General features: G+C 69.5%; 26 protein-coding genes (2 of these 26 running past the window's edge). 17 read left to right on the top strand and 9 right to left on the bottom strand.

Going from position 1 to position 57,671, the window contains the following annotated elements; translation table 11 throughout:
- Positions 1-217, top strand: the 3' end of a protein-coding gene (locus tag ABZ803_RS29680) for a LysM peptidoglycan-binding domain-containing protein (protein ID WP_357044341.1). It extends 260 nt beyond the left edge of the window; 217 of the gene's 477 nt are visible here — the last part of the coding sequence; its start codon lies beyond the left edge, outside the window; it ends in the stop codon at positions 215-217.
- Positions 218-226: 9 nt separating this feature from the next.
- Entirely contained in the window at positions 227-412 is a 186-nt protein-coding gene (locus tag ABZ803_RS29675; RefSeq protein ID WP_062970460.1) for a LysM domain-containing protein, read from the top strand.
- 214 nt (positions 413-626) lie between these two features.
- Here ABZ803_RS29675 and ABZ803_RS29670 read toward each other — a convergent pair whose 3' ends face one another.
- The 3 genes from ABZ803_RS29670 to ABZ803_RS29660 all read right to left on the bottom strand — a co-directional run bounded on the left by ABZ803_RS29670 (position 627) and on the right by ABZ803_RS29660 (position 2,185).
- A complete protein-coding gene (locus tag ABZ803_RS29670; protein WP_357044339.1) occupies positions 627-1,007 on the bottom strand; it encodes a DUF3140 domain-containing protein in 381 nt (126 codons plus the stop codon).
- Positions 961-1,179, bottom strand: coding sequence for a DUF2945 domain-containing protein (locus ABZ803_RS29665; protein ID WP_357044337.1), 219 nt, complete (start codon positions 1,177-1,179; stop codon positions 961-963). The genes ABZ803_RS29670 and ABZ803_RS29665 overlap by 47 nt, the downstream gene beginning before the upstream one ends.
- Positions 1,180-1,315: 136 nt before the next feature.
- Entirely contained in the window at positions 1,316-2,185 is an 870-nt protein-coding gene (locus ABZ803_RS29660; RefSeq protein WP_357044335.1) for an NAD(P)-binding domain-containing protein, read from the bottom strand.
- 143 nt (positions 2,186-2,328) lie between these two features.
- Here ABZ803_RS29660 and ABZ803_RS29655 point away from each other — a divergent pair, with 143 nt between their 5' ends.
- From ABZ803_RS29655 to ABZ803_RS29630, 6 genes are all read left to right on the top strand, one after another.
- Positions 2,329-2,685: a helix-turn-helix domain-containing protein gene (locus ABZ803_RS29655; RefSeq protein WP_357044333.1), complete on the top strand. Its 357-nt coding sequence runs from the start codon at positions 2,329-2,331 to the stop codon at positions 2,683-2,685.
- Between the two features lie 172 nt (positions 2,686-2,857).
- On the top strand, positions 2,858-24,631 hold the full coding sequence (locus ABZ803_RS29650; protein WP_357044331.1) for an SDR family NAD(P)-dependent oxidoreductase: 21,774 nt from the start codon (positions 2,858-2,860) through the stop codon (positions 24,629-24,631).
- Entirely contained in the window at positions 24,628-36,894 is a 12,267-nt protein-coding gene (locus tag ABZ803_RS29645) for a thioester reductase domain-containing protein (protein ID WP_357044329.1), read from the top strand. The genes ABZ803_RS29650 and ABZ803_RS29645 overlap by 4 nt, the downstream gene beginning before the upstream one ends.
- On the top strand, positions 36,891-38,822 hold the full coding sequence (locus ABZ803_RS29640) for a thioesterase domain-containing protein (RefSeq protein WP_357044327.1): 1,932 nt from the start codon (positions 36,891-36,893) through the stop codon (positions 38,820-38,822). The genes ABZ803_RS29645 and ABZ803_RS29640 overlap by 4 nt, the downstream gene beginning before the upstream one ends.
- A gap of 15 nt (positions 38,823-38,837) precedes the next feature.
- Positions 38,838-39,254, top strand: coding sequence for a hypothetical protein (locus ABZ803_RS29635; RefSeq protein ID WP_040867020.1), 417 nt, complete (start codon positions 38,838-38,840; stop codon positions 39,252-39,254).
- 88 nt (positions 39,255-39,342) lie between these two features.
- Positions 39,343-40,068, top strand: coding sequence for an NAD-dependent epimerase/dehydratase family protein (locus ABZ803_RS29630; RefSeq protein ID WP_357044325.1), 726 nt, complete (start codon positions 39,343-39,345; stop codon positions 40,066-40,068).
- Here the strand turns inward: ABZ803_RS29630 and ABZ803_RS29625 are convergent.
- Positions 40,046-40,774: a polyprenol monophosphomannose synthase gene (locus ABZ803_RS29625; protein WP_357044323.1), complete on the bottom strand. Its 729-nt coding sequence runs from the start codon at positions 40,772-40,774 to the stop codon at positions 40,046-40,048. The genes ABZ803_RS29630 and ABZ803_RS29625 overlap by 23 nt on opposite strands.
- Before the next feature lie 113 nt (positions 40,775-40,887).
- Between ABZ803_RS29625 and gmd the strand changes: the two genes are divergently transcribed.
- From gmd to ABZ803_RS29585, 8 genes are all read left to right on the top strand, one after another.
- Positions 40,888-41,913, top strand: a complete 1,026-nt coding sequence (gene gmd / locus ABZ803_RS29620; protein WP_357044321.1) for a GDP-mannose 4,6-dehydratase — start codon at positions 40,888-40,890, stop codon at positions 41,911-41,913.
- Positions 41,910-43,163 carry a class I SAM-dependent methyltransferase gene (locus tag ABZ803_RS29615; protein ID WP_357044319.1) on the top strand — a complete coding sequence of 418 codons (1,254 nt, stop codon included), beginning with the start codon at positions 41,910-41,912 and terminating at the stop codon, positions 43,161-43,163. The genes gmd and ABZ803_RS29615 overlap by 4 nt, the downstream gene beginning before the upstream one ends.
- 1 nt (position 43,164) lies before the next feature.
- Positions 43,165-44,112, top strand: a complete 948-nt coding sequence (locus ABZ803_RS29610) for a GDP-mannose 4,6-dehydratase (protein ID WP_357044317.1) — start codon at positions 43,165-43,167, stop codon at positions 44,110-44,112.
- Position 44,113: 1 nt separating this feature from the next.
- Entirely contained in the window at positions 44,114-45,298 is a 1,185-nt protein-coding gene (locus ABZ803_RS29605; protein WP_357044315.1) for a class I SAM-dependent methyltransferase, read from the top strand.
- A 4-nt stretch (positions 45,299-45,302) separates the two neighbouring features.
- Positions 45,303-46,481 carry a nucleotide disphospho-sugar-binding domain-containing protein gene (locus tag ABZ803_RS29600; protein ID WP_357044313.1) on the top strand — a complete coding sequence of 393 codons (1,179 nt, stop codon included), beginning with the start codon at positions 45,303-45,305 and terminating at the stop codon, positions 46,479-46,481.
- A gap of 55 nt (positions 46,482-46,536) precedes the next feature.
- Entirely contained in the window at positions 46,537-48,105 is a 1,569-nt protein-coding gene (locus ABZ803_RS29595; RefSeq protein ID WP_357044311.1) for a glycosyltransferase family 87 protein, read from the top strand.
- Positions 48,106-48,295: 190 nt separating this feature from the next.
- Positions 48,296-49,573 (top strand): NAD(P)-binding domain-containing protein, encoded by a 1,278-nt coding sequence (locus ABZ803_RS29590; RefSeq protein WP_357044309.1) that lies wholly within the window; start codon positions 48,296-48,298, stop codon positions 49,571-49,573.
- Between the two features lie 11 nt (positions 49,574-49,584).
- Positions 49,585-50,934 carry a cytochrome P450 gene (locus tag ABZ803_RS29585; protein WP_357044307.1) on the top strand — a complete coding sequence of 450 codons (1,350 nt, stop codon included), beginning with the start codon at positions 49,585-49,587 and terminating at the stop codon, positions 50,932-50,934.
- A 92-nt stretch (positions 50,935-51,026) separates the two neighbouring features.
- Here the strand turns inward: ABZ803_RS29585 and ABZ803_RS29580 are convergent, their stop codons facing one another.
- The 3 genes from ABZ803_RS29580 to ABZ803_RS29570 form a co-directional block, all read right to left on the bottom strand.
- Positions 51,027-51,512: a carboxymuconolactone decarboxylase family protein gene (locus ABZ803_RS29580; protein WP_357044397.1), complete on the bottom strand. Its 486-nt coding sequence runs from the start codon at positions 51,510-51,512 to the stop codon at positions 51,027-51,029.
- A gap of 326 nt (positions 51,513-51,838) precedes the next feature.
- Positions 51,839-52,945, bottom strand: a complete 1,107-nt coding sequence (locus ABZ803_RS29575) for a hypothetical protein (protein ID WP_357044305.1) — start codon at positions 52,943-52,945, stop codon at positions 51,839-51,841.
- A 572-nt stretch (positions 52,946-53,517) separates the two neighbouring features.
- Positions 53,518-54,753 carry an MFS transporter gene (locus ABZ803_RS29570; protein WP_357044303.1) on the bottom strand — a complete coding sequence of 412 codons (1,236 nt, stop codon included), beginning with the start codon at positions 54,751-54,753 and terminating at the stop codon, positions 53,518-53,520.
- An 84-nt stretch (positions 54,754-54,837) separates the two neighbouring features.
- Between ABZ803_RS29570 and ABZ803_RS29565 the strand changes: the two genes are divergently transcribed.
- Positions 54,838-55,317 carry a helix-turn-helix domain-containing protein gene (locus ABZ803_RS29565; RefSeq protein ID WP_357044301.1) on the top strand — a complete coding sequence of 160 codons (480 nt, stop codon included), beginning with the start codon at positions 54,838-54,840 and terminating at the stop codon, positions 55,315-55,317.
- Between the two features lie 68 nt (positions 55,318-55,385).
- Here ABZ803_RS29565 and ABZ803_RS29560 read toward each other — a convergent pair whose 3' ends face one another.
- Entirely contained in the window at positions 55,386-56,840 is a 1,455-nt protein-coding gene (locus tag ABZ803_RS29560) for a serine/threonine-protein kinase (RefSeq protein ID WP_357044299.1), read from the bottom strand.
- Between the two features lie 153 nt (positions 56,841-56,993).
- On the bottom strand, positions 56,994-57,671 hold the end of the coding sequence (locus ABZ803_RS29555; protein WP_357044297.1) for a beta-ketoacyl synthase N-terminal-like domain-containing protein. Its footprint extends 1,701 nt past the window's final position; the window shows 678 of its 2,379 coding nt (coding positions 1,702-2,379); its start codon lies off the right edge, out of view; it ends in the stop codon at positions 56,994-56,996.

The raw sequence follows: 57,671 nt of genomic DNA, 5'->3' as shown, positions 1-57,671 counted from the left end.
GAACGGAATCGACGATCCCGACCGGATCCACCCTGGTCAGGTATTGATCATTCCCGGCATCTCGTACAAAGTCGTTTCCGGCGACACGCTGTCCAAGCTCGCCAAGCGCTTCTACGGTGATGCCACGCTGTTCCCGGTGATCGCCGACGCGAACGAGATCCTGGACCCCGACGTGATTCACGTCGGCCGAGAATTGATTATTCCCCCGAAGAACTAGGAGATAACCATGGCAGCCGAATGGCACACGGTCGTCGCAGGCGAGACCCTGTCGGGAATCGTCAAGAAGAAGTACGGCGATCTGAAATTCTTGCAGAGGATCGCCGACATCAACGGCATCGAGAACCCGGACTTCATCAGAGTCGGCCAGCAGATCATGCTCCCCTTGCGGTCCATCCTCGCCTCGGCGGGCTAGACCGGATGCCGAGTCGTCCTCGCAATTGCGGCGGCCTCCGATCGCTCACCTCGGGACAGCAAGAGCCGACGGTATTGCGGTTGCCCTCCCAGGAGCGGATACACCACTCCTGGGAGGGCAACGTTCTCGCCGCACGACGGGATCGCGCAGGCGACCGGCGACCCGATCGGTCACCCGGCACGAGAGCAGCGGCCAGTGGAATCGTCCGCGTCCGTCAGGGTTTGAGCGGATCGTGGCCCCAGTTCATCAGCGAGTACCGCCACTTGCTGTCGACGAGGTCCCCGGAAGGTCGCTGCTCGAGATGGCGGTGCGCGTAGCCGACGACTTTGCGCATGTGCGCGTAGTCGTCGTCGGTCAGGTCGTTCTTCTCGAGGATGTCCACGATGCGGCGTCCGCTCCTGTGCCCGGTCGACTCGCCGCCGCCTTCCGATTTCTGTCCCACCGATTTCGACTCGTCGGTGTCGAGCCAACGACGCAGTTCTTTCGCCGTCATATTGACAATGTTGTCGAATTCCGCACGCGTGTCCTTCTTATCTGTCGGCATGATTTCAGTCATCCTGCCGATGAAGAGCGTCAGGTTTATGTACGGCGTCACGACCGCTTTTCGCGCTGCGCACCCGGTACTGCGGATCATCTTCGGATGCCCGGACGGTTCGTCCGGCAGCTTCGGTGTCGGATGTGATCACCTCTTCCACCTCGCCTTCGGCGGTACTGCCGTGACTCTTCCATTCCACTTTGTCGCCTTTGCTGAAGGATCGCTCGCTCATGGCAGATTCCTTACCTGATCCCGTTTCCGACGTGCAGGTGGTACCCCGGCCGGGACGACGCAAACCGGTAGCTGAAGCGATGCTGCATCATTTCGGCATCAGGAGGGATCGCGGAATTGAAACCGTGACGTGCGGGTCAGAGGAGTTCTTCAAATGTTCGTTCGAATCCCAGCGCGCCGCGACCGTCGGCGACCTGACGGTCGAGCAGGTTTTTCAAGGGGGCGACGAAGTCGAGGGTGACGTTCGCGTCGCGGCTGGCGCGGTTTATCGCATCCAGCGCGGCTTTGTGGAACGCGATGGATTGGACCGGGTCGGTGTATGCGGTGGTGTCGATGACGGCGCCCTGATGCGGCAGCGACTGGGCCATGGCGCCGACCCACGCGGCGGCTCGTCGGCCGAATTCGGCGGCGGAGACGCCGACGGAGCGCATCATGGCCGCGCCGTGCAGGAAGCCGCCGAACATGGCGTACATGGTGGCGAGCAGGGCGAAGTCGTAGGTCGAGGCGAAGCCCGCGTCTTCGCCGAAGTATTCCGCGGCAGCGAGCAATTCGAGGATTTCGCGGTGGGTGTCGAAGACCGCCCGGGAGCCGCTGTAGAGGATGGAGGCGCCGGGTTGGCCGATCATGGGTGGCACCGCCATGATTCCGCCGTCGAGGTAGTCGCAGTCGTGTCCGGCCGCCCAGGCGGCGAGTTCGCGAGCTTCGTCGGGGGTGGTGCTGGTCAGGTTGATCAGCTGTCGTCCGGCCAGTCGGGCGGCGACGGGGTCGAGGGTGGCGTGCACCGAGGCGTGGTCGAGCAGTACGGCGATGATCGGGCCGTCGGCGCTGATCGCCTCGGTGACGGTCGCGGCGGTGGCGGCTCCGGCCGCGAGGAGTTCGGCGTCCTTGCCCGGGGTGCGGTTCCAGACGGTTGTCGGCACGCCGGCTTTCAGGAATGTCGCGGCCAGTGCCTGGCCCATCGCACCGAGTCCCAGGATGGTCACCGGGGTCTTCGTGGTCTCCGCCATTGCGGGTTCAACTCCTTGGGTTCGAGAAACGTCCTGGTCAGCGCGCTGTGACCAAGACTGCCCATTGCCCGGCGGAGAGGCAAGTACCTACTATTTTGTCCGGTACTTACCAATTGGTTTGTGAGCAGGCAGCGAGGTGGACTGTGGGCGCGAAGCGATCGGGGCCGTACTTCTGCGGTATCGACGCCGCGATGGATGTGGTCGGCGGCAAGTGGAAGGCGCTGATTCTCTGGGAGCTGGCGAACCACGGTGTGCGGCGCTTCGGCGAGCTGCGCAAGGGGCTGCCTGGGGTCTCGGAGAAGATGCTGATCCAGCAGCTGCGGGAGCTGGAGGAGGACGGGATCGTGCGCAGGACCGTCTACCGGGAAGTGCCGCCGCGCGTGGAGTATCGGCTGACCGAGATCGGCGTCGCGCTCAACGCGGCACTGGAACCGCTGGGCGCCTGGGGACGGGACCGGATCGATCGGATCGGGGCGCCGCGGGTGCATCAGCAGCCCTGAGGTGAATCCTTCAAAAGTGAATGTTTCACCCGGGCAACATCGTTCAGCGGAAGATCAAGCTACTAGTTGGTAACTTTGGTTACTTTTGTGCACACCCTGTGTAATTGACGCATAACCGGGCCCGTCGTATGTTCCACGTCACAACTTTTGCAAGATGTGGGTGGCAGCGCAGATGTCGGATGATGGGTATGACCTACGGGTCTTGCTGACGCGGGCGCTCCGCCGGATACAGGAGTTGGAGGCGCGGCCGCAGCGCGAGCCGATCGCCATCGTGGGTATCGGCTGCCGTTTTCCCGGCGGTGCGCAAACGCCGCGGCAGTACTGGGAACTGCTGTCCTCGGGCCGCGACGCGATCGTCGAGGCGCCGCAAAGCCGTTGGACGGTAGCGGATTCCGCTCCTCGGCGAGCGCGGCGACGGGCGGGCCTGCTGACCGGTCCCATCGATGTCATCGATGCCGAGTTCCTCGGCATCGCCCCGCGCGAAGCGGCGTCGATGGATCCGCAACAGCGGCTGGCGCTCGAAGTCGCTTGGGAGGCAATGGAAGACGCGGCGCTGGTACCGGACACCCCGGCCGCGGCCCGCACCGGTGTCTTCCTGGGCGTCAGCTGGCAGGAGTATCAGCGCACGATCACACCGGATTGGGTGAGTTCGGTGGACGCGCACACGCTCACCGGGACGATGTCGAGCATCGTCGCCGGGCGGGTGTCGTATGTGCTGGGTTTGCGCGGTCCCGCCGTGGCGATCGACACGGCGTGTTCGTCATCGCTGGTGGCGGTGCATCAGGCATGTCGCAGCCTGCGGGCGGGGGAGTGCGAGGTGGCGTTGGCGGGCGGGGTTAATCTGCTGCAATCCGAGCTCACCTCGGAGGCGCTGGCCCGCATGGGTGCGCTCTCCCCGGACGGGCACTGTCGTCCTTTCGACGCTCGCGCCAACGGGTATGTGCGCGGCGAGGGCGCGGGAATCGTTGTCCTGAAGACGCTTTCGCGAGCGATCGCCGACGGCGACGCGATCAGGGCGCTCATCCGCGGCTCGAGTGTGAACCACGACGGTCGTTCCATGGGGCTGACCGCGCCGAACCCGACGGCCCAGCGCGAACTGCTGCGCGACGCGCTGACCGACGCCGGATGCGCCGCCGACGAGATCGGTTACGTGGAGACGCACGGCACCGGCACGCCGCTGGGCGATCCGATCGAGATCGAGGCGCTGTCCCAGGTTCTCGGTGCGCCGCGGGCCGACGGGTCGGTGTGCCTGCTGGGGTCGGTGAAGTCGCAGATCGGCCACCTCGAGGCGGCCGCGGGTATCGCCGGGCTGATCAAGGTGGTGCTGCAACTCGAGCACGAACGCGTTCCGCGCCAGCACGATTTCGCCACGATGAACCCCAAGATCACGCTCGACGGCACGGCGCTGGCGCTGCCGACCCGCGATGTCACCTGGCCGCGCACCGAGCGGACGCGGCTGGCGGGCGTGAGCTCGTTCGGTTTCGCGGGCACCAACGCGCATGTGGTGCTGGAGCAGGCGCCCGCACCGCAGCCGCGTGCGGACCCGGAAGGACCGGCGCTGCTCGCTCTTTCGGCACGCACACCGTCCGCGCTCGACATCCTGTCTCACCGCTACGCCGAGCAGTTGGAGCGGCAGGAGGTGCCGCTCGCCGATGCCGCCGCCACCGCGGCGCTGGGACGCACGCATTTCGTGCACCGTCGCGCGGTCGTGGCGCGAACGGCCGAGGACGCGGCGCGCCGGCTCGCAGAACCCTCACCTCGATCGACGGACTCGACGGCGGGCAAGCCGCGGATCGCGATGCTGTTCACCGGACAAGGCGCGCAGTATGCGGGGATGGGTGCGGCACTCGACCGCAGATATCCGGCTTTCCGCGCGGCGCTCGACCGCTGTGACGAGTCGCTCGGACCGCTTGCGGGCGGAATCCGTCTGCGGTCGCTGCTGTTCGAGGGGAACGAAGAATCGCTGACCCGCACCGAGTACGCGCAACCGGCTCTGTTCGCGATCGAATGGGCGTGCACCGAGCTGTGGGCGGCGTTCGGCATTCGACCCGATGTCGTGCTGGGACACAGCCTCGGTGAACTGGTCGCGGCGACGGTCGCTGGGGTGTTCGACCTCGACGCCGGGTTGCGACTGGCCGCCGAACGCGGCCGGTTGATGCAATCGGTGCCCCAGCGCGGGGCGATGGCGGCGGTCTTCGCCGCACCCGAGGAATTCCGAACGCTGTGGGAGGAACTCGCGGCGAGTGCGTCGGTGGCCGCGGTCAACAGCCCCGGACAATTCGTCGTCTCCGGAGCGGTGGACGCGGTGGAGCGGGTGCTGCGAGCCGCCGAGAAACGGTCGATCCGCACGGTGCGGTTGCCCGGCACGACGGCGTTCCACTCGCCTCTGTTGGATCCGATGCTGGCGGACTTCGAGTCCCGGGTCGCCGAGTTGGTGCCCGCTCCGCACATGGCGGCGATTCCGCTGGTGTCGAACGTGACCGGCGCGCGGCTCGAAGGCCCCGTGGATGCCGCGTACTGGCGTGCGCATGCTCGCGGCACCGTCCGTTTCGCCGAGGGCGTGCGCGCGGCCGCCGAGTTGGGCGTGGACGCCTACCTCGAGGTGGGACCGCATCCGGTGCTGCTGGAATTCGGACGGCACGCCGATCCTGATGCGTTGTGGCTGCCGAGTATGCGCCGGACCGCCACCGACGACGAGGTGCTGCTGACCGGTCTCGGCGCGCTGTACTGCGCAGGCGCGGAGATCGAGTGGACCTCGGTGGTACCGCCGGACGCGCGGCGGCGCAACGGTCTGCCCACCTATCCTTTCGAGCGAGAGCGGGTCACTGTGCCGATCGCAGGCACCTCTGCGCGCACCGGATACCTTGCCGAGCACCGGTTCCGAGACCGGGCGGTGGTGCCCGCGGCGGAACTCGCGCTGCGCGCCTTGCGTGCGGCCGGAGGCGCCGGCGACGAGCTGATCGATTTCGTCGCCGCGCGGCCGGTGCCGCTGGAGGAACTGGCCGAGCCGCACGTGTCGGTCGCGGGTGACCGCACCGAAGTGCGCTTTCACGTCGACAACGGCAGTGTCACCGCGGTATCCGCAGCGATTCGCGCCGCCGCGGGTGGCACGCGCGACCCCGGCGAACTGTCCGCGGCGCGGCTCGCGCCGACCACCGAATGGGATGTCGAAGACTTCTATCGTCGCTGCGCGGACGCCGGATTGACGTTCGGTCCACGATTCCGCTGGCTGTCGCGGTTGCAGCTGGGCGAGGGCAGCGTGCTGGCCGAATTGAAACGCCCCGCGGAACTGGCCGACGAACCGGACGCCTGGTTGCCCTGTCTGCTGGATGCCGCAGTGCAGACCGGTCTCGCGTCGGTGTCCAGGGACAGCGACACGGCTCGACTGCCGATCGGTATCGGCCGTTTGCGTTTGTCCAGCGTGAACGCGGGCGCCACTGCGTGGGCGCTGGCCGAGCGCACCGGCCGCACGGTTCGTATCACTGTTTTCGATACCACCGGCGCGGTGGTCTGCGATATCGAAGACGTATGGTTCGCCGAGTCCGGCACTGCCGGGCAATCGCAGGATCGGGATCGCATGTCCGGCCTCACTCACCGCCCGCTCTGGGAACCCGCCGTGGTGTCGCCGACCGGACCGGGCCCGGCGGCCGTGTTGGTGATCGGCATCGGGCAACAGGCCGACCGGCTCGCCGCCGCCTTGCGTGCCGCGGGCACCGATGCGGTGGCAGTGGAGCGCACGACCGACCCGGCCCGGTGGCCCGGCGAGCGGGCAGTGATCTATCTGTCCGATGCCGAAGCGGACGACACTGCCGAAGCGGCGCGTGTGGAAACGCGATTCGCTCTGAACGCTGTGCAACGGATGGCTCGGGCGGTCACCGACGCGCCGCTCTACCTGGTCACCGTCGGGGCAACCGGAGCACTGTCCGGCGAACCCGTGCGCCCGGCCGCCGCAACCCTGTGGGGACTGGGCGCGGTGGTGCGCACCGAGCTTCCCGAGTTGCGCTGTCGCCTGATCGATCTGCCCGACGGCGCGCGCTGCGACGACCACCGCCTGGTGAGCGAAATCCGTTCCGATGCGGCGGACTTCGCGGTTGCTCTGCGCGGACGCCACCGCTACACGATGCGCATGCAGCCCTCCGAGGAACTCGGGGCAGTACCTCAGCTGGATCGTGGCGCGGCGTATCTGATCACGGGCGGTCGCGGAGCGCTGGGGTTGACCGCCGCGCGCATCCTGGCGGAGGCCGGTGCGGGCATGGTCGTGCTCGCCGGTCGCAGCGCCCCTGGCCCGGAAGACGAGCAGGAGATGGCGCGGATCGCCGCCTCGGGGGCGGATGTCGAGACCGCGGTGGTCGACGTAGAAGACCGGGAGGCGTTGTCCCGGTTGCTCGCTCGCTTCGGTCACGAGCTTCCGAGGCTGGCCGGGGTGGTGCATTGCGCGGGTGTTCTGGACGACGCCCTGCTGATCGAGCAGACCCCCGGCCACATCGATCGGGTGTTCGGGGGAAAGGTCGGCGGCGCTCGGCACCTGCACGAGCTGACCGCGGGCAGGTCGCTGGATCTGTTCGTGCTGTTCTCGTCGGTCAGCGCCGTGGTGGGCACGGCCGGGCAGGGCAACTACGCCGCGGCGAACGCGTATCTCGACGGCCTCGCCCGCCTGCGTGCGGCGCAAGGGCTGCCTGCGGTGAGCATCGCGTGGGGCCCGTGGGCGGGCACCGGCATGGCCGCGGGACTGAGCGACTCGGCCCGCCGAGCGTGGGCACGCCACGGCGTCGCCGAACTGGCCACCGAGGACGGTGTTCGAGCGCTGCGCTCGCTGCTGTCGGCCGAGGGAGTCGTCGCGGTATTCCCCACCGTCACCGAAGTACCGGTGGAGCAGGAGGCGATCGACCAGGTCGACGCGCAGGATGTTCGAACCTCGCGTGAGCCCGGGGAACTGCTCGATCTGGTGCGTGCCCACGCCATGACCGCACTCGGCCGCACGACAGCCGTTTCCGACCGCACGCCCCTGCGGGAACTCGGGCTGGATTCGATGATGGCCGTCGAGCTGCGCAACGCGCTCTCCGCTGATCTGGGCGTACGTCTTCCGGCGACCCTGCTGTTCGATCATCCGACCGTCGCCGCGGTGTCCGAGGAGATCGCCCGGCTCGACGCGAAGTCAGCGCCCGGTCGCACGGGTCGAGCACAAGCCGCACATCGACCGACCACGCGCACCTCTGAGCAGCTCACGCCCCCGGTGTACCCACCCGAACTCCCGGTTACACCTAGTACACCGAACGTGTCGCAGCTCACAGCGCACGAAACGAGCGCTGCCGCCGACGATTACGCCGACGCCATCGCGATCATCGGCATGGGCTGCCGCTATCCCGGTGGCGTGCGCGGCCCTGGCGACCTGTGGCACTTGCTCACCACCGAAACCGACGCGGTGACCGAGGTGCCCGCGCAGCGCTGGGATGTGAACGCCGTCTTCGATCCGGACCCGGACGCGGAGGGCAAGACCTACACGCGTTGGGGCGGCTTCGTCGACGGTGTCGAGGATTTCGATGCCGGGTTCTTCGACATCTCCGTCGGCGAGGCGCGGATGCTCGACCCGCAGCAGCGGCTGCTGCTCGAAACGTCGTGGGAGGCCCTGGAACATGCCGGTTATCCCGCGAGCCGTCTGGAAGGCAGCCGGACCGGCGTCTTCGTCGGTCTGATGTCCAATGACTATGCCGAACGGATGGCGCGGGCCGGTGTCGCGCCCGACGCCTGGTTCGGCACCGGCAATCTGTCCAGCGTCGCCTCCGGGCGGCTGTCGTACTTCCTCGGCGTGAACGGTCCGAGCCTCACCATCGACACCGCGTGCTCCTCGTCGCTGGTGACGGTGCATGCGGCGGTGCGCAGTCTGCGCAGCGGCGAATCCGATCTGGCGTTGGCCGGCGGTGCCACCGTGGTGCTCACGCCCTCGCTCGACATCTACTTCGCGCGGGCACGCGGGCTGGCCGCCGACGGCCGGTGCAAGACCTTCGACGCGCGTGCCGACGGGGTGGTCTGGAGTGACGGGGCGGGGGTGCTCGTGCTCAAGCGGCTGGCCGACGCCCAGCGCGACGGCGATCGGGTGCTGGGGCTGGTGCGCGGATCGGCGGTCAATTCCGACGGTCGTAGTCAGGGACTGAGCGCGCCGAATGGTCCGGCGCAGGAACGAGTCATCCGTGCGGCGCTGGCGGACGCGGCAGTCGAGGCCAGCGACATCGAGTACATCGAAGCGCACGGCACCGGCACCGCGCTCGGCGACCCGATCGAGGTGCACGCCCTCGCCTCGGTGCTGGGTGAGAACCGCACCGAGGCCGCGCCGCTGTGGATCGGGTCGGTGAAGTCGAATCTCGGCCACACCCAGGCGGCGGCCGGCATCGCCAACATCATCAAGGTGATCGAGTCGATGCGGCACGAACGCATTCCCGCCTCGCTGCACTTCCGTTCGGGCAATCCACACATCGATTGGGATTCGATCGCGGTCCGCGTCGTCGCCGAGGAGCGCCCGTGGCGGCGATCGCGGCGACCGCGGCGGGCGGGGGTGAGCGCGTTCGGGATCAGCGGGACGAACGCGCACGTGGTGATCGAAGAGGCGCCTCAGGTCTCCGAAACCGGTGCGGTGGCCGATTCCGGGCCCTACCTGCTGGTGCTGTCGGCGAAGAGCGCCGAGGCCCTGCGCGCGCTGGCGGCTCGCTACCGCGATTTGCTGGTCACCCATCCGGAGACGGCATTGCTGGATCTGTGCGCGTCCGCCGCCGTCGGCCGCACACATTTCGGTGAGCGCGTCGCGATCGGCTTCGATACCGCCGCGCAGTTGCGCGCCGCGCTAGAGGATGTCGCCTCGGGAGCGACCGCGAGCGGGTCGGTGGTCGAAGTGACGAGTGGCTCGGTCGAGCTGGGTCGCCGGTATGTCGCGGGAGACGAGATCGACTGGACGACAGTGTATTCGGGTCGCCGGTGGCGCCATGTCGACCTGCCGACGTATCCGTTCCAGCGGAAACGGCACTGGCTGGAGCTCGAGCCGCGCTCGGAGGACACCGGCTCCTCGCACACCTTGCGGCTGGCACCGGAGATGTTCGACGGACACCGGTTGCGCGGCGTGCCGACGGTACCCGCCGCGTGGTTGTGTGTTCGGTTGAACGAGATCGCCGCTCGGTTGCCCGGGGCGTGGGAGGTCGCCGGGCTGCGGTTGATCAAACCGCTGGAGGTCATCGCCGAAGCGGTGGTGCGGGTCGTGCTCGAACCCGGTACGGACGGTTACGACGTGCGCTTCGTCGGCCCCGGCGATGCTCGGACCAGCTTCGCGACAGCCACTCTCATTGCCGCAGCGGATGATTCGGCCCAATCGCACGATGGTGTGACGAGTGATTCGGACGCGCGGGTCTGGCCCGCCTACTACGACACCATGGCCGGGCTGGGCCTCGAGTTGGGCCCCGACTACCGCTGCGCCCTCGACTTCCGGCGGATCAGCGACACCGAGTCCGAGGCCGTGTTCCGCCTGCCGGGCAACGGCAGACCCGTGCTCGACCCGATCGTGCTCGATGCCTGCCTGCACAGCATCGTGGTGACCGCCGACGGAGGCGAAGGGATGTTTCTGCCCTCCGAGATCGGTCGTGCTCGATTCTTCGGCGGTCCGGCGCTCGGAGAATCGGTCGTCCGATGCCGGGTGCGGGTGACCGAACGCAGTGCGCGCGTCATCGTCGGTGACGCCACGCTGCACTCGGCGTCCGGGCGACCGCTCGCCGCTTTGCGGGGGGTGAGCCTGCTCAGCGCGAAGCCCGATGCCGTATCGACAGCCGTCGCAGCCGACTCGTCCAGGCTCGGAGGTCTGCTGCACCACCTGGAATGGGTTCCCGTCGAGGGTGGCGCGTCGGCGAGGGATCAGCCGGCAGGGCGCTGGTTGATCTTCGGTGACGGGCCGGTCGGTGCTGCCGTCGCCGCCGGACTGGGCGCGCGCGGCATCGAAACCGTGGTTGTTCGTCCGGAGGACGAGCACGCGGCCGAGACCGTTTCGTCGGCGACCACGCGCCCGTTCCGAGGCGTCGTGTTCGCGTGGACGTCGGCGTCCGCGCAGACTCGTATCGAAGCCGCCTTGCGGTTGACCCGCGCGCTGGATACGGGGGCGCACCGTCCTGCCGCGCTGTGGTTGCTGACGGTGAACGCCCAGCGCGTCGCACCGGCCGACCGGCCGGATCCCGATCAGGCACTGTTGTGGGGCTTCGGGCGCACACTGGCCACCGAGCACCCCGAGTTCGGATGTCGCTTGCTGGATCTGTCCGCCGGATCGTCCGTCGACAGCGCACCGATCGTCGACGGCTTGCTCGGCGGTCGCATCGGAGAGTTCGCGATTCGGGACGGCCGTTGGCTGACAGCTCGTCTCGCCGACGGCCTCGCGCCCGCCGACGACTACCGGTTGGTCGCGGACCGCTCCGGCGACTTCGACCGGATGCGGTTGACCTCCGCAACGCGGCGCGCACCGGCGTCCGATGAGGTCGAAATCGCTGTCGCCGCGACCGGTCTCAACGCTCACGACCTGTGGGTGGCCTCGGGCATCCATCCGGAAGGTGTGCTGCCGTTGGGCTCGGAATGCGCGGGCCGGATTACCGCGGTCGGCGCCCGCGTCGAGGGTCTCGCGATAGGTGACCGCGTTGTCGCCTTGGCGACTGACGGTTTCGCCCGTCACGTGACGGTGAATGAGGGCATGGTGGCCCGGCTGCCGGATCACCTCTCCTTCGCCGAAGGCGCGACCGTGCCGTACTCCTTCACCGCCGCCTGGCACGCGCTGTTCGACCTGGGCGAGCTGCGCGCTGGGGACCAAGTGCTCGTCAACGCCTCCGCCGACGGCATCGGCATGGCCGCTGTCCAGCTGGCCGCGCAGGTCGGCGCGCAGGTGCTCGCGACCGCCGCGCTGTCTCGCTGGGCTGAGAGCGCGGGTCTACCGGTCACGCGGATCGATACCTGGCGTGTCGACGAGGTGGGCGAACGCGTCCGGGCGGCGACCGCGGGGCGCGGAGTGGATGTCGTCGTCGACAACTTGTCGGACGGATTTTCCGCGCACGCCCCCGAGATCCTGTGCGAGGGCGGTCGATTCGTCGAGGTCATCGATCCGGTACAGACCGGCACGGTTCACCGGCGCGACGACGTCGACCATCGGCCGTTCGATCCGGCCGCTGTCGGCCGGCGGCGGCTCGGCGCGATCCTGCGCGGCGTGATGGACCTGTTCGACCAGCGTGCACTGACTGCGCTGCCGCACGTGGTGCACGGTATCGACCGTGCCGCGGAGGCATTCCGTGCCATGTCGCAACGAAATCATCCTGGTCGCGTCGTGCTGCTCGCCAGAGATAGCCCCGCCGCGCGCTGGGACCGGTTGCCCGAGGGCACCTACCTGGTGACCGGAGGGTTCGGCGGCCTCGGTGCGGCGGCCGCACGGTGGCTGGCCGACCGTGGCGCCCGGCACGTGGTCTTGGTCGGCAGACGCGCACCGGACGCGGCCGGGGAGCGGCTGCTGGAATCGCTGCGCGCCGCCGGAGTCGGTGTGACGGCGCGGCAGGCGGATGTCAGCGAGCGCGCGGCGGTCGCGGCACTGTTGCGCGGCATCGCGGAATCCGAGTTCCCACCGCTGCGCGGCGTGATCCACTGCGCGGGAGTGCTCGACGACGGCGTGGTGACCGAACAGAACTGGTCGAGGTTCGAGACCGTGCTCGGGCCCAAGTATCACGCGGCGCGTCACCTCGACGAGCTCACCCGAGACCAGCCATTGGAACTTTTCGTCACCTACTCCTCGGTGGCGGGCCTGCTCGGCACCCCGGGGCAGGCGAACTACGCCGCGGCCAACGCCGCCTTGGACGCGCTGGCCTGGCGGCGGCGGGCCGAGGGACTGCCCGCGCTGAGCATCGGGTGGGGACCGTTCGCGGATGTGGGTATGGCCGCCGATCGGTCCGATGTCACCGCGCGGCTCGTGCGGCGCGGTCTGCCGCCGCTGTATCAGGACGATGCGGCCGCGGCGCTCGAGCATCTCCTTCGGCATGACAGCACTGCTCCGGGCGTCTTCGAATTCGTGCCGGAACGGTGGTATGCGCACCGGGCGCCGCACGTCGCGATGGCAGCGCCGCTGCGAACCCGACCGGAGACCACCCGGGCATCGCAGCCGCCGGTGGCGTCGAACGACATCGCCTCCCTGGAGGCGCTGGTGCAGCGCGTCGCGATGCGCGTACTGGACAGGGCTGGAGAACTCGATCCGGACGTGCCATTGCACGACACCGGGGTCGACTCCCTCACCGGGATGGAGTTGCGTGCCGCGCTCGCCACCGAGGTGGGGATGCCGTTGCCGGCCGGGCTCGTCTTCGACTACCCGACCGTGCGTGACATCGCGCGGTTCCTGCACCGAAAGGGTGCGGTCGCCTCCACTGGAGGCGAGCACGAAACCGCCGATTACGTGCCTCCGGTTCCGTCCGCGCCTCAGTCTGAGATTTCGGCTGCGCCGCACTCCGCGGTTCCGTCCGCGCCACCCTTCGCAGTCCCACCCACGCCGCAGCCTCCGGTCGCGACCACGACACGCTCTCCGGTCGCGTCCGCGCCGCACTCCGCGGTTCCGCCCACGCCACACTCTGCGGTCGCGCGCACGCCGCAACCTCTGGTCACGCCCACGACTTACTCCGCGGTCACGTCCACGCACCAACTTCCGGTGCCGGGGCCGCGAGAACAGTCAGTGGAGGGGAACATTTCGGCCGAAGGCGCGTCCGGAAGCGACCAGTCCACCAACGACCCGATCGTCATCGTCGGCATGAGCTGCCGTTTCCCCGGCGGAGTGCGCACACCGGAGGAGTTCTGGGACCTGCTGTGGCACGGACGTGACGCGATCACCGAGGTGCCGCCGCAGCGCTGGGACATCGACGCCTATTACGACCCCGACCAGGCGGCCCTGGGCACGATGTACACCCGCTGGGGCGGTTTCGTCGACGGCGCCGACGAATTCGATCCCGCGTTCTTCGGTATCGGCGCGGCGGAGGCGCGCGCGATGGACCCGCAGCAACGCCTACTGCTCGAGACCAGCTGGGAGGCGCTGGAGCGCTCGGGCCGCGCACCCGGCACACTGGCGGGCAGCCGCACCGGCGTGTTCGTCGGACTGTGTTTCAGTGAGTATGCGGCAACACCGACGCGCGCCGCCCAGCCGACCGCGATCGGCGCCTATTCGGTGATCGGTTCGGCGCCGAGCGTGGCGGCCGGGCGCTTGGCCTACGTCCTCGGACTGCAAGGCCCGGCGATGACATTGGATACGGCATGCTCCTCGTCGCTGGTAGCGCTGCAAGCCGCCTCGGACGGATTGCGCGCGGGCCGTTGCGATCTGGCGCTGGTGGGTGGAGTCAACCTCCAACTGGCGCCGGAGACCACCATCGGGTTCTGCCGTCTGGCCTCGCTCTCGCCCGACGGACGATCGCGCGCGTTCGACGCCGACGCCAACGGCTACGTCCGCGCCGACGGTTGTGGCGTGCTGGTGCTGACCCGGCTGTCGCGGGCCCGCCGCAACGGCGACCGGGTGCTGGCCGTGGTGCGTGGCGTCGCGGTGAATCACGATGGCCGATCCAACGGTCTCACCGCGCCCAACGGCCCGGCCCAGCAACGCGTCATCGCCGACGCTCTGGAGAGGGCGGGCGTGCGGCCTGCCGCGGTGGACTATGTCGAGACGCACGGCACCGGCACCCCGCTCGGTGATCCCATCGAGGCCACCGCGCTGGCCGAGGTGTACGGGGCGGGCCGCACGCAGCCGCTGCTCATCGGGTCGGTGAAGACCAATATCGGGCACGCCGAGGCGGCGGCCGGTGTCGCGGGGGTCATCAAAGCGGTGCTGATGTTGCAGCACCACCGGATACCGCCGAGCCTGCACTTCCACACACCCAATCCGCTGATCGACTGGGCCGCACTGCCGCTGGAAGTCGTGCGTGAAGGGCGGGACTGGCCGCGCACCGGCCACGAACCGGCGATCGGGATCAGCTCCTTCGGGATGAGCGGCACCAACGCGCACGTCGTTCTGGCGCAGGGCGATCCGGCGCAGGCGCCGCGACCGGAATCTCCGGCCGCGGAGGTACTCGTCCTGTCCGCACGCGACGAAACAGCCCTCACCGACAGCGCCCGGCGGTGGGCCGACGAAATCGACTCGGCGGGCGCGTTATTCGCGGATCTGGCCTATACCGCCGCGACCGGCCGCACCCATTTCGAAGAGCGGCTCGCGGTGGTCGCCGAGTCCGGCGACGCCGCGGCGCGAGAGCTGCGGAACCGGTCCGGCCTGATTCGCGGCCGGGTGGAGCGAACAGCGCGCGCGAAGGTGGCGCTGCTGTTCACCGGGCAGGGATCGCAGTACCCCGGCATGGCCCGTGAGTTGTTCGATTCCGAGCCGGTCTTCCGCGACGCCCTGCGGCGCTGCGACACGGTGCTGGGACCGATCGCGGACGGAATCGGGCTTGTCGAAGCCGTGTACGGAGATCACGGGCCAGAGTTGCTGCGCAGCACGATGTTCACCCAACCGGTGTTGTTCGCCGTCGAGTGGGCGCTGTGGGAACTGTGGCGGGCATGGGGCATCACTCCGGCGGCGGTGCTCGGGCACAGCGTCGGGGAGTACGTCGCCGCTTGCGCGGCGGGCGCGATGACCATGGAGGACGCCCTGCGCCTGGTCGCCGCGCGGGGGCGGCTGATGCAGCGTCTGCCGGACGGCGGCGGGATGGTGGCCGTCGACGCTCCGGCCGAGCAGGTGTCCCCGCTCGTGGCACGGCATGAACCCGCGGTGTCGATCGCCGGCTACAACGGACCGGCACAGGTGGTGGTCGCCGGGCCACGAGCCGCGCTCGATCTGCTGCGGGAGGAGTTGTCGGCGGGCGGTATCCGGACCGCCGAACTCGCCGTCTCGCATGCCTTCCACTCCGCGGCGATGGATCCGATCCTCGATGACCTCGCCGCGGCGGCCGCAGGCGCGACGATGACCGACCCCGCGATCCCGCTGGTCTCGAACCTCACCGGTGCGCCGCTGCGCGCGGGGGAACTCACGCCGGAGTACTGGGCGCGGCATGCGCGTCAACCGGTGCGGTTCGCCCAGGGCATGCGGGCCATGGCCGAGCTGGGCATCGGCGACTTCCTCGAAATCGGTCCGCAGCCGACGTTGTCGGCGCTCGGCGAGCGAGCGCTGGGCGGCTCGGCACGGTTCGCCGCGTCGCTGCGCCGCGGACGCGGTGACCGCGAGACGATGATGACCGCGCTCGGGCAGCTGTATGTGGCGGGCGCGCCGGTGGACTGGGAGCAGGTGCACCGGCCGCGTGATCGGCGGCGTGTGCTCGCCCCGACGTATCCGTTTCAGCGGCAACGTTATTGGATCGACTCGCGATCCGAGACAGCCGCGTCGACGCCGCCGGGTAACTCCGGGCCGAGGTCGGATCTCGCGCTGCGTTCCGGAGGCGCGCTCGCGGAGCGAGACACCGCGCCGGTGCGATTCGCGGGCCGCTCATCACGACCCGAGGATGCGCCGCCTCCGGATTCGAACCGAGCTGCCCCTGAGTACTCGAAGAGCGCGTCGGCCGCTGCACTCAGCGTTCCCGCTCCCGGTGATTTGCTTCCAGCGCAGTCGAAACAGTCCGCCGCGCGTTCCGAAGCCACTGCCGACTTCGCGGCCTTCATTCCGACGCCGCCCGCTGCTACGCGGAACGCCTCGAACGGCGCTGCCACATCGCATACGAACCCGGTACGACCGGACAACGCTCCGGTGCCGACTCCCACTCGACAGGAAGGCCGTTCCGGTTATCCGAATTCGCGCGGGACGGCGTCTTTCGATCTGATACTCGGTCCGGAGTCTCCGCGCTATCTGGCCGATCACGTCGTCGATCGGGCTGTCGTCGTACCGGGAGCGTGGTTCGTCGCGACTATCGCCGACGCCGCGCGTGAACTCGTCGCCGGTGACATCATCGCGATCGATGACCTCGTGATCGCCCGCGGTCTCACGCTGAGCGGCCCGCAGCCGGTGCGGGTGCACGTCGAGCCGACCGGCGACGGGTGGGCCGTGCAGGTGTCGACCGAAGGTTCCGGTACGCACGCACGCGCTCACATCCACACCGGAACGCGCCGGATTCCGGGCGGTCCCGGTTTGGCGGAGATCCTCGGCAACTGTCCGGAACACCTCGCGGCAGCGAACTTCTACCAGCTGCTGGCCCGAGCGGGCCTGCCCTACGGCCCGGCGTTCCGCCGCGTCACCGGTGTGCGCTTCGGCCGCGGCGAAGCCCTGGTCACGTTGTCGGATCCCGACATTGACAGCGGCGTGGGCATGGTGCATCCGGTTCTGCTGGACGCGGCGTTCCAAGCCACCTACGCGGCGATGTCGCCGAGGGCCGAGGAGCAGACGTGGGTGCCGTTCGCGATCGACCAGGCACTCGTCTCGGTCGCGGCGGGCACCGTTCGATTCGGCCATGTGCGCGTCGTCGAGCAGACGCCACAGCTGTGTGTCGCCGATGTTCGCCTGCTCGATGAGGAGGGTCGCCCGGTGCTGGTCGCGAACGGATTGCGCGTGATGCCCACACCCACGCCGAACGCGGGCGGACAGCCGTCCCGTGCGCCGCACGATCGGACCGTCACGGACGCCTACCGCATCGACTGGCAGGAGACCGGCGCGGCACTGCCCGCCTCGGCGGCCGGGCGCTGGCTGATCATCGGCGCGCCCGGAGATTTCACCGAGGGACTCGCCGACGCTTTGCGGGCGCGAGGAGCGGAGTGCGTCCTGGCCCGGCCCGGCGATGGTTTCGCATTCCGTGCCGAAAACGAGTTCGAGGTCGACCTGGGCGTCCCTGCGGCGGTGCGTGCGCTGCTCGGCGCCGTGAGCGACGGACGGACATCGTTGCGCGGGATCGTCTCGGCGCTCGCCCTCTGCGCCGACGATGCCCCGGCGCCGGTCGCCGCGGAACGTCTGGTGGTGGGCGCTGTGCATCTCGTGCAGGCCGCGGCGCTGGCCGGAGAGCCCTCGGTGTGGCTGCTCACCCGCCACGGTCAACGGGTCGATCCCACCGATCAGGTGGCTCCCGAGCAGTCCGCGCTGTGGGGCTTCGCGCGCAGCGCGCAGCTCGAGCACCGCGAAATCGGCTGTCGAATCGTCGATCTCGATCAGCTGGGCGACGTCCGCTCGGTGGTCGACGCGCTCGTCACGCCGCAGGGGCCGCGCCAGCTCGCGCTGCGCCGGGGACGTCGGCGTGTGCCGCGGCTGGTGCCGTTGGAAGTCACGCCGGGCGAGTCGGCGGTGGCGTCCGCAGCGGGGGGGACGGTGCTGATCACCGGTGGTCTCGGCGGAGTCGGCTTGCGGCTGGCTCGCTGGTTCGTCGATCAGGGTCGGTCGGAGCTGGTGCTCGCGGGGCGGTCGGCACCCGATGCCCGAGCGGAGTCGGTCATCGCGGAGTTGCGGGGGCGGGGGGCGCGGATCGTGGTGCGGTCGCTCGACGTCGCCGATCGCGACGCCGTGGCGGCGACGCTGGACTGGATCGACCGCGAGCTGCCGCCGCTGGCAGGCGTGGTGCACCTGGCCGGGGTGCTCGATGACGGCGTGGTCGCCGAGCAGACGGCAACACGCGTCGGGCGGGTTCTCGCGCCGAAGACGTTCGGCGCATGGCACCTGCACGAGTTGACCGCGGCTCGTTCTCTGCGTTTCTTCCTGCTGTTCTCCTCGGCCGCGGCGGTGGTCGGTTTGCCCGGGCAGTCCAGCTATGCCGCCGCCAACGCCTTCCTCGACGGTCTGGCCGAGTCGCGTAGTGCGGCGGGCTCGCCCGCGCTGTCGATCGCGTGGGGCCCGTGGGCGGACACCGGGATGGTCGAGCGACTCGGCAGCGGCGCCGTGCAGCGGCTGGCCCGGCGCGGCTACGGCATGCTGCGCCCTGAACAGGCCTTCGACACGCTCGCCCACCTCCTCGGTTCGGTACTACCGGCGGTCACCGTGCTGCGGCTCGCGCGACCGGAGGCGGGCGAAGCCGACGTGCCGGATGTGCTGCGGGATTCGGTCGCGCCCACTGTCGCGGATGTCGGCAACGTCCCCGCCGCAAGCGATCCGACCGCCGAGATGGAGGCTCTGGTTCGGCGTTGCCTGGGCTTGGCGCCCGGTGACGATCTCGATCGTCCGCTGCACGAACTCGGGCTGGATTCGGTCGCGGCCCTCGAGATCCGTGACGAGCTGTCCCGCCGCAGCGGTCACCGCTTGCCCGCGACGCTGGCGTTCGAGTACCCCACCCCGCGCGCAGTGGTCGGCCTGCTGGTGCGGCTCGGATCCGCTGCCGAGCCGTTCGTGCCGCCGTCGATCGAGAGCCATGGCGATTCCTCCGATCGAACGGCGGCGCGGACGCCCGCTGCTCCAAGGCACGACGCGGATGCTTCGATCACACCGAAGGGCAACGCTCGGCCGCAGACGGCCGACATCGAATCAGCAGCACGCGCCGACGAGCCCGGCGCCAACGGCCGCTCATTCGCGGACGACCGGCAGCTCACACACCAGCCGCTCGACCGACGCGCCGCGGCCGACTCGTTCGCGACACCGACCGCAATCGACCCGGCCACCGCCTCGGATGCCGGCCGCGGCACGGGCGCGGTAGGGGATATCGCGATCGTGGGTGTGAGCGGCCGCTACCCGGGCGCCGACGGACTCGACGCGTATTGGCGGGTGCTGGTCGAGGGACGCGACTGCGTCACCGAGATCCCGCCGCAGCGCTGGGACCACACCCGCTATTTCGTTCCCGACCGACACAACCCGTTCACCTCCTACACCAAGTGGGGCGGATTCCTCGACGACGTCGACTGTTTCGATCCGCTGTTTTTCGCCATCTCCCCGCGCGAGGCGGAAATCCTGGACCCGCAGGAGCGGCTGTTCCTGCAAACCGCCTGGGCCGCATTGGAAGACGCGGGGCATTCCCGCGCCGACCTGGCCCGCGGCGGCTTGCGCCCGGAGCAGGCCGGGGTGTTCGTCGGCGTCATGTGGGGGACCTACCAGATGTTCGGGGCCGAGGAGTCCCGGCTCGGGCGCGGCACGCTGCCCGGGTCGACGTTCTGGAGCATCCCCAACCGCGTCTCGCACGCCTTGGACTTCCAGGGGCCGAGCATGGCGGTGGACACGGCGTGCTCGTCCTCGCTCACCGCGCTGCACCTGGCCTGCCAGAGCATCCGCACCGGTGAATGCAGGCTGGCGGTGGTCGGCGGCGTCAATCTGTCCTTGCATCCCTACAAGTTCGTCGCGCTCAGCCAGGGGCAGTTCGCCTCCACCGACGGCCGCTGCCGCTCCTTCGGCGCGGGCGGCGACGGGTATGTGGCCAGTGAGGGTGTCGGGGCGATGGTGCTGCGGCCGCTGGCCGACGCCGAAGCCGACGGTGACACCATCTACGGCGTCATCAAGGGCACCGCGATCAATCACGGCGGTCGCGTCAACGGGTTCACGGTGCCCAATCCCGACGTGCAGGCGGCGGTGATCCGCTCGGCGCTGCGCGCCGGTGGGGTCGACCCGGCATCGGTGTCCTACATCGAAGCGCACGGCACCGGCACCGCACTGGGTGATCCGATCGAAATCACCGGTCTGTCCAAGGTTTTCGGTGGATCCGGTGTGTCCGAGCTACCGATCGGCTCGGTGAAGTCCAATGTCGGCCACCTCGAGGCGGCGGCCGGTGTCGCGGCCATGACGAAGGTGCTGCTGCAACTGCGTCACCGGACCATCGTGCCGTCGTTGCACGCCACTCCGGTCAACCCGAACATCGACTTCGCGGCGACGCCGTTCCGGATTCCGGCCGAGCCGCTGCCGTGGCCCGGCGGGGATCCGGCGCGCCCGCGCCGGGCGACGGTGAGTTCGTTCGGAGCGGGCGGGGCCAACGCCAACGTGGTGATCGAAGAGTACGTCGACCGCAGGCCGCCGACCCGGTTCAGTGGCGGGCAGGTCGTTCCGGTCTCGGCTCGCGACCGCGACCGGCTGGCGGAGTACGTTGCCGCGCTGGACCGTTTCCTCGCCGCGCAACAACCGAACCTCGCCGATCTGGCCTACACGATGCAGGTGGGCCGTCAGGCGGGCAGCGCGCGCGCCGCGTTCGTCGCCCGCGACATCGACGGGTTGCGCGCCGCCGTGCGCGCCTGGGTCGACGACGCACCCGCCGCCAGGTCGTGCCGGGATGCGGGGGAGGACTCCCGGATCGCGCGCTGGCTCGACGGCGGTGACATCGATTGGGCCACCGTCCGAGATCCCGGACCTCGCCGTCGCATTCCCGCGCCGACCTATCCGTTCGCCCGGGAGCGATACTGGATTCCGGACGTCGCGCCGGTGCCCGGCTCCGCTTCCGCGCCGAGCCCGCAGACCGCGCCGGGCTCCGATTTCGTCACGAAGCCCACCCCCGGCGGGCAGTCGGCGTCCGGACCGGACAGCGCATCGCCGCAACCCATGTGGGGTCAACGGTCTGCGCCCGGGTCCGTCACGGTGCCGCAGGCTGCGCAGGAGCGGGGATCCGCGTTCACGCCGGAGTCGATGCCGCAAGCCGCGTCAGGGTCCGGCACCGCGGGACCGCCGATCTCATCGGACCGGATCGCCGCGGAGTCCGTGTCGCCGCAGTCCTCGTCGTGGTCCACATTCGTCGGCCGACCTGAAGCGATGCGGCAACCCGCTTCAGCGGAACGCCGGTTGCTGGTTCCGGTATGGCGAGAAGCTCCGCTCCCCAGCGGTGACCTGCGTTCCCGCCGTAGCTTGATCGTGTACGACGCACGTACTCCCCACCCTCTGGTGGAGGCTCTCGCCGCCGCAGCGGGCGATCGGGGCCGTCTGGTGCGACTGTCGGACCTGCCGGGCGAGCTGAATCGCGACGACTTCGACGCGGGCGCGGCTCTCGGCCGGGCGCTCGCGGCGCGCTACCCCGATACCGACTGTGTGCTCGACGTGTGCGATCTCGCTCCCGCGCCGGCAGGTAGGCCCACGGGTGACCTCGGCCGGATGGGGCTGTATCAGGGTGTGCTCGAGGCGCGCGCCGGTTCGCTCGCGCTGGTGCACGTCGGCGGCGGCCACGTCGGTGCCGACGGCCCGGAAGCCGCGCCGCTGGGCGGTCTGGTCGCCGCGCTCGCCGCGGAAATCCGTGACGTGCGCACGCGCAGCGTCCATGTGCTCGCCCAGCGAGAGGCGGTGTGCGCCGATCCCGCGCGATTGCTGGCCATCCTGGGCGCGGAGTGCGCCGCCACCGAGGACAGCTGCCCCCGGGTGCGGTATCGCAACGGAACCCGCGAAGCCGTCGAACTGGCGGACGCGTCCGCACCTGCGGGTCTCGTCATCGATCCCACCCGCACGTACGTGGTGACCGGCGGGACGCGCGGACTCGGCGCGGAGTTCGCGGCGACGCTGGTCGAGCGTGGAGCGCGCCGTCTGGCCGTGCTCGGCCACGATCCGCTGCCGCCGGAACCGGAATGGGACCGCGTGGCCACCGGATCCGGGCCGGTGGCGGAGAAAGTGCGGCGGTTGGTCGCGTTGCGTGATCGCGGCGTCGCGGTGCGGACCTACTTCGGCAGTCTCACCGACGAGACGGCGCTGTCGAGCTTCTTCGACCGGGTACGGCGCGAGCTGGGTCCCATCGGTGGCGTGCTGCACTGCGCGGGAAGCGTTTCCGGCGAGAGTCCGGCGTTCGTGCGCAAGACCGGCCCCGCCATCGCGACCGTGCTCGAACCCAAGCTGGCGGGTACGGCGGTCCTCGCCGACGTGCTCGCCGCCGACCGTCCGGATTTCTTCGTGTTGTTCTCGTCGGTGTCGGCCGTGCTGCCCGGCTTGGCGGTGGGTCTGTCGGATTACGCGATGGCCAACGCGCATCTGGACCGCTTCGCCGAAGCCCAGCACGCGCTGGGACGACCCTATTTCCGGTCGGTGGAGTGGCCGTCGTTCCGTGGCACCGGGTTCGGTGAGGTGACCAGCGCGGCCTATCGGGCCACCGGCCTTCCGGCGCTCAGCGCCGCGGAGGGGTTCGAGCTGCTCGACGCCGTGCTCGGACTGCCCGCGCCGGTCGTATTGCCATATCACGGTGCGGCAGCGAATCTTTCGACACGCACCGGCCGTCCCGCGCCGGAAACGGCGGCCGCACCGGCTGCGCGGCAAGCCGCGGCGACCGGGTCGGCGGAGGCGTATCAGGAGTTGCTGCGCATCTTCTCCGACGAGTTGAAGCTGGCCCCGGCCCGTTTCGAGGGCGACAAACGGTTCGAGGAGTACGGCGCGGACTCGGTGCTGATCGCCTCGGCGGTGCGCCGGATCGAGCAGGTCGTCGGTCAGCCCTTCGACCCGGCGCTGGTGCTGGAATTCCCGACGCTCGACGAGCTGGCGAGTCTGTTGACCGAGCAGTATCCGGAACGCTTCGCGCCCGCACCGCCACCGGATTCGCCTGCCGACCCGCAGCGTGCGTCCAGTGCCCCGCCGCAGACGGAGCAGCACGGAACGTCACGCCCCACCGCGACCACCTGGGCGGCCGACGCACGCCGCGGCCGGGCAGCCGAGCCGATCGCGGTGATCGGCATCGGCTGCCGGCTGCCCGGCGGCGACACTCCGGAGGCGTTCTGGCGGCTGCTGGCCGCCGGTGCGTCCGGCATCCGCGAGGTCGACCCGGCTCGCTGGGATCCCGCCCGGTTCTACCGCCCCACCGGCGGCCCCGGGCTGACCAACAGCAAGTGGGGCGGGTTCGTCGACGGTGTGGATCTGTTCGATCCGGAGTATTTCGCGGTCACCGACGAACTCGCCTGGCAGATGGACCCGTTGCAGCGGCTGCTGCTCGAGACCTCGGTGCTGGCCACCACCGATGCCGGATACCGGCGGGACGAGCTGGCCGGCAAGCGGGTCGGCGTCTACGCGGGCAGCCGGGCGGCGAACTACTTCAACCGGATTCCGTTGCCCGACCGGCACACCGTGATCGGCATCGGGCAGAACTTCATCGCCGCGCGCATCTCCGACTTCTTCGACTGGCACGCGGGCAACGTCGTGCTCGACAGCGCGTGCTCGTCGTCGCTGTTGTCGGTGCATCTGGCCTGCCAGGCGCTGCGGTCGGGCGAAGTCGACGCGGCGCTGGCCGGCGGGGTGGAGGTGCTGCTCGACGAGATGCCGTTCGTCACCCTGTCGGCGGCGGGTGTGCTCTCCCCGCACGGGCGGTGTGCGACCTTCTCCGAGGACGCCGACGGTTTCGTGCCGGGCGAAGGTGCGGCGCTGCTGCTGCTCAAGCGGCTCGACGACGCCCTCGCCGACGGCGATCGGGTCTACGCGGTGCTGCGCGGCTCGGCGATCGGCAACGACGGGCACACCATGGGCATCACCACCCCGAACATGCGCGCGCAGATCGAGGTGGTCACCGCCGCGCTCGAGGCGGCGGGTATGTCGCCGGACGCGCTGTCGTATCTCGAGGCGCACGGCACCGGCACCATGATCGGCGACCCCATCGAACTGAAGGGGTTGGCGACCGTGCTGGGCGACCGCTCGCGGGGCCCGGAGCCGTGCGCGGTCGGCAGCGTGAAAACCAATATCGGCCATCTGTTGTCCGCGGCGGGCATCGCCGGGGCGGTCAAGACGATCCTCGCCGTGCACCACGCGGCGCTGCCGCCGTCGCTGCACTGCGACAACCTCAATCCGCGTTTCAAGTTCACCGGTTCGCCGCTTCGGGTCAACCGGGAACTGCGCCCGTGGCGGCCGACCGACGGCAGGCCCCGCGCGGCGGGCGTCAGCTCGTTCGGCTTCGGCGGCACCAATGCCCACCTCGTCATCGAACAGGCCCCCGACGGGCACCGGCCGACGCGCCACCCCCTGGATCCACCCGCCTTCCGCAAGAGGAGCTTCATGCTGCCGAAAACGGTTCCCAGCACATCGACGGAGCCCGCGCCGCGGATCGTGGTCCCGATGACGCCGAGCGCACCCGCGCCGTCGTTCCTGCGGGTGGAGCCGCTGCGATGAGCGGGATCGACCTGGACAGCTTCGCCACCACCCTGCGAGCCGAGGACCCGGTGGTGCGTGACCACCGGGTGCACGGTGTCCGCATCCTGCCGGGCGTGGTGTATCTCGACATGATCCTGCGTGCGGCGATGGCCGCGGGCTACCGGCCCGGCGACCTGACGATCCGGGAGGCGTTGTTCCAGCGTCCGGTGGCCCTCGGTGCCGACGACGCGGTGCGCATCGCGTTCCGGGTCGATCGCCCGACCGGCCGCATCGCCATCGACGTGCAACGCTTGGACGCGGCGGGCCGGCCCGTCGGGCCGAACGAGCCGGTCGCGGAATGCGTTGTGCTACCCGCTGATTCGGCTGCCGAGCCGCCCGGCATCGATGCGGCCGCATTCCGGGCGTCGGCGCGGGCGCGCGGTATGACCGAGATGTACGCCCAGAGCGGCGGCCGGGGAATCGAGCATCGCGACTTCATGCGCGCCACAGGACATTTCGACCGCCGCGACGACCTGGTCACCGCGACACTGGGTCTGGGCCCCGAGGCGGCCGCGCATCTGCCCGGATTCCTGCTGCATCCCACGTTCCTGGATGCCTCCACGATCGTGCCGTTCATCGACCCGCATCGCCTCGGCGTGGACGACGACAGCGCGTTCATCCCGATCTACTTCGGTGACGTGCGCGCTTGGCGGGCCACTCCCGAGGAGGTCTTCGTGCGGGCCACCGTCCGCGGCGGCGGGCACCGCGGAGACCTGCTCGAAGCCGAGGTAGCCCTCTACGACCGGGACGGATCGCCGGTGGTCGGCTATCGGCTGACGTCCAAGCGGGTGCGGGGCAGCGCGGACATTCAGCGGTTGCTGACACCGGTGGAGTCGACATCCCCGCGACCGACCGCTTCCACCCCTGTGGCCGTTGCCTCCGGTGATCCGCGTGCGGTGATCGCCGCCGACTTGGCTGCTCTGGTCGCGAGCGAACTCGGCGCCGATCCCGCGGGCATCGCGACGGATGTGGGGTTCTATGAGCTCGGCCTGGATTCCGGGCGCCTGCTGCGGTTGACCGCGGAGCTGGAGGCGCGGGTCGGCGAACCGCTCTATCCGACGCTGCTGTTCGAGTACCAGACCATCGAGGCGCTCGCCGGACATCTCGCCGACACCGTCGGCACGAAGTACCGGCCCCATGACGCCCCAGCGCATCCCGCCCCCGGTACCGCCTTCGACGAGCCGGTCGTGACCGCGACAGCATCCGTCGCGGACGTGCGCACCGCCGCGCCGCCGACGGAAGCGGTCACAGCCGTCGCGGTTTCCGCAGGAGCGGACGAACTGATCACCTTCGGATTCGACTGGGAACCCGACGCCACCGCGCATCCGCGTCGCGTACCGGAGGGGCTGCTCGTCTTCGACACCGCCGAGCACCCTTACCCGCACCACGAGACCACCACCGTCATCCGCGTCCGACCGGGCATCGAATTCGTCTCCGGCACTGATGCTTTCGTCGTCGACCCGGCGAACTCGCAGCACATGCAGCTGTTGGTCGCACAGCTGACAGCACGGCGGCTGCGCTTCGACGCCGCGTTGTATCTGTGGACCGAAGCGGCCACGGATCCGCAGACGTTGATCGAGCGGGTGTACCTGCCGCTGCGCGATCTACTGCGCGCGGCGGCGGAGGTGCCGCACTCGCCGGTGCGCCGGGTGCTCGCTGTCACGCCTGCTACCCCCGCGGGTGAATCGAGTTGCGCACTCCTGGGCGGCTTGGCGCGCACGCTGCGGCTCGAGCAGCCGCAACCTCTTCTGCGTGCCGTGCAGCGCGACCCCGCCGAGGCGATCGGTGACCTGGTGGCCGCCGAGCTGGGCGTCGATGAACGCGATCCCGACACCGAGATCCGCTACCACGGCGGACGACGCCAGGTCCGCCGGGCACGCCTGCTCACCGGCACCGTGCCGGGTTCCGCCGGCGCGGTGCTGCGCCCGGGATCGGTGGTCGTCGTCACCGGAGGTTTCGGTGGAATCGGGCAGCAGCTGTCTCGCCGCCTCGCCGGCGAGTACGGCGCCCGCCTGGTCCTGGTGTCGCGCCGTCCGCTCGACGCGGCGGCCGCCGGACTGCTCGGCGAGCTCGCCGGCCTCGGCGCGGAAGCCGTTCATGTGCGCGCCGATGTGTCGGTGGCCGCGGACGCCGAACGCGTCGCCGCGATAGCCCACGCCACCTTCGGACCGGTCGATGTGCTCTACCACGGGGCGGGACAGTTGCGCGACGGGTTGCTGTCGAGCACCGGCCGCGACGACGCGCAATCCGTTCTGGCGCCGAAGGTCTACGGCGTCGAGCATTTGACGCGGGCGCTACCGGAGGCCCGGCTGACCGTGTTGTTCTCCTCGGTGTCGGCGGTGCTCGGCAATCCCGGGCAAGCCGATTACGCGGCGGCCAACCGCTATCTGGACGTCTTCGCCGAACAGCGCGATCGGGCCGGAAGCCGGACGATCAGCGTCGGCTGGCCGCTGTGGGCCGAGGGCGGCATGCGCCCGCCCGCCGAGCAGATCGCCGCGCTGCGGCGGGCCGGTGCCGGATTGCTGCCCACCGCGACCGGAATCGATCTGCTGTTGTCCTGTGCCACGCGCGACCGCGCGCACCTCGCGGCGATTTGGGGCGAGCCCGAAGCACTGCGGGCACGACTTCAACCGGCAGTCGCGTCCACCGCCGCTGCCGCCGAGCCGGTGCCGGGCGACGAGCACCGCGCGCCTGCCGAGGAACCGATCGCGATCGTCGGCATCAGCGGCCGTTATCCGGACGCCGACGACATCGAGGAGTTCTGGCGCAATCTGCGCGACGGGCATGACGCGGTGCGTCCGGTCCCCGCCGAACGCTGGTGGCTCACCGCCGTCCAGGGCACTCCGGGCGCGCCGCCGATGATCGGCGGATTCGTGCGCGATGTGGGCGGTTTCGACCCGCGATTCTTCCGGATCCCGCCCGTCCAGGCGCCGCTGTTGGACCCGCAGGAGCGTTTGTTCCTGCAGCAGGCCTACGCGGCGCTCGAGCACGCCGGCTACCACCACACCGATCCGGCCGTGCGGGCACGCCGCGTCGGTGTGTTCGTGGGCGCCACCTGGAGCGACTACCGGCTGCTCGGGGTGGCGGCCACCCGCGACGGAGATCCCGTCGCGGTGGCCTCCATCCCGTCGTCCATCGCCAACCGCACCTCCTACACCCTCGGCCTGCGCGGCCCGAGCCTCACCGTGGACACGGCGTGCTCGGCGTCGCTGACCGCGCTGCATCTGGCGCGGCGCAGTCTGCTGGACGGTGAATGCGACGCGGCGATCGTGGGCGGTGTGAATCTGCTGCTGCACGAGGACAAATTCCTGCTGCTGCACAGCCTGGGCATGATGTCCGACAGCGGCCGGTGCCGGCCCTTCTCCGCCGGCGCCGACGGCTATGTCCCCGGCGAGGGCGTCGGCGCGCTGTTTCTGAAGCGGCTGTCGGCAGCCCGCGCCGACGGCGACACCATCCACGGCTTGATTCTCGGCAGCGCGGTCAACCACGGCGGGCAGACCTCGGGATACAGCGTGCCGCACCCCGCAGCGCAAGCCGAGGTGATCGGCGAGGCCCTGCGCGCGGCCGGGGTCGACCCCGCCGCGATCGACTACCTCGAGGCGCACGGCACCGGGACACCGCTCGGCGATCCGATCGAAATCGCCGGATTGGCAGCGGTGTTCGGCAGGTCCGGGGGCAGCGGTCGCTCCCGCGCACTCGGGTCCACGAAGTCGAACGTCGGCCATTTGGAAGCGGCCGCGGGCGTCGCGGGCCTGACGCGGGTGCTGTTGCAGATGCGCCACGGCCGAATCGCGCCGACGCCGCACGCCGCACAGGCCGATCCGGCCATCGCGTTCGACTCGGTGCCCTTCCACCTGCCACGGGAATTGGAGGATTGGCCACGCCGCACCGTCGACGGCGTCGCGGTGGCGCGGCACGCGGGCATCAGCGCGTTCGGCGCGGGTGGCGCCAACGCCCATGTGGTGCTCGCCGAATTCGTCGACGACCGGATCGCCCAGGCCGGGACGGGGGAACCCGAGATCTTCGTGCTCTCGGCGCGCACCCCGGAGCGGCTGCACCGCTACACCGAGATCATGGCGCGGCACTTCCGCACCCTCGATCCCGCGGACTTCCTCGACGCGTTGCGCACCTTGCAGGTGGGCAGGCCCGCGCTGGCACACCGTCTCGCGGTGGTCACCTCCTCCCCGGTGGAGCTGGCCGACGCACTCGACCGGTTCCGCACCGGCCAAAGCGGTCCGGTGGTCAGCGGAACCGTCGAAGCACAAACCCAGCCGCTCGCGCCGGTGACCGGCGCCCAGGAACTGGCCCGCCGATGGGTGGTGGGCGCCGACATCGATTGGCGCGGGCGCGGCGGGCCGCGGCGCCGGATCCCGCTGCCCGGCTATCCGTTCGAGCGCACCGACTACTGGATCATCGCGCCGCCGCGCGCGGGCTTCGACACCGCGGTGCGGCGATTCGAGGCGGCGCTGCAGCCCACCGGCATCGTGGAGCCCGGTCGAGCCGAACTCGGCCGTTACGCGGCGATGCTGCTGTTCGCCACGCTCACGGGCATGGGACTCACTGCGGGGGAGTGGACTCAGGAGTCCTTGGACGCGCGCCTGGGAGTGCGACCGGGGTTCGATCGGCTGCGCACCAGCTGCCTGGACATCCTGCAACGACACGGGCTCGTGCGCCGGCACGACGACCGGTTCGAGGTCCCCGGCCCGCCACCCGGCACCGGCGGGATGCGCGCCGACCTGCTGGCCCGCTTCCCGGAAACCGCGCCCTACGTGGCATTGCTGGAGGCCTGCCTCGCGGCGTATCCGCGCGTGCTGCGTGGGGAGCTGTCCGCGACGGAGGTGCTGTTCCCCGGCGGCGACCTCGCATTGGTGGGCGCGATCTACCGAGGCAACGCCGCCTACGACTTCACCAACGGCTTGCTCGCCGAATTGGTGGCGTCGGTCGCGCGGCGGACCGGTGACACACGGCCGCTGCGGATCGTGGAAATCGGGGCGGGAACGGGCGGTTCCACGCACGCGGTGCTCGACGCGCTCACCGCGAGCGGGATCGCGTTCGACTATCACTACACCGACGTCTCGCACAGTTTCCTCACCCACGGACGGCGTACCTTCGGCACGCGCGAGAACCTGCGTTTCGCGGTGCTGGATATCGACGCCGATCCGGTCGCGCAGGGATTCTCCGCGCACGAGGCCGACCTGGTGCTGTGCGCCAACGTTCTGCATGCGACGCGGTCGATCGATGCGACTCTGCGCAACATCCGGCGGTTGCTGGCGCCCGGCGGTGTGCTCGCGTTCACCGAGGCGACCACGGACCTCGAGGTGCTCGCGCTGACCTTCGGGCTGCTGGAGGGCTGGCACGGCTACCGCGATCCGGAGGCGCGTATCCCGCACTCCCCGTTGCTGTCCGAGTCACAATGGCAGGCCGCGCTGTCCGCGGCGGGATTCTCCGGAGTCCGTTCGTGGGGTCCCGAGCTGTCGGCGGACGAGGAACCGAGTTTCCGGCTGCTGGCCGCGGTCAGCGCCACCGCGCCCGGCGCTGCGCAGGCCGCTCCCGTTGTTACCGCACCGGCCACGACCGCGCAGCCCTCTTTCGCGGTCACCGCCGAACCCACCGCCCGTGCGCCGCTCCCGCCGGGGATGGCAGCCGAGCCGGATTCCGTTACACAACGCCACTTCGCGGCCGAGCCGGTTGCCGCCGCGCAGCCCCATTTCGCGGTCGCCGCTGAACCGGCCGCCGTTCGGCAGGCCGAACCTTCGGTCGCCGCGCGACAACTCGCCACGGTGAGCGCATCCACGCAGCCCGGCAATGCCGCGGCGCTGGAGGCCGAGCTCGTCGCCATCGTCGCCGACGGACTGGGTGTGGCGCGCGGCGAGGTGCGCGCGGACTTGCCGTTGTCGGAGTACGGGGTCGATTCCATTCTGGCGGTGAAGATCATCGACCGGGTGAACGCCCGCTACGGCTGTGCGCTGCGCCCCACGGTGGTGTTCGACCATCCGTCGGTACGGCTGCTCAGCGCTCACCTGGCCGGACAAGGAGCCACGGCGGCGAGCGCATCGGCGGCACAGATGCCCGCCCGGACATCTCCCGTCTCGAACACGGCGCCGTCGGGCGCCCGAACCGTCGCTGCGCAGGCTGCGCAGTCCAGCGAGAGGTCGGCATCGATGGACGTCGCCATCATCGGCATGTCCGGGCAGTTCCCGGGCGCGGCGAACCTCCAGCAGTTCTGGCGCAATCTCGCCGATGGCCGGGACTCGGTGACCGAGGTTCCCCTCACGCGCTGGCCGATCGCCGACTACTTCCGGGCAGGGCAGGTGACCCCGGGCAAGACCTACTCCAAGTGGGGCGGATTCCTCGACGGTGTCGAGGAGTTCGATCCGGCGTTCTTCGACATGGTGCCCGCCGAAGCCGACTACATGGATCCGCAGCAGCGGCTGTTCCTGGAGCACAGCTGGCTGGCGCTGGAAGACGCCGCCATCGACCCGAAGTCGTTGCGGCGCACCCGGTGCGGGGTGTTCGCCGGGTCGCCGGGGTCGGACTACGCCAACCTGCTGCGCAACCGCGGAGCGGCCGGTTCCCACCACATGTTCACCGGCAACAGTCCGGCTATCCTGCCCGCCCGGGTGGCCTATCACCTCGATCTCACCGGCCCGTGTCTGGGGCTGGACACCGCCTGCTCCTCGGCGCTGGTCGCGTTGCACCAGGCCTGCCGCAGCCTCGCCGCCGGCGAGTCGGAGCTCGCGCTGGCGGGGGGTGTCGCGGTGTTCGTGACGCCCGAGTACCACCTGCTCGCCTCCTCGATGGGCATGCTGTCGCCGCGTGGCCGGTGCGCGAGCTTCGACGCGGGCGCCGACGGTTTCGTGATCGCCGAGGGCGTCGGCGTGGTGGTGCTCAAGCCGCTGGCCGCCGCCGAACGCGACGGCGACCCCATCCACGGGGTGATTCGCGGGATCGGCGTCAATCACGACGGCCGCACCAACGGCATCACCGCCCCGAGCGTGCGTTCGCAGACCGAACTGGAACTGGCGGTGTATCGCGACGGCGGGATCGATCCGTCCACCATCGGTTACGTCGAAACGCACGGCACCGGAACGCGTTTGGGTGATCCGATCGAGATCGAGGCGCTCACCGCCGCTTTCCGGCGCTACACCGGCGCGGTCGGCGCGGTGGCGGTGGGATCGGTGAAATCGAACATCGGGCACGCTTCGCATGCCGCGGGCATGGCGAGCCTGTTCAAGGTGCTGCTGGCCATGCGTGCCGGACAGCTGCCGCCCTCGCTGCACGTCGATTCGGTGAACCCGCTGCTCGGATTGGACGAGTCGCCGTTCTTCGTCAATACCGAACTGCGCGCGTGGAACAGCGCACCACGGCGGGCCGCGATCAGTTCGTTCGGTTTCAGCGGCACCAACGCGCACGTGGTGGTGGACGGCGCACCGGAGCCGGTGACGGCCCGCCGTGATCTACGGGGCGGCCCGCAGCTGGTGGTGCTCTCGGCCCGCAGCGCGACGAGCTTGACCCGGATGGCGCGGTCGCTGCGCAGGCACCTGGCCGCGCATCCGGAGCTGGTGCCCGCGGACATCGCGCGCACCCTGGCATTCGGGCGCGCCGGTTTCGAGCATCGGCTCGCCGTGGTCGGAGACTCGGTGGACGCGATCGCGGCGCGGCTGGCGGCTTTCGCCGAGGGCGACCGTCCGGCAGGCGTCTTCACCGGAACCGTCGACACCCCGTCCACCGACCGGGCCGGTGCCCTCGTGCTGGAGGACCCGGTAGCAGCGGCACGGCAATGGGTCGAGGGTGGACATGTCGAACACGCGGGCTGGATCGATCCGGCCGCGCGCCGCATTCATCTGCCCGGATACGAGTTCGACCGAGAAAGGTGCTGGGCGCCGGAGGCGAGTGATTCGATCTCCTCCGGGTACGCGAACGACGCTGGGCGCTTCCACGAGGTTTCCGGACCGGTGAGTGTCTCGAAGCCTGCGGTCGCCGCCGATTTCGCAGGCGCCTCCGAAACAGCAGGGGCTTCCCACCCAGCGGGCGTCCACGAACCTCAGCGCAGCGGTGAGCCCCGGGACGTCGCCCAGCCCCGGACGATTGCGGCAACGCACCGCGCCGCGTCGCCGTCGACCGACGCGGCGCCGCAAGCGCTGCGTGTAGGCGAGACTGCCCCCGCACCGGCGGCGACCGAGACGAGGGCACTCGATGGCAGTTCGGCACCGCGACAGGCCGCCGGCGGCTCGGCGGTATCGGCGGCCGCACCTTCGGGCGACAGGGGACTCCAGAATGTCGCCCACGACCCAGCGCGTGGATCGGTGGCGTCTGCGGCCGATCAGCAGCCGCATGGACTCGTGAGCCCTGCCACCGAGGTCTCCCCGTTGCGACCGGCCGCCGAAACCTACCTCAAAGGTTTACTCGCCCAGTACTGCCGACTCGACCCGCAACGGATCCGCACCCGCATTCCGTTGCAGGACTATGGCATCGATTCGGTGCTGATCAGCAAGATGAACGACCGGCTGGAATCCGATTTCGGTCCGCTGCCGAGCACCCTGTTCTTCGAGTATCAGACCGTCCGCGACCTCGCGGGCTATCTCGCCGACGAGCACTCGCCGCGCGTGGCCGCCCTCACCGCCGACCCCGCTGCCGTGACGCCGTCACCCGCCGGCGCACCCAGGGAAGCGCACACGGTTGCTCCGGAAAGCGTTGCTGCCGAATCCGCCGAGCCGATCCTCGACGATGCGCATGATTCCGAGGACATCGCCGTCATCGGCATGGCGGGCAAGTTCCCGATGGCGGGCACCGTCGAGGAGTTCTGGGCCAACCTGAGCGCAGGACGCGACTGCATCGTCGAGGTGCCGCCGCAACGCTGGGATCACCGCGAATACCTCTCCGAGGATCCCGACGAGCCGGGCACCACCTATGCCCGCTGGGGCGGGTTCCTCGACGACGTGGACAAGTTCGACGCCCGCTTCTTCGGCATCACCCCCAAAGACGCCGAGGAGATGGACCCGCAGCAACGGCTGTTCCTCGAAACCTCTTGGGCCGCACTGGAAGACGCGGGTTACTCGCCGGAGCGGGTGCGCCGCAGCGCCGCGGCCCGCGGCTTGCCCGATGCCGGGGTCTTCGCCGGCGTGGGCTACGCCGAGTATCAGGCATTCGTCGGTGTGCCGATCTCGGGCTATTTCGCGGTGGCGAACCGGGTCTCCTACCACTTCGGCTTCAACGGCCCGAGTCTCGCGGTCGACACGGCGTGCTCGGCATCGCTGACCGCGCTGCATCTGGCCTGTGCGAGCCTGCGCCGGGGCGAAGCGGCCTACGCGCTGGCCGGCGGGGTGAACGTGTCGATCCACCCCGGCAAGTACCTGCTGCTCGGCTACGGCCGCTGGGCCTCCACCGACGGCCGCTGCCGGTCGTTCGGCGCCGGCGGTGACGGCTACGTGCCGGGCGAGGGCGTGGTCACTCTCGTACTCAAACCGCTGCGGCACGCGCGCGCCGACGGTGACCGCGTCTACGGCGTGATCCGCGGCAGCACCCTCAACCACGGCGGGCGCACCAACGGGTTCACCGTCCCCAATCCGGTCGCTCAGGCCGACCTCATCGGCCGCGCCCTGGACGCGGCGCGCGTCGAGGCGGGCGACATCGGCTACGTGGAAGCCCACGGCACCGGTACCGCGCTGGGTGATCCCATCGAGATCGCGGCGCTGACGAAGGCGTATCGCCGCTCGACGTCCGCGAGTGGCTATTGCGGCATCGGCTCGGCGAAATCCAGTGTGGGGCATCTGGAAGCGGCGGCGGGCGCGGCGGGCGTGGTGAAAGCGCTGTTGCAGCTGCGCCACGACACCATCGCGCCGAATCTGCACAGCGACCCGCCCAACCCGGGAATCGACTTCACCAAGACTCCCTTCCGCGTCATCGACCGGCCCACGCCATGGCCGCGGCCCGCCGACGGCAGGCCCCGCGTCACCGCCGTCAGCTCGTTCGGTGCGGGAGGCTCGAACGCCCATGTGATCCTCACCGACGCCGAACCCGTCGCGCCGACTGCCGAAGACGGGCGGCCGAGGATCGTGGTGTTGTCCGCGCGCGACGCCGACCGGCTCGCGGAACTGGCCGCTCGCACCGCCGACCGGCTGCGTGAGCATCCGCTTGCGCTGCCGGACGTGGCGTGGACGCTGGCCGTCGGGAGGGCCACCTTCGAGCATCGCCTCGCGGTGGTGGCCACCTCCACGGCCGAACTCGTGGAATTGCTCGACAGCACAGCCGATTCGAGCGCACCGGCACCGGCCGAGGGCCTGCTGGTCTTCCGCGGGGTGGCCCGCACCCACCGCGACCTCGACGAGTTGCCCGGCGAGTCGGATGCCGAGCGCGCCGAGGTGGGCGCACTGCTGCGCTCGGGCAATCTGCCGCGGGTCGCCGAGTTGTGGGCCGGCGGGTGGACCGTGGACTGGGAACAGGGTTACCGGCGGCCGTTCGGCCGGATCGTGAGCCTGCCCGGTTATCCGTTCGCGCGGCGCAGGTACTGGATCGTGCCCGAGGACTACCAGCGGCGCACCGACCCGGTATCGCAGGTGGTCGCGAAGACGGTGGTCGCGCGGGAAGCCGAGCCGCCATCGGAAGATCGGCGCAACGGGCACTCCACGAACGGCGCGGCGCACCGAGACATACCGGTGCCCGCCGAACCGGTGCAGACACCCCCCGAATCGGTCACCACCGAGCCGTCCGCCGACGAATTCGACAGCGCGTTGCGCGATCGGCTCGCCGAGCACATCCGCGACATCTTCGCCGATCTGACCAAGACCGATCCGGCCGATCTCGACCTCGACGCGGATTTCACCGACTTCGGGTTCGACTCGGTGGCCACCGTCCGGATGCTCAACCGGCTGATGAAGCACTACGACGTCAAGATCCCGGCGGAATCGACCGAGCTGTATCCGACCATCGCGGCGCTGTCGCACTATCTGGTGGCCGAGGGCATCATCACCGGCGCGGCGCAAGACGCCCCGCGCCCCACCGCCGTCAGCGCGGCCACCGCGACCCAGCACGACATTCCCGCGGTGACCATGGACGCCCCGATCCCGGTGCGATCGGTCTTCATCACCGGCGTGACCGGTGTGCTGGGCGGCAAGCTGCTGCACGATCTGCTCACGCGCACCGACGTGCGGGTGACCTGCCTGGTGCGCGGCAAGACCGTGGCCGTGGCCGAGCAGCGGATCAAGCACTTCCTGGCCACCTACGATCCGGACGCGACCCTCGAGCGGGCATTCGCCGAGCGCGTCACCACCGTGCTCGGCGACGTCTCCAGCGAACGGCTCGGCCTGGACGAGGACACCTGGCACCGGCTCGCCGACGAGGTGGACCTGACCATCCACGCCGCGGGCCGCACCACCCTGGTCACCTTCTACGACGCGCTGGCCCCGATCAACGTCGAAGGCACCCGCCGCGCGGTGGACTTCGCGTTGCGCTCACGCGGCAAGTACCTGATGTACGTGTCGAGCTTCAGCGCACTGGGTGATCGGCTCAACTTCAACAACCCGCCGTTCACCGAGCGCGATCTCGAACTGGGCCAAGGCTACGACCATCTGCCCTACCAGCAGACGAAGTACGAGTCCGAGAAGCTGATCCGGGCGGCGAGCGAGCGCGGACTGCTGTGGGACATCGTGCGCCCCGGCAACATCATGGGTGACAGCCGCACCGGCCGGTACCCGTTCTCCGAGGTCAGCGTCAAAGGCGCGTACTACGACATCCTCAAGACGATGATCGAGACCGGCGAGACGATGCTGACGCCGGTGCACTGGGACATCACCCCGGTCGATTACGTCAGCGCCGCGATCGTGCACATCGCCCTGCACCGCCCCACCTACCGGGAGACCTACCACCTGACCAACCCCGATATCCGGCGCTACTACGACGTGGTGCGCTACGTCCAGCGCGCGGGCTACGAAGTGGATCTGGTGCCGCTCGAGGAATTCCATCGCCGGGCCACCGACCGGCAGATCTACCGGCTGGGCAGCGACGAGGTCTACGACAGCCAGACCCTGGAGATGTTCAAGTACGGCATCGAGCTGTTCGGCACCATCCACTACGAAGAAAGCTCCTACGCCGACTGCGCCTACACCCGGCGGGTGCTCGGCGCCGCGGGCATCGACTGTCCGCCGACCGAGGATCTGGTGCGGGTGTATCTGGCGCACTGCGCCGAGGTGGGATACATCCCGGCGCCGCGCGGGGCCCAGCCGGCCGCGGAGGTGCTGCGATGAGCGCCGAGTGCACGATCGTCTTCCCCGGCCAAGGCGCCCAGCGCACGGGGATGGGAGCGGACTTCTGCGCCGAATACCCCCTCGCACGCGAGACTTTCGCCGAAGCGAGCGCCGCGGTGGGCGAGGACCTGCTGCGGATCTGCGCCGAGCGCGATCCGCGGTTGCATCGCACGGAGTACACCCAGCCGTGCGTGCTGACCATGGAGATCGCCGCGTACCGGGTGCTGGTGACCGAATTCGGTTTCCGGCCGGTCGCTTTCGGCGGGCACAGCCTGGGCGAGTATGCCGCGCTGGTCGCGGCGGGCGTGTTCGAACTCGCCGACGGGGTTCGCTTGGTGCGCGCGCGTGGCGCGCTGATGCAGCGCGCCGCGCCGGAGGGTGCGGGCGCGATGGCCGCGCTGATCCTCCCGGATATCGCAGGCTCCGGAGTGGCGGAGCTGGTGGCCGAGGCGGGCGCGGAGGTGGCCAACGACAATTCGACCGATCAGCTGGTCATCAGCGGTGCGCGCGAGGCGGTCGCGGCCGCGCGCGTCGTCCTGGCCGAACGTCATCCGCAGTTGCGTTTCGTCCCGTTGCGGGTGAGCGCGCCGTTCCACTCGCGGTGGATGCGCGGCATCGAGGCCGAGTTCGCCGGACATCTCACCGACTGCGCGCCGCGCATCCGCACCGAGCGTTCGGTCGCGGTGACCTCGAACTACACCGGGGATTTGCACCGGCCCGAAACCCTCGCCGAGCATCTGGTGCGCCAGATCTCCGCTCCGGTGCGCTGGACGGCGAACATGCGCGCGTTGCTGCGCTCGGGCACCCCCCGCTACGAAGTCGGCCCGTCGGCGCCGCTGTCGAAGTTCTTCGCCACGCTGGGCGCGCCGGTGACCCGGATCGCGACGGTGGGCGATCTGCGGACCCTCCGCGGTGAAGGGGGATCTGAACATGCGGCCGTCGAGCCCGCTATGGCTACGGTGGCAGCATCGGCCCCTGAGCGCGAACGCATCGCCCCTGACACGATTTCCGTGTCGGTGGCAGCGTCGGCGGTCCCCGAACCGGACAGCATCCCGCCCGGGATCATTGCGACGTCGCCGGTAGGGTCGACCACCCCACAACCGAAAACTGCTGTGGCAGGAGTTGACCCGGCTTCGGGAGCAACTTCGCCCACCCGCGGATCGACGCGACCGGCCGAGACGGATGGGCTGACCATCCACCGCAAGACCGCGGGTACTGCCGGCCTGCGGTTGTTCTGCTGGCCGTTCGCAGGCGGCAAAGCCGCCGCCTACACGCCGTGGCGGCGCGAGCTGCCCGACTGGGTGGAGCTGTGCGTGGTCGAACTGCCCGCCCGGCAGCGTCATCTGGCGCAGACGCCCATCCGCCGCTTCACCGATCTCGTCGACGCCGCGTTGGCCCAGGTCCTGCCCCTGACCGATCTCCCGTTCGCTTTCTTCGGTCACAGCCTCGGCGCGCTGACCGCCTACGAGGTGGCCCGCCGCCTGCCCGATCCGATCGCGCCGCGGGCGCTGTTCCTCGGTGGCGCGGTGGCCCCGCACCTGCCCAGGCCGGGGCGCTTGTCGGACCTGCCGGATCACGAGTTCGTCGCCGCGGTAGGTCATTACGGCGGCATTCCGCCCGAGGTGCGCGAGACCCCGGAGGTGATGGCGTTGTTCCTGCCCGCCTTGCGCAGCGACTTCGAGATCTTCGACGACTACCGGTTCACTCCCGCCGCCGCGCCGTCGTGCCCGGCCCACCTGTTCGGCGGGCGGGACGACCGGCAGGTGGCGGTCACGCAATTGGAAGCCTGGCGTGACGTCCTGCCGGGACTGCGCTCCACCGAGCTGCTGCCCGGCGGTCACTTCTTCCTCGTCGAGCAGCGGGCAGCGCTGCTCGGCTCGCTCGCGGACAAGCTCGCCGCTGTCCGCCCCCACGCGGTATCCGCCTGATGAAGGGATGCAGTAATGAAGGTCGAAGTCCTCACCCCCTCGTGCAACCTCGACACCGTCCGCGACGGGCGCGGCGGCATTTTCACCTGGGTCCCGCCCGAACCCCTGCTGGAGTTCAACCTGATCTACATGCACCCCGGCAAAGTGCGCGGCCTGCACTACCACCCGCACTTCGTGGAGTATCTGCTGTTCGTGGAGGGCAACGGAGTGCTGGTGACCAAGGACGACCACGAGGATCCGGACTGCCCGGAGGAGTTCATCCACGTGTCCAAGGGCATCTGCACGCGCACACCGATCGGGGTGATGCACACCGTGTACTCGATCACCCCGCTGACGTTCATCGCCATGCTCACCAAGCCGTGGGACGAGTGCGATCCGCCGATCGTGCAGGTGGCGCCGCTGCCGCACACCTTGGAAGGCAACGGCGCGTGAGCAGGCCCGAGCGCCGAAGCGGGCGCGGCGTACAGGCGCGGTGGCGCGAGCTCGCGGCGACCGCCGCGTACACCGGAAAGGACTGCGTGTGAGCCGATTACGTGTGGCCGTGGTCGGCGCCACCGGATACGTGGGCGCCGCGCTGGTCGATGCGCTCGCGAGAAGCGGACGGTGGGAGGTGGTGCCGGTGGTACGCGCCGACCATGAACGTCACCGCGCGGCCGGTCGCTACGACGTGCTGATCAATACCGCCTGCCCGTCGAAAAGGTTCTGGGCCGAGCATCATCCCGACGCCGATCGCCAGGAGACGGTGGACAAGACGCGCCTGCTGCGCGAGCACTGGGACTGGGACCGGTTCGTGCAGATCAGCAGCATCTCCGCGCGCACCCAGCTGGACACCGTCTACGGCCGCCATCGCGCGGAAGCCGAGCAGATGTGTGGCACGCCGGACAGTCTCGTCGTGCGGCTCGGTCCGATGTACGGCGGGGACTACCGCAAGGGCGTGCTGGCGGACATGGCCGCCGACCGTCCGGTGTTCGCCAGCGGCCGCTCGCGCCAGAGCTTCGCCCCGGTGGAGTGGTGCGCCGACTGGATCGCCGCCCACCTCGAGGACACCGGCCTGCGTGAGGTCGGCGCACGCACCACCGTCACGCTGGCCGAGGTGCGCGACGCGGTGGGCTCACGCTCGGAGTTCGCCAAAGATCATGTCGACGACCAGTTCCCGATCACCGCCACCGGCCCGGACTGGCCGGAGGCGGCGGCGGTGATCGACTGGCTGGCCGGGCGGAGGGTCAGCGGTGCGCGGGCGAACTGAGGCGATGCCTGCTGGGGCGCAGATACTTCTCCGCGCACAGCACCAGCAGGAAACGCACGCTGGTCGCGACGTCGCGGGTGCGCATCTTGGACGCGCCCGCGGTGCGGTTGAGGACGTGGATCGGCACCTGCTCGATCCGGAACCCATTGGCGGCGAGAATGTAGAGACTTTCGAAGAAGAAGGAGTATCCGGTCGAACGGACACGATCGAAAGCCGCCACCGGAACGGAGTCCAGCCGGTAGTATCGGAACGCACCGGTGGCATCGTAGGGCATCCGCAGCAGTGTCACGGTGAGGAAATGCCCGACCCGGGTGAGGACCTTGCGGAAGGGAGTCCAGTCGGCGAGGCTGTCCTCTTTCAGATACCGCGATCCGACCACGACGTCGAAACCGGCCGCAGCGGCGCGCAGTGCCGGAAGATACGACGGCGGATGCGCGAAATCGGAATCCATCGTGATGATGTGCCGATATTCTCGCGCATAGGCCCAGCGAATTCCGGCCTGGTGTGCGGAGCCGACGCCTTGGCGTCCGGCCCTGTGCAGCACGTGGATGCGGGGCGCGTGCTGTCGGGCCAGCTCATCGAGCAGATCTCCGGTCCCGTCCGGGGAGTTGTCGTCGACGAACAGGACATCGAAATCGGTGCCTTGTTCCAGGATCTGAGCGAGCAACGGGCCCACGTTGCGACGCTCGTTGTACGTCGGAATCATTACCAGAGTTTTTTCGGAGGCCGCGCTCATGCAATCGAATTCTAATACCGGCAGCGGCCGAAAGATAGGTATTGCCCGCTTTTTGGCTACCCGTTAGTCTCGGGGTTGGAGGTTTGATGAGAAAGGCGCTGATAACCGGCATCACCGGTCAGGACGGGTCTTATCTGACGGAATTCCTGTTGCAGCAAGGATATGAGGTGCACGGGATTATCCGGCGTGCGTCGAATTTCAATACCGACCGGATAGATCACCTGTATTCCGATACGCATTCCCAACGCCGGCTGTTCCTGCACTACGGGGATCTGATGGATTCCAGCAGCCTCAACCGGATCCTGGAGGACGTGCGCCCGGCGGAGATCTACAACCTGGGCGCGCAGTCGCACGTGCACATCTCGTTCCAGATCCCGGAGTTCACCGCCGAGACCAACGCGATCGGCACACTGCGCATCCTGGACGCCATCCGCAAGACCGGCATCGCGACCCGGTTCTACCAGGCTTCGTCCTCGGAGCTGTACGGCGGACTGCACGATGTGGCTCTCAGCGAGGACACCCCGTTCCATCCGCGTTCGCCGTATGCCGTGGCGAAGCTGTACGCGTACTGGATCACGGTCAACCATCGCGAGGCCTACGGGATGTTCACCGTCAACGGCACCTTGTTCAATCACGAATCACCCCGGCGTGGCGAGGTTTTCGTCACCCGCAAGGTGACCCGCGGCGCGGTGCGCATCGCGCAGGGCAAACAGGACAAGCTGTTCATCGGCAATCTGGACGCCCGCCGGGACTGGGGATACGCCAAGGAGTACGTCGAGGCGATGTGGCTGATGCTGCAACAGCCCGAACCCGACGACTACGTGATCGCCACCGGCGAGACGCACAGCGTGCGCGAGTTGTGCGAGACCGCCTTCTCCGCCACGGGAGTCGAATTGATCTGGGAAGGAACAGGTTTGGCGGAGAAGGGAATCGACCGGCGCACCTCGCGGGTGCTGGTCGAGGTGGATCCGACCTATTTCCGGCCCGCCGAGGTGCATCATCTCACCGGAGATCCGAGCAAGGCGCGCGAGAAGCTCGGGTGGGCGCCCCGCACGAGTTTCACCGAACTGGTCGAGTTGATGGTCGCCCACGATATGGAGAACGTGTGAGGCAAGCAGTGGCGGTGCAGGGTTGCCGGGTATGTGGGAACACCCGGCTCGAGACGGTGGTCGACCTCGGCACGATGGCGCTGACCGGGGTGTTCCCGGCCGCCGACCCGACCGAGGTGCCGCGCTACCCGTTGGAGTTGGTGCGCTGCGCGCCCACCGGCAGCGAGGAATGCGGGCTGGTGCAGTTGCGCCACACCGCCGACTTCGACGAAATGTATTCCCCCGGATACGGATACCGCTCCGGACTGAACACATCGATGATCGACCACCTCGCCCACCGGGTGGCGCGGATCCGGCAGCGGGTGCCGTTGTCGCCGGAGGATGTGGTGATCGACATCGGCAGCAACGACGCGACGCTGCTGCGCGCCTACCCCGAAGGGTCGGCGACGATCGTGGGCATCGACCCGCTGGGGGAGAAGTTCCGCCGGTTCTATCCGCCGCACGTGCGGCTGGTGACCGGCTACTTCACCCGCGAGCTGGTCGAATCGGCGTTGGCGGGGCGACGGGCCAAGGTGATCACCTCGATCGCCATGTTCTACGACGTCCCCGCACCGCTGGAGTTCATGCGCGCGGTGTACGACAGCCTCACCGACGACGGCATCTGGGTGCTGGAGCAGAGTTACCTGCCCGCGATGCTGGCCACCACCTCCTACGACACGATCTGTCACGAGCACCTGGAGTACTACACCCTCGACCAGATCGAATGGATGGCGCGGCGTTGCGGCTTCGTGGTGCTCGAGGTGGAACGCAATGCCGTCAACGGCGGCAGCTTCGCGCTCACTCTGGGCAAGCGGGGCGAGCCCTCGCCTGCCGATGCCGCCGCGCTGGATCGCATGCGCCAGGAGGAGTCCACGCTGGGGCTGCACACCGCGCAGCCGTACGCGGACTTCGCCGAACGAGTCGAGCAGCATCGCGAACGGGTCCGCGACTTCTTCGACCGCTCCCGCGAGGCGGGCCTGCGCACGCTCGGTTACGGCGCCTCCACCAAAGGCAACGTGGTGCTTCAGCACTGCGGGATCGGCCCGGAGGACCTGACGTGCATCGCGGAGGTCAACGATGACAAATTCGGCAAGTTCACCCCGGGCAGCGCGATCCCGATCGTGTCGGAGGCACGAGCCCGCGAGCTGGCCCCCGACCAGTTCTTCGTACTGCCCTGGCATTTCCGCACGATGATGCTGGAGCGCGAAAGCGCCTTCCGCGCGGCGGGCGGGCGGCTGGTGTTCCCGCTGCCGGAGCTGGACGTGGTGTGAGATGACCATCGTCGTCACGGGCGCGGCCGGGCAGGACGGCACCCTGCTGTCGGACCTGCTCACCGCGCGCGGTGAGCGCGTGCTGCGGATCGGCCGCGACGGCCCGGCCGACATCACCGACGCCGCCGCGGTCGAGGAGCTGATCGCCGCCGAGCGCCCCGCGCAGGTGTATCTGCTGTCAGCGGTGCAGCACTCCTCGCAGGACGACCACGGCGACCCGCGTGAGCTGGCCCGCGCCTCGCACCGGGTGAACACGCTGCCGGTGCAGCATTTCGCGGAGGCGATCGATCGTCACCGAACGGGCACGCGGCTGTTCTACGCGGCCTCCTCGCATGTCTTCGGCTCCGACGGCGCCGCGGTGTGCGACGAGAACAGCGGGCTGCGACCGGACTCGATCTACGGGGTGACCAAAGCGGCGGGCCTGCTGGCCTGCCGCGCCTACCGCGCCCGCGGCGTCTTCGCGGCCGCGGGCATCATGTTCAACCACGAATCACCGTTGCGGGCCGAGAAGTTCGTCACCCGCAAGATCGTGCGCGCCGTCGCCCGGATCCAGCGCGGTGAGACCACCACGGTGGAGGTGGGCAGGTTGGACGCCGGCGCCGACTGGGGGTACGCGCCGGACTACGTCGAGGCGATGACGCGCATCCTGGCCCTCGACGAGCCCGACGAGTTCGTCGTCGCCACCGGCGAACACCACACGGTCGCGCAGTTCTGCGCGGCGGCGTTCGGCATGGCCGGACTGGACTGGAACGACCATGTCCGCGAACGTTCCTCGGTGCTCACCCGCAGCGGGCGACCGCTGGTGGGTGACGCGACGAGGCTGCGCGAGCGGACCGGGTGGCGCCCTTCGGTGGACTTCCACGGCATGGTGCGCGCCATGCTCGTCGCCGAGGGTGTGCGCCCGGCGGAGCAATCGAGGCCGGTACGCACCGGCGGAACGGATGGATAACGTGCCACTGAACGACGAGAATGTCCTCGCCGCCCACTTGATCTCCGTCGCCGACGGCGTCTACGAGGAGACCGCCGCGCGGATCGGCGAGATCGGCACCGAGGCGGTCGCCGACGCGGTGCTGAAGGAGATCGCCTGGCGCGCGAACTACGGATCCCGGCCGGGGCAGCCGGTCACGGCGGTGTTCGAGCTGACCCACGAGGGCAAACAGCTCGACTATCTGCTCACCTTGGGCGCCGAGGAGCCCGCGATAGCTCCCGGCTCCCTGGAGGATCCGTGGCTGGTGGTGCGGCAAGATCTGGTGGAGCTGCTGCGCGCGGTCTACGGCCCGCCCGACGCGGCGCTCGGCACGCGCGCCATCGCGATCAAGGACGAGCCGGGGCCGGGCAGTTTCGCACCCGACGACCCGTGGCGGGTGGCCCGCGACGCCGCCGCGGTCGCCGCCGACCGGATCGTCACCGCCTGCCGCCCCCAGCACTACGACCTCAACGCCCTGTCGCTGCACTTCGGTTCGGACAAGTGGGGCGGGCACTGGTACACCCAGCACTACGAGCGGCATTTCGCACCGCTGCGCGACAGCCGCGTGCGCATCCTGGAACTGGGCATCGGCGGCTACACCGCACCCGATGTCGGTGGCGCGTCGCTGCGGATGTGGAAGCAGTACTTCCGGCGCGGGCTGGTGTTCGGGCTGGACTACTTCGACAAGTCCGGCATCGCCGAGCCGCGCCTGCAACCGCTGCGCGGCGATCAGGGCGACGCGGCGTTCCTCGACGAGCTCGGCGGCTCACTGGGCCCGTTCGACATCATCATCGACGACGGCAGCCACATCAGCGGTGACGTGATCGCCTCGTTCCGTGCGCTGTTCGCACACCTGCGGCCCGGCGGGCTGTACGTGGTGGAGGACACCCAGACCTCCTACTGGTCGGGCTGGGGCGGCAGCAGCACCGCCACCGACGACCCGGCCACCAGCATCGGTTACCTGAAAACCCTGGTGGACGCCTTGCACCATCAGGAATTCGAGAAGGAATCCGGCCGCGCGACCGGCGCTTTCGACGACTGGATCGGGGCGCTGCACTTCTACCACAACATCGTGGTCGTCGAAAAACGCCGCAACGCCGAGCAATCGGCTCCATCATGGGTGCCTCGGCACACCAATCCGATGGAGTGGATGAAGCCGAAGGAGTGATCGGATGAAGTTTCTTGTCGTGCCGGTGCCCTCGTCGGGCCACCTGCTGGCGATGGTGCCGTTCTGCTGGGCGCTGCGGCTGGCCGGACATGAGGTGCTGGTCGCCTCACGCGACGACGTGACGGCCACCGCGCTGCGCTCGGGGCTCAACGCCGTCGAGTTGGCCGCGCTCAACGTGCCCATGGACCAGTTGCGCACCCAGGTGAATCCGGGCATGTTCCCGCTTCCGCTGTTCGCCGACCGCGACCTGTCCAGCGGGCAGGGCCTGTGGCAGATCGCCGCGCAGAACTGGCACAACCATGCCCGCCGATACCTCGAGGCGTTCGCCGCGGTGGCCACCGACTGGCAAGCGGAGGTGATCCTCACCGACCCGCTGGCCACCATCGGCCGGGCGCTGGGCGCGCACCTGGATCTGCCGGTGCTGGTGCACCGCTGGGGCATCGACCCCACCGGCGGCCCCTTCACCGAACGCACCGCCGCCCTCGCCGCCGAAGCGGGCACCCGGCTGGCCGACCCGGTCGCCGTGCTCGACATCTGCCCGCAGCGGCTGCAAGCCCCCGACGCCGCGCCGGGCACCCCACTGGGCTACGTCCCGTTCAACGGCACCGGCGCGCTGCCGCCGTGGCACCGCAACGAGCACGGCCGCAAGCGGATCGCGGTGTGCATGGGCGGCAGCACGCTGGGCCTGACCGGTCCGCGGCCGCTTGAATCGGTCCTCGCGGCGCTGGCCGACATCGACGACGCCGAGGTCGTCGTCGCGCTGTCGGCACCCGACCGGGCCACCGTCGGCGAACTGCCCGGCCATGTCCGCGTCGTACAGGAGGTTCCGCTGAACCTGTTCCTGCCGAGCTGCGATCTGCTGGTGCACCACGGCGGCTCGACCACCGGCCTGACCGCGGGCTGGTTCGGGTTGCCGCAACTGGTGCTGCCGCAGATGTTCGACCAGTTCGACTACGCCCGCGGCCTGGTGCGCAGCGGGGCCGGGCTTGCCGCCCAGACCCCGGCGGGCCAAGGCGACATCGACGCGCTCACCACCTCGATCCGCACACTGCTGCGCGAACCCGGATTCCGCGCCGCCGCCGAACAGATCGGCGCCGACCTGCGCGCCGCACCCACCGCGAGCGACGTGGTGTCCCAGGTGGTTCCGTTGCTGACCGGGCACGCCACAGCAGCGACCAGATAGACCATCCGCGCGGCCCGGACCGGGCGACGCGGGAACCGAAAGCCGTAGGTTGCAGATGATATCCAGGACATGGACCAGGTTCCGTGGTTCGCTCGACTACTTCGCCGCGATGTACGCGGTGTTCGTCGTCGGCATTCTCGTCCCCGTCGTGATGATCGTGCTCTCACTCACCGGCCTCCCCGGACCGGTGACCGCCGTGCTCGGCGTCGTGTGCGCGGTGGCGCTGTTCGTGCTGTTCGTGCCGACGGTGCCCGCCGAGTGGCGGGAGGTGGTGCGTGCCAAACCGATCGTGGTGCGGGTGCTGTGGAGCGTGGCCATCCTGCTCGTGGTCGCGGTGCTGGCCCGGTTGACGCAGTTCATCCTCGACGCCGACAACGCCGACGCCTCGCTGTCGGCCGACGACGACTTCCTGGTGAAGAAGACCCACCTGTCCGGCTACATCAGCGGTGCGCTCATGGCCGAGCACGACCCGGCGAGCCTCTACGACCGCCACCGCTACGAATCACCTCGGGCGGATTCGATCCTGCCCGCGGTGACGCCGCAGGATCGCGACGCCTACCTCTACCCGCCGCCGTTCCTGCTGCTGCCCCGGTTGCTGCTGCTGTTCAGCCACGACTTCGCCACGCTGCGCGCGCTGTATTACTCGCTGTACGTGGCGATCGTGCTGGTGGCGATGCTGGCCATCGCCCGCTGGGTCGGCGGCAGGCAGGGCGGGGTGCTGGCGGCGCTGACCCCGGTGGTGTGGCTGAGCCTGCCGACCCTGGCGACTTTGCAGATCGGCAACATCCACGTGCTGGTGCTGTATGTCGGTGGGGCCGGCGCCATGGTGCTGTTCCATCTGCGGCGCAATATCTTCGGCGGCGCGGCGCTGGCGTTCGCGATCATCGCCAAGGTGTCCCCGGCGATCCTGCTGGTCTATCTGCTGGTCCAGCGGCGCTGGCGGCCGGCGGTGTGGACGGCGGTGTTCGGCGTGCTGTATTCACTGGCCACGCTGGCGATCTTCGGCTGGGAACCGTGGCGGCAATTCCTGTCCGACGGCACCTGGCAGCGGCTGGCCAGCGGCGAATTCCACCAGTTCGTGCTGGTGGAGCGAGCCAATCAGCTGGTCAACTATTCGCCGTTCGGGCTGCCGTACAAGGCGAACATCATGGGCTGGGACATCGGCGATCCCGTCGGGCCCGCTCGCGTGATCACCAACATCTACACGTTGTTGCTGCTGATCCTGGTGGCGGCTACCGCGGTCCGTATCCACCGGCGGCTGTCGGCCGGGGCCGAAGGGCCGCGGGTGCGCGCCGAGCAGCTGGCCATCTGGCTGGCGGTGCTGACGCTGGCGTCGTTCCGCGCTCCGTTCGGGCCGTGGGTGTACATCGCGGTGGGCGCGATATGGATGCTGGCGGTGTACGCCGGGCTGATGCGCGGTGGCAAACGCACCGTCGCCCTGCTCACCGTGGCCTGGCTGATCGTCGCGGTCTACAACGAGAACGTCTACTTCACGCTGGTGGCGCAGACGGTCATCTACGTCGCCTGCTTCGTGGTGGCCTGGCGGGCGAGCGCGGGCACCGATCCGGAACCCACGCCGCCGCAGGAAGACACTCCACAAACCGAACGGGTCGGCGCGGCATGAGCGGTCAGGCCCGGAGGCGGCAGCGCAGCGTGACCACGCAGGGCCCCGCTCATGCCGACAACAACCACAGCATGAGCGGTCAGGCCCGCAGGAGGCAGCGCAGCGTGACCACGCAGGGCCCCGCTCATGCCGACAACAACCACAGCATGAGCGGTCAGGCCCGCAGGAGGCAGCGCAGAGGGGACAGTGCATGAGCGACTATTGCGTGATCGGCGCGGGCGCGGCGGGTTTGGCGACCGCGCGTGAGTTCGCCGCGCACGGTTTGGATTTCGAGGTGCTCGAGGCGTCCGACGGGATCGGCGGGATCTGGGACGCGCGGCGCCCGGACTCACCGGTCAGCCACAACACGCACGTGATCGCGTCCAAGGGTGTGCAGGCGTTCTCGGGATTCCCGATGCCCGAGGACTATCCGGACTATCCGGGGCACGAACTGGTGCTGCGCTATCTGCACTCCTACGCCGACGCTTTCGAGCTGTGGCCGCGCATCCGGTTGAACACCTCGGTGCAGCGCGTCGAACCAACCGAAGGCGGCTGGACGGTCACCCTGGCCGACGGATCCGAGCGACGCTACGCCGGGGTGGTCGTCGCCACCGGGCACGACCGCACCCCGCGGCGCGTCGATATCCCCGGTTCGGGCACGGTGCCCGTGCTGCATTCCAGCGAGTACCGCCATCCCGAACAGGTGCTCGGCAAACGAGTGCTGGTGATCGGGGCCGGGCAGTCGGCGGCCGACATCCTGTCCGACTGCGCGGTCAACGCCGCGCTGACCCTGCACAGCAGCAGGCGCGGGTTCTACTGCATGCCCAAGTACCTGCTGGGCCGCCCGACCGACAGCATGCTGCAAGGCAAGATGTGGCGGCCGCTGCGCAGGCGGGCCTTCGAGCGGCTGTTCTCGTATCTGCGCGGCCGCTCCCGCACGTTCGGGCTCCCGGTGCCGGATTTCACCGACGGCATCGTCATCCCGATGCTGGGCGACCAGCTGCATCACCACTACACCCACGGCGACATCACGCCCAAACCGGACGTCACCGCGATCGACGACGACCGGGTGACCTTCACCGACGGCACCGAGGAGAAGGTCGATCTGGTGGTGCTGGCCACCGGGTTCGTGCCGAACTATCCCGTCGTCGACCGGACCCATTTGAACTGGGCCGGCGACAGCCTGCGACCGGGCCTGTATCTCAACATCTTTCCGCCCCACACCCGCGACCTGTTCGTCGTGGGGATGGTGCGGCCGATCGGTTCGCACTGGGATGTCTACGAGAAACAAGCCGAGCTGGTCGCGCAGTACCTGCGGGCCAAGGCGAGCGATCCGCGGCGGGTCGAGCGCTTCGATCGCGCCACCGAGGGCCGCCAGCCCGACCTGTACGCCGGGTTGCGGCTCTACCACGCCGACCAGTACCCCCTGGTGGTGGAGAAGCAGGACTACGTGAACCAGCTGCGCAAGCACGCCAAGCTCTTGAAGTGAAAGGTCGTTCGATGAAAGCACCCGGGCCAGGTCTGGTGGAAACCGGACGCATGCTGCCGAAACTGGCGAAGAACCCGCTGACGACGGTGGGCGCGCTGCTGGAAGGCTACGGCGACGTCGTGCGGGTCAAGGCAGGCCCGATGCTGGTCTACCTCGTCGCGGACCCGGCGATGACCGAGTACGTGCTCAAGGACAACTACACCAACTACCGCAAGAGCCCGATCTACGACGAGTTCAGCATCCTGCTCGGCGAGGGGCAGCTGACCACCAACAACCTGGAGTACTGGCGCACTCAGCGCAAGCTGATCTCCCCGGCGTTCTCCCATTCGCACGTCAAGGGTTTCGCCGACGACATCACCGACAGCGCCGCGGCGATGCTGGACGGCTGGGACGCCGCGGCCGGGCAGTTCCGCGACATCTACGACGATTACGTCAAGCTGCTGCTCGCGGTGACCGGCCGGATCCTGTTCGGCTTGGACCTGTCCACCGACACCAGCCAGGTGACCGACGCGATGCGCGCGGCGTTCGCGCTCATCATGAAGCGGGTGAACGCGCCGGTGAAGCTGCCGCAATCGTTCCCGACACCGGAGGCGCGCCGGGTCGCGCGCAAGGTCGGTGAACTCGACGACGTGGTACGCCATCTCATCGAGGAACGCCGCCGCGGCGGTGACACCACCGACGTGCTCACCGCGCTCGTGCGCGCCCGCGACGAAGGCGGTCAGGGCATGCGCGAGGAGGATCTGCTCAACGAGATCAAGACCCTGCTCGTGGCCGGGCACGAGTCCCCGGCCAACGCGCTGTCGTGGGCGTGCTACCTGCTGGCCACCCATCCGGAGATCCAGGAGAAGCTGGCCGGGGAGGTGCGCACCGTGCTCGGCGACCGCAGCCCGTCCTTCGCGGATCTGGGGCAGCTGAGTTACTGCCGCATGGTGATCGAAGAGACGATGCGGCTGTATCCGCCCGCCTGGATCGTCGAGCGCACCCCGATCGCCGATGACGAGATCGGCGGCTACCATGTGCCCGCGGGCGCGCGAGTCACGTTGTGTATGTATTACATCCACCGCGACAAACGGCTGTGGGACGCCCCGGAGGAGTTCCGGCCGGAACGTTTCGCCGACGCGGCGGTGGCCGAGCGGCACAAGTTCGCGTTCTTCCCGTTCTCCGGTGGCCCGCGTATCTGCCTCGGCAAGGACATGTCGATGACGGAGATGGTGCTGATCCTGGCCATGACGGTGCAGCGTTTCCGGCTCGAACTCGACCACACCCACCCGGTGGTACCGCTGGCCTCGGTGAATTTGCGCCCGGAATCCGGCATCCGCATCCGCCCGGTCCGCCGCGTCACCGAGCCCGTCACGACCTGACGGCGGCTGTTCGGCCACCCCGTCGAGCGGATCCGAAATCTCACCGGTCGGGAATGTCGTGTGCCCGCTGGGTGCGGGTCGCGGTCCGGTGGTCAGTTCGCCACGGTTTCGAAGGCGCCCGCCTGGTAGGAGCCGCCCTTGTTCCGGGTGATCACCCCCAGCCGGTTGGCGGCGTTGATCATGGCGACCAGATAGACCAGGGTGGCGATCTGCTCGTCGTCGAAGTGCTTGCGCACCAAGGCCCAGGTCTCGTCGGAGACGCCGTGGGCGGCGTCGGCAAGGCGGGTGCCCTCCTCGGCCAAGGCCAGCGCGGCCTGCTCGGCCTCGGTGAACACCGTGGACTCACGCCACGCGGCGACCAGATTGACCCGCACCGCGGGCTCACCCGCGGCGGCCAATTCCTTGGCGTGGGCGTCGACGCAGAAGCCGCAGCCGTTGATCTGGCTGGCACGCAACTCGACCAGATCGATCAGCGATTTCGGCAGACCCGACCCGATGATCGCGAGGCTGGTGTTGGCGAATCGCTTGCCGATCTTGGCGCCGAGTTCGGTGGCGTTCAGGTCGAAACGGGGTTCCATCATGTGATCCTCACTCGCAGTGCTGAATTGAACGATCACAAGACGACGCCGCCACGACCTGCGTAACACCCGCCGTGTTGTGACATGAACCACGCTGGTGCCGTGTTACGAAATGACCGGTACCGGCGTCGCCGCAGGTCGGTACCGATGCACCCCGGGATAACAGCCCATGTCCGGGTAGTGCGTGCGTCGGGAGGTACCGGCCGGGATGTGTCACAGTGCGCGCGACGTACGGCAGCTCGCTCGCCGAACTACGGCAGCGCACCGGACCGCGCTGCGGGCGAACTGATCCTCCGCGGGGCTCGCAGAAACCCGCACCGCTCGAATCAGGGCGTGTACCGCAGAATCGCTGCGGCGATGGCATTGTCGGGCATGTCCTGCGCCCGGACCGCGACCACCCGCCCGTCGGCCTGGAAGACCCGCCGGATGATCTCGTCCACCAGACCGGGTGCGCCCTCGGTGGAGTCACCGCCGAAGGTGACCTCACCGGTCTCGGAGATCGAGCCCGCCACCGTCGCGTCGATGTCGACCAGCAGCGTGTCCACCATGCCGAAGGACGCTGTCCGGGCGATATCCGCGAGGTCGGTGACGGCCCGGCCCTCACCGCGCCGCTGCTCGAACAATTCCCGCAGCTCGGCCAGCTCGTCGGCGTAGTACTGGTCCAGGATCCCCCGTGCCCGCAGACCGAGTTCGGCGTCCGACAACTGCTCCGGATTGCCGGTCAAGGACTCGGCCACCAGCACCGGATAGCTGTTCACCGAGCGATACAGCGAGTCGATCGGTTCGGTCGCGGCCAGGATCAGCGGCACGTCCCGCCCGGCCAGCACCTCCCGCAACTGCCGATCGATGGCGCGCGCATACTGCCGTACCCGCAGCTTGCGACCCTCGGTGCCCTGGATCCGGCCCTTGGGAGCCCGCCCGCTCAGCGACGCCTTGCGGGCGTGATCCGCCGCGCTGTCGGGCAGCTCGCGCACCTTCATCTCCTCGGCACCGCCGTCCGCGCCCACCTCGACCAGCCGCACCGAGCCCTCGGCCAGGGCGAGCACGAATGCCGTCTGCGGAAAGGTCGTGGCGCGCAGCAGGGGCTTGATGTGGAACCGATCGCCGACGAAGACACCGTCGGACAGCCGGTTCGGCAGCCGGTAGGTGCGCACCCGCTCCGGAGTGCCCAGTACCACAAGCGAATTGGACTGAAACCGCCAGAAGTCCTCGTCGTCGATGAGGTCGTCGAACTCCTCCTGCAATGCCGCACGCGCCGCACCGTCGGAGATCCGTTCCAGCGCCGCGCGCGCCTGATTGGAGAAGGCGATCCGATTGCTGTCCGGCGACGCCGTATCGATCTCGGTCGGGGTGTAGATCGACACGCTCCAGGGGGCAGCCTCGCCCACCAGCCGCTGAACCTCGCCACGCGTCGGAATATCGGTGTGCAACATCCGCCCTCCAAGCCTGGTGCCTTCGAGCCCATGTCCACTGCTGCGCGGATATACCGCGCCCCACCTGCCGTTTCCCCGTTCCGGCCGCATGCCTTCCCGACGATACCGCCGCGGGGCCCGCCGCGGACCCGGCGCGATCGGATTGGTGTCGTCTTCGTGACCGGGCGGGCGTCAGGCGTCGATGTGGACAACAGCGCGACCGACTGCGGAGCTGGCACAACTGGCCGGAGTCAGCACGGACTGGTACATCCGCCTGGAGAATGGTCACATCGGCGGCGTGTCCGACGATGTTCTCGCCTTGCTCGCCACCTGGGTCGCCACCGAACACCTCACCTCCAGCCCCGAGACGACCACCGGAACCACGCACCCGCCCTCCCACCGAAAGCTCCCGGTAGCGCAGCGAGGCAGCGAAGAAAGTCCGGGAGATCCGCCGCTTGCGGCGGACTGCTGAGCGCTGCGGCAGCACGCCTGTCCAGCGGCGCGTCGCACTACGCCGTATCCGCCCGAAATTCGGCCGATACTACGGCGATCCCGGGTGTTCGGGAGGGCGGTGATCCACGCGTGGTCGCCGCTCAGCATGGCAGGGCTGACGCGTCCGGGCACGTCGGTCGAGGACCGGGCGCACCCGTGGCCCGGGGCCGGGTGATGCCGGTGACCTGGGCCAGTCCCCACACAACCAGTGCGGCGAGGGAGTAGGCCGCGCCGGCCCAGCAGGAGGCCTGCCATCCCCGGGTGCTGTATGCCCAGGTGGTCGTGAGTGCGCCGAGGGCGGATCCGAGCGAGTAGAAGGCCATATAGGCGCCTATGACGCTGCTGGCGCGGTGCGGATGCGCCGTGGTCAGCAGATGCTGGTTACCGACATGTACTGCCTGGACGGCGAAGTCGAGGAGAACGATGCCGATGGCGAGCAGCCACAGGGTTGTTTCGGTCCGGGCGATGAGCGACCAGGAGGCGATGAGCACCACCAGTGCGGATCCGGTGATCGCCTGTGCGTGCCCGGAGTCGGCCCATCGTCCCGCGCGGGCGGCGCCGAGAGCTCCGGCCAGGCCCGCCACCGCGAACAGGCCGATCTGCGTGGTGCCGAAGTTCCACGGGTCGGCGCCCAGGGGCAGGGCCAACCCGCTCCAGAGGGTTCCGAAGGACGCGAAGAGGAAGAACGCGATCAGGCCTCGGCTCACAAACAGGCGATCGGTGCGCGCGAGGCGCCCCATCGATGCCAGCACCTGCGCGTACCGCGCGCCGGGAGTTCCGCGGTCCGGGTCGAGTGTCGCGCGGACGGTGAGGGCCAGAGCCAGGCAGAGTGCGGCGAGCAGCGCGTACACCGCGCGCCAGCCGACCGTGTCGCCCAAGACCCCGGCGAGAACGCGAACGCCGAGAATGCCGATCACCACCCCGGAGGTTACCGCGCCGATATTGCGGCCCCGCTCGCCCGGCGCGGAGACGGCGGCGACGTAGGCGACACTCACCTGAACCACGACCGCGAACAGTCCCGCCGCCGCCAGCCCCGCCACCGCGACGGCACCGTTCGGGGCGGCGGCCGCGACCGAGGCTCCCGCGGCGGTGAGGACCAGATGCACGGTGATGAGCCGCCGCCGATTCACCACGTCGCCGAGCGGGACCAGCAGGATCAGACCGGCGAAGTACCCGACCTGCCCGGCGGCGACCAGCCCGCCCAGCGACTCGGGTGCCACTCCCAGGTCGGCGCCCGCTGCTTCCAGAACCGGCTGTATCGCATAGATCGTCGATACGGCCACTGCGCACACCAGCGCCAGGACGAATCGCTGCGGCCTTGTGACTCCTGTCGCCACCACACCTCCCACATCAGTAGCAAAACGCAACCATTCGAGAATAGGTAATAATGGTTTCGAATTGCAACTGATTGGAGGAGGCTCATGACCACGACGCTCGGTACCGGCCGCGAGTGGACCGATCCCACCTGCCCGGTCGCGCGCACCGTCGACCTCGTGGGCGACCGGTGGAGCTTGCTGATCGTGCGCGACGCCATGGACGGCGCGGCGAGCTTCACCGACTTCCAGCAGCGGCTCGGGATCGCCCGCAACATCCTCACCGATCGCCTGCGCAGGCTGGTCGACCACGGCATCCTCACCACGAGCACCGCCCCGGGCGGCAAGCGGCACAGCTACACACTCACCGGAGCCGGGCAAGACCTCTTCACCCTCGTCGTGGCGTTGCGCCAATGGGGAGAACGCCACACCTTCACCGACGACGAACCCCACTCCATGCTCGTCGACCGTGATGGCAGCCCCGTCGCCCCCCTGCGCACCGAAAACCACAAGGGCGAGCGCGTCACCGCGGCGACCACCCGAGTTCGCAAGGTGAGCGAACACGACACCTCGGTGGCGGACGCCTAGTCGGACGCACGGCGACTACGCCGAATCCGTGCTGCGGTGCGGCTACCGGAACCCGAGGGTGTTCGTGCTCACGGCCGGTTCCCGGGACGTTTGTCGGCGATCCAACGGCCGGTCGCGGGGACGACCGCACACAGCAGTCCCGCGCAAGAGAAGAACAGGACGGTGCCGATGAAGACGAAGTCGCTGCCGCGGCTGTCGCCGCTCAGGCTCGCCCCTAATCCGACCAGGCAGACCAGCGTGATGATCCCGGTGCCGACTGCCACGGCGATGCGGCCGGATCGTTTGCGCCGAAACAGTGCGATCGAGCCGCAGATCAGCAACAAGGCCATCGTGGTGGAGATCGCCATGGGGGCGAGAAGGTCGAGGGCGACCTCACGCAGCGTCGGGCGGCGACCGTATTCGATGTGCGGGGTCGTCAGCTCCATCGCTCCGCTGGCGAGGATCAGACAGAAGACCAGACCGAAGGCGAACGCCACGACGGCACCGATCCTGGGGACGACGCCGGATGCCCGGGCCGGATCGTAGACGGGCGTGAGCGGTGGCATCGGGGGCAGCGGCTCGGCGCGCCACCTGGGCTCCGAAGGCTGGTTCAGCAGGGTCGGAGCCGAACGCGGCCAAGGGTCGAGCGCCGTCGCCGCGTGGGCGGAGCGCTGGTTGACGAAGGTCGGCGCGGGCGGCACGTGGGCAGCGTCGCGGCGCAGGGCCGCAGCCGCTGCTGCCGCGAAGTCGCCGCAGCTGGCGAATCGTTCGTCGCGGTGTTTGGCCAGCGCGCGTGCGATCACGTTGTCGAGCTGCCGTGGCAGCTCCGGACGGGTGTCGCTGAGCCGCGGTACCGGCTTGGCGATGTGTCCCGCGACGATCTGACCGGGATTGGTCGAGGGGAAGGGCGGTTGCCCGGCCAGCATCGTGTAGAGGGTGCAGCCGAGGGAATATTGATCGGCGCGGTGATCGACCGGCTCACCGGACAGTTGCTCGGGTGAGGCGTAGGCGAGTGTGGCGGTGAACGTCCCGGTGGCGGTGAGTTTCGTATCGGCGTCGAGCAGCCGCGCGATGCCGAAATCCGTGAGCAGAGCGCGGGTTTCGCGACCGGCTTCCGCCTCGGCGATCAGGATGTTGGCGGGCTTGATGTCGCGATGCAGCACCCCTCGACCGTGGGCGTAGTCGAGGGCCTCGGCCGTATCGCCGACGATGCGCAGGACGTGGTCCGGGCGGGTGGTCTGCGGGTCGAGCCGGGCAGCGTCGGTGCCGCGGACGTACTGCATGGAGATCCACAGGTGCCCGTCCTGGCTGCCGCGATCGTAGACGCCGACGATTCCCGGATGTTCCAGGCGAGCAACGACATTGGCTTCCAGTTCGAACCGTCTGCGCAGTTCTTCGTCCTCCGACACCGCGCGATTGAGCAGTTTGAGTGCCACCAGTCGCGGCAGCCGCGGGTGGCGGGCCAGATAGACGGTGCCCATACCGCCTTGCCCGAGCACTCCCTCGATCAGGTAGCCGCCGAACGACTCGTGCTGCCCCAACACTGATGGCCCCCTTCTGATCCCCAGCCCACCTGGACCGTGGGCAGCATATCCGCAAGCGGCCCGCCATTTCTCGGCGCGGCCATCACAACCATGAGCACAGGCACGCTCGCCCTCAACCCCCGTGAGAGTCGCCGACCCGCCTCGATTCCGGGCTCAGCCGAGCAGTTCCCGGCTCAACGCCAGCAGTTCGGCGGTCGACAGAACCTCCTCGTGCGCAGCTGATTTCGCCTCCACCGCCGTGGTGACGGGGGCCGGGGGTGACGGATCCGGCGCCGGGGCGGCGGGTGTGAGCCGGACGCCGAGTTCGGCAGCCAGGAGTTCGACGGTGGGGCAGCCCCAGATGACGGCGGCGGGGACTTCGATACCCAGGCGGGCGCTGAGGCGCGCCGACAGTTCCACAGCGTGCACCGAGCCGATTCCGAGCTGGTCGAAGTTCTGGCGTGCGGGCACCCGTTCGGGTGCGATGCCGACGACTCGGGCCAGTTCGGCGGTGACCAGGGCGGCGAGGTCGCGTACGGAGTTGCTTCGGGGCTCGCTGGACTCGGGGGATGGGTGGGCTGGTGCCCGGTCCTGGACCGTAGCGGCCGGATCGGCCGCTGCCGGGGCCGTCACCGGCGACGCGACCAGCGCGGCCCCCACCCCGGAACCTCGGGTATCAGCGGGAGCGAGGTCGTGGCCTTCCAGCGACTCGAACGAAGGCGATCCGATCGCGGTGACGCCTGATTCCTCGACCGGGGCTTGGGGCTGCGCCCAATGCCGCCGGCGCTGGAATGGATAGGTGGGCAGCGATACCGGGCGGCCCGGCGGGTTCACCGCCGCCCAGTCGGGCTC

It is taken from the genome of Nocardia sp. NPDC047648, from assembly GCF_040642815.1.
GTDB classification, from domain to species: Bacteria; Actinomycetota; Actinomycetes; order Mycobacteriales; family Mycobacteriaceae; genus Nocardia; species Nocardia gamkensis.
The sequence above is the reverse complement of the archived record's forward strand: the minus strand, read 5'-3'. Positions and strand labels throughout refer to the sequence as shown.

Excerpts from the sequence above, each read along its gene's own strand:
- ABZ803_RS29565 (WP_357044301.1), top strand. The coding sequence starts at position 54,838 with ATGACCACGACGCTCGGTACCGGCCGCGAGTGGACCGATCCCACCTGC.
- ABZ803_RS29580 (WP_357044397.1), bottom strand. The coding sequence starts at position 51,512 with ATGGAACCCCGTTTCGACCTGAACGCCACCGAACTCGGCGCCAAGATC.
- ABZ803_RS29600 (WP_357044313.1), top strand. The coding sequence starts at position 45,303 with ATGAAGTTTCTTGTCGTGCCGGTGCCCTCGTCGGGCCACCTGCTGGCG.
- ABZ803_RS29575 (WP_357044305.1), bottom strand. The coding sequence starts at position 52,945 with ATGTTGCACACCGATATTCCGACGCGTGGCGAGGTTCAGCGGCTGGTG.
- ABZ803_RS29675 (WP_062970460.1), top strand. The coding sequence starts at position 227 with ATGGCAGCCGAATGGCACACGGTCGTCGCAGGCGAGACCCTGTCGGGA.
- ABZ803_RS29635 (WP_040867020.1), top strand. The coding sequence starts at position 38,838 with ATGAAGGTCGAAGTCCTCACCCCCTCGTGCAACCTCGACACCGTCCGC.
- ABZ803_RS29650 (WP_357044331.1), top strand. The coding sequence starts at position 2,858 with ATGTCGGATGATGGGTATGACCTACGGGTCTTGCTGACGCGGGCGCTC.
- ABZ803_RS29665 (WP_357044337.1), bottom strand. The coding sequence starts at position 1,179 with ATGAGCGAGCGATCCTTCAGCAAAGGCGACAAAGTGGAATGGAAGAGT.
- ABZ803_RS29610 (WP_357044317.1), top strand. The coding sequence starts at position 43,165 with ATGACCATCGTCGTCACGGGCGCGGCCGGGCAGGACGGCACCCTGCTG.
- ABZ803_RS29645 (WP_357044329.1), top strand. The coding sequence starts at position 24,628 with ATGAGCGGGATCGACCTGGACAGCTTCGCCACCACCCTGCGAGCCGAG.
- ABZ803_RS29660 (WP_357044335.1), bottom strand. The coding sequence starts at position 2,185 with ATGGCGGAGACCACGAAGACCCCGGTGACCATCCTGGGACTCGGTGCG.
- ABZ803_RS29585 (WP_357044307.1), top strand. The coding sequence starts at position 49,585 with ATGAAAGCACCCGGGCCAGGTCTGGTGGAAACCGGACGCATGCTGCCG.
- ABZ803_RS29625 (WP_357044323.1), bottom strand. The coding sequence starts at position 40,774 with ATGATTCCGACGTACAACGAGCGTCGCAACGTGGGCCCGTTGCTCGCT.
- ABZ803_RS29590 (WP_357044309.1), top strand. The coding sequence starts at position 48,296 with ATGAGCGACTATTGCGTGATCGGCGCGGGCGCGGCGGGTTTGGCGACC.
- ABZ803_RS29595 (WP_357044311.1), top strand. The coding sequence starts at position 46,537 with ATGATATCCAGGACATGGACCAGGTTCCGTGGTTCGCTCGACTACTTC.
- ABZ803_RS29640 (WP_357044327.1), top strand. The coding sequence starts at position 36,891 with ATGAGCGCCGAGTGCACGATCGTCTTCCCCGGCCAAGGCGCCCAGCGC.